This is a genomic window from Sphingomonas caseinilytica (assembly GCF_023516455.1).
GTDB classification, from domain to species: Bacteria; Pseudomonadota; Alphaproteobacteria; order Sphingomonadales; family Sphingomonadaceae; genus Sphingomicrobium; species Sphingomicrobium caseinilyticum.
The window spans coordinates 942,789-998,716 of sequence record NZ_JAMGBA010000002.1; the positions used below are offsets into that span (position 1 = coordinate 942,789).

The 55,928-nt window shown below is 63.0% G+C and carries 55 protein-coding genes (2 of these 55 cut by a window edge); 42 read left to right on the forward strand and 13 right to left on the reverse strand.

What is annotated here, in order from left to right; translation table 11 throughout:
- The 3 genes from ftsZ to LZ496_RS11355 all read left to right on the forward strand — a co-directional run.
- A protein-coding gene (ftsZ, locus tag LZ496_RS11345) for a cell division protein FtsZ (protein ID WP_249904790.1) crosses the window boundary here: on the forward strand, positions 1-465 show its 3' portion. It extends 921 nt beyond the left edge of the window; the window shows 465 of its 1,386 coding nt (coding positions 922-1,386); the start codon falls outside the window, past its left edge; the stop codon is at positions 463-465.
- Positions 466-590: 125 nt separating this feature from the next.
- Positions 591-2,207 carry an SPOR domain-containing protein gene (locus LZ496_RS11350; protein ID WP_249904791.1) on the forward strand — a complete coding sequence of 539 codons (1,617 nt, stop codon included), beginning with the start codon at positions 591-593 and terminating at the stop codon, positions 2,205-2,207.
- Positions 2,204-3,364 carry a deoxyguanosinetriphosphate triphosphohydrolase gene (locus tag LZ496_RS11355; RefSeq protein ID WP_249904792.1) on the forward strand — a complete coding sequence of 387 codons (1,161 nt, stop codon included), beginning with the start codon at positions 2,204-2,206 and terminating at the stop codon, positions 3,362-3,364. Before LZ496_RS11350 ends, LZ496_RS11355 begins: the two co-directional genes overlap by 4 nt.
- A gap of 16 nt (positions 3,365-3,380) precedes the next feature.
- On the opposite strand, the gene LZ496_RS11360 is transcribed toward LZ496_RS11355, so the two are convergent.
- On the reverse strand, positions 3,381-4,034 hold the full coding sequence (locus tag LZ496_RS11360) for a hypothetical protein (protein WP_249904793.1): 654 nt from the start codon (positions 4,032-4,034) through the stop codon (positions 3,381-3,383).
- Between the two features lie 163 nt (positions 4,035-4,197).
- Positions 4,198-4,440, reverse strand: coding sequence for a circumsporozoite protein (locus tag LZ496_RS11365; protein ID WP_249904794.1), 243 nt, complete (start codon positions 4,438-4,440; stop codon positions 4,198-4,200).
- Between the two features lie 217 nt (positions 4,441-4,657).
- On the opposite strand from LZ496_RS11365, the gene LZ496_RS11370 reads away from it, so the two are divergent.
- From LZ496_RS11370 to tatC, 10 genes are all read left to right on the forward strand, one after another.
- Positions 4,658-5,083 (forward strand): D-Ala-D-Ala carboxypeptidase family metallohydrolase, encoded by a 426-nt coding sequence (locus LZ496_RS11370; protein ID WP_249904795.1) that lies wholly within the window; start codon positions 4,658-4,660, stop codon positions 5,081-5,083.
- Between the two features lie 79 nt (positions 5,084-5,162).
- Complete coding sequence (gene argS / locus LZ496_RS11375; RefSeq protein ID WP_249904796.1) at positions 5,163-6,896, forward strand: arginine--tRNA ligase; 1,734 nt, start codon at positions 5,163-5,165, stop codon at positions 6,894-6,896.
- Positions 6,896-7,627: a hypothetical protein gene (locus LZ496_RS11380; protein WP_249904797.1), complete on the forward strand. Its 732-nt coding sequence runs from the start codon at positions 6,896-6,898 to the stop codon at positions 7,625-7,627. Before argS ends, LZ496_RS11380 begins: the two co-directional genes overlap by 1 nt.
- A gap of 87 nt (positions 7,628-7,714) precedes the next feature.
- The gene (locus tag LZ496_RS11385; protein ID WP_249904798.1) at positions 7,715-8,404 is read left to right on the forward strand and encodes an SPOR domain-containing protein; all 690 of its coding nucleotides are present in this window, start codon (positions 7,715-7,717) and stop codon (positions 8,402-8,404) included.
- Positions 8,404-9,411: a beta-N-acetylhexosaminidase gene (nagZ, locus tag LZ496_RS11390; RefSeq protein WP_249904799.1), complete on the forward strand. Its 1,008-nt coding sequence runs from the start codon at positions 8,404-8,406 to the stop codon at positions 9,409-9,411. Before LZ496_RS11385 ends, nagZ begins: the two co-directional genes overlap by 1 nt.
- 21 nt (positions 9,412-9,432) lie before the next feature.
- Positions 9,433-10,191, forward strand: coding sequence for a segregation and condensation protein A (locus LZ496_RS11395; RefSeq protein WP_249904800.1), 759 nt, complete (start codon positions 9,433-9,435; stop codon positions 10,189-10,191).
- Positions 10,191-10,757, forward strand: coding sequence for an SMC-Scp complex subunit ScpB (scpB, locus tag LZ496_RS11400; protein ID WP_249904801.1), 567 nt, complete (start codon positions 10,191-10,193; stop codon positions 10,755-10,757). Before LZ496_RS11395 ends, scpB begins: the two co-directional genes overlap by 1 nt.
- A 33-nt stretch (positions 10,758-10,790) precedes the next feature.
- The gene (locus LZ496_RS11405) at positions 10,791-11,048 is read left to right on the forward strand and encodes a twin-arginine translocase TatA/TatE family subunit (protein ID WP_249904802.1); all 258 of its coding nucleotides are present in this window, start codon (positions 10,791-10,793) and stop codon (positions 11,046-11,048) included.
- Positions 11,049-11,077: 29 nt separating this feature from the next.
- The gene (gene tatB, locus LZ496_RS11410; RefSeq protein WP_249904803.1) at positions 11,078-11,449 is read left to right on the forward strand and encodes a Sec-independent protein translocase protein TatB; all 372 of its coding nucleotides are present in this window, start codon (positions 11,078-11,080) and stop codon (positions 11,447-11,449) included.
- On the forward strand, positions 11,446-12,315 hold the full coding sequence (gene tatC, locus LZ496_RS11415; protein ID WP_249904804.1) for a twin-arginine translocase subunit TatC: 870 nt from the start codon (positions 11,446-11,448) through the stop codon (positions 12,313-12,315). Before tatB ends, tatC begins: the two co-directional genes overlap by 4 nt.
- Positions 12,316-12,388: 73 nt before the next feature.
- Here tatC and LZ496_RS11420 read toward each other — a convergent pair whose 3' ends face one another.
- Both LZ496_RS11420 and LZ496_RS11425 read right to left on the reverse strand, forming a co-directional pair.
- Positions 12,389-13,924 carry a sensor histidine kinase gene (locus LZ496_RS11420; protein WP_249904805.1) on the reverse strand — a complete coding sequence of 512 codons (1,536 nt, stop codon included), beginning with the start codon at positions 13,922-13,924 and terminating at the stop codon, positions 12,389-12,391.
- A 27-nt stretch (positions 13,925-13,951) separates the two neighbouring features.
- Positions 13,952-14,131: a NepR family anti-sigma factor gene (locus LZ496_RS11425; protein WP_249904806.1), complete on the reverse strand. Its 180-nt coding sequence runs from the start codon at positions 14,129-14,131 to the stop codon at positions 13,952-13,954.
- Positions 14,132-14,465: 334 nt separating this feature from the next.
- Here LZ496_RS11425 and LZ496_RS11430 point away from each other — a divergent pair, with 334 nt between their 5' ends.
- The 3 genes from LZ496_RS11430 (at position 14,466) to LZ496_RS11440 (ending at position 16,188) form a co-directional block, all read left to right on the forward strand.
- Positions 14,466-15,266: a response regulator gene (locus LZ496_RS11430; protein WP_249904950.1), complete on the forward strand. Its 801-nt coding sequence runs from the start codon at positions 14,466-14,468 to the stop codon at positions 15,264-15,266.
- A 67-nt stretch (positions 15,267-15,333) separates the two neighbouring features.
- A complete protein-coding gene (locus tag LZ496_RS11435; RefSeq protein WP_249904807.1) occupies positions 15,334-15,474 on the forward strand; it encodes a hypothetical protein in 141 nt (46 codons plus the stop codon).
- A gap of 75 nt (positions 15,475-15,549) precedes the next feature.
- Positions 15,550-16,188: a sigma-70 family RNA polymerase sigma factor gene (locus tag LZ496_RS11440; protein ID WP_249904808.1), complete on the forward strand. Its 639-nt coding sequence runs from the start codon at positions 15,550-15,552 to the stop codon at positions 16,186-16,188.
- Here the strand turns inward: LZ496_RS11440 and LZ496_RS11445 are convergent.
- Positions 16,185-16,361, reverse strand: coding sequence for a hypothetical protein (locus LZ496_RS11445; RefSeq protein WP_249904809.1), 177 nt, complete (start codon positions 16,359-16,361; stop codon positions 16,185-16,187). The two genes, LZ496_RS11440 and LZ496_RS11445, sit on opposite strands and share 4 nt — an antisense overlap.
- Positions 16,362-16,431: 70 nt before the next feature.
- Here LZ496_RS11445 and LZ496_RS11450 point away from each other — a divergent pair, with 70 nt between their 5' ends.
- From LZ496_RS11450 to LZ496_RS11480, 7 genes are all read left to right on the forward strand, one after another.
- Positions 16,432-19,116 (forward strand): bifunctional [glutamine synthetase] adenylyltransferase/[glutamine synthetase]-adenylyl-L-tyrosine phosphorylase, encoded by a 2,685-nt coding sequence (locus LZ496_RS11450; protein ID WP_249904810.1) that lies wholly within the window; start codon positions 16,432-16,434, stop codon positions 19,114-19,116.
- Positions 19,116-19,574: a peroxiredoxin gene (locus tag LZ496_RS11455; protein WP_249904951.1), complete on the forward strand. Its 459-nt coding sequence runs from the start codon at positions 19,116-19,118 to the stop codon at positions 19,572-19,574. The genes LZ496_RS11450 and LZ496_RS11455 overlap by 1 nt, the downstream gene beginning before the upstream one ends.
- A gap of 63 nt (positions 19,575-19,637) precedes the next feature.
- Entirely contained in the window at positions 19,638-20,420 is a 783-nt protein-coding gene (locus tag LZ496_RS11460; RefSeq protein ID WP_249904811.1) for a succinate dehydrogenase iron-sulfur subunit, read from the forward strand.
- The gene (locus tag LZ496_RS11465; protein WP_249904812.1) at positions 20,417-20,899 is read left to right on the forward strand and encodes a PaaI family thioesterase; all 483 of its coding nucleotides are present in this window, start codon (positions 20,417-20,419) and stop codon (positions 20,897-20,899) included. Before LZ496_RS11460 ends, LZ496_RS11465 begins: the two co-directional genes overlap by 4 nt.
- Positions 20,883-21,989, forward strand: coding sequence for a cell division protein ZapE (zapE, locus tag LZ496_RS11470; RefSeq protein WP_249904952.1), 1,107 nt, complete (start codon positions 20,883-20,885; stop codon positions 21,987-21,989). Before LZ496_RS11465 ends, zapE begins: the two co-directional genes overlap by 17 nt.
- Before the next feature lie 113 nt (positions 21,990-22,102).
- Positions 22,103-23,542, forward strand: coding sequence for a M20/M25/M40 family metallo-hydrolase (locus LZ496_RS11475; protein ID WP_249904813.1), 1,440 nt, complete (start codon positions 22,103-22,105; stop codon positions 23,540-23,542).
- A 36-nt stretch (positions 23,543-23,578) separates the two neighbouring features.
- On the forward strand, positions 23,579-23,956 hold the full coding sequence (locus tag LZ496_RS11480) for a VOC family protein (protein ID WP_249904814.1): 378 nt from the start codon (positions 23,579-23,581) through the stop codon (positions 23,954-23,956).
- A 55-nt stretch (positions 23,957-24,011) separates the two neighbouring features.
- Here LZ496_RS11480 and LZ496_RS11485 read toward each other — a convergent pair whose 3' ends face one another.
- A complete protein-coding gene (locus LZ496_RS11485; protein WP_249904815.1) occupies positions 24,012-24,383 on the reverse strand; it encodes a hypothetical protein in 372 nt (123 codons plus the stop codon).
- Positions 24,384-24,487: 104 nt separating this feature from the next.
- A complete protein-coding gene (locus tag LZ496_RS11490) occupies positions 24,488-24,997 on the reverse strand; it encodes a hypothetical protein (RefSeq protein WP_249904816.1) in 510 nt (169 codons plus the stop codon).
- A 154-nt stretch (positions 24,998-25,151) separates the two neighbouring features.
- Between LZ496_RS11490 and mdh the strand changes: the two genes are divergently transcribed.
- The 7 genes from mdh (at position 25,152) to LZ496_RS11525 (ending at position 34,927) form a co-directional block, all read left to right on the forward strand.
- A complete protein-coding gene (mdh, locus tag LZ496_RS11495; protein WP_249904817.1) occupies positions 25,152-26,114 on the forward strand; it encodes a malate dehydrogenase in 963 nt (320 codons plus the stop codon).
- 81 nt (positions 26,115-26,195) lie between these two features.
- The gene (gene sucD / locus LZ496_RS11500; protein ID WP_249904818.1) at positions 26,196-27,080 is read left to right on the forward strand and encodes a succinate--CoA ligase subunit alpha; all 885 of its coding nucleotides are present in this window, start codon (positions 26,196-26,198) and stop codon (positions 27,078-27,080) included.
- 22 nt (positions 27,081-27,102) lie between these two features.
- Positions 27,103-29,925 carry a 2-oxoglutarate dehydrogenase E1 component gene (locus LZ496_RS11505; protein WP_249904819.1) on the forward strand — a complete coding sequence of 941 codons (2,823 nt, stop codon included), beginning with the start codon at positions 27,103-27,105 and terminating at the stop codon, positions 29,923-29,925.
- 13 nt (positions 29,926-29,938) lie between these two features.
- A complete protein-coding gene (odhB, locus tag LZ496_RS11510) occupies positions 29,939-31,234 on the forward strand; it encodes a 2-oxoglutarate dehydrogenase complex dihydrolipoyllysine-residue succinyltransferase (RefSeq protein ID WP_249904820.1) in 1,296 nt (431 codons plus the stop codon).
- A gap of 114 nt (positions 31,235-31,348) precedes the next feature.
- The gene (locus tag LZ496_RS11515) at positions 31,349-32,428 is read left to right on the forward strand and encodes a flavodoxin family protein (protein WP_249904821.1); all 1,080 of its coding nucleotides are present in this window, start codon (positions 31,349-31,351) and stop codon (positions 32,426-32,428) included.
- A 137-nt stretch (positions 32,429-32,565) separates the two neighbouring features.
- The gene (gene lpdA, locus LZ496_RS11520; RefSeq protein ID WP_249904822.1) at positions 32,566-33,957 is read left to right on the forward strand and encodes a dihydrolipoyl dehydrogenase; all 1,392 of its coding nucleotides are present in this window, start codon (positions 32,566-32,568) and stop codon (positions 33,955-33,957) included.
- Between the two features lie 334 nt (positions 33,958-34,291).
- Entirely contained in the window at positions 34,292-34,927 is a 636-nt protein-coding gene (locus tag LZ496_RS11525; protein WP_366516729.1) for a hypothetical protein, read from the forward strand.
- Here the strand turns inward: LZ496_RS11525 and sppA are convergent.
- On the reverse strand, positions 34,910-36,775 hold the full coding sequence (sppA, locus tag LZ496_RS11530) for a signal peptide peptidase SppA (protein WP_249904823.1): 1,866 nt from the start codon (positions 36,773-36,775) through the stop codon (positions 34,910-34,912). The two genes, LZ496_RS11525 and sppA, sit on opposite strands and share 18 nt — an antisense overlap.
- Before the next feature lie 106 nt (positions 36,776-36,881).
- On the opposite strand from sppA, the gene LZ496_RS11535 reads away from it, so the two are divergent.
- The 3 genes from LZ496_RS11535 to groL all read left to right on the forward strand — a co-directional run bounded on the left by LZ496_RS11535 (position 36,882) and on the right by groL (position 40,412).
- Positions 36,882-38,282, forward strand: a complete 1,401-nt coding sequence (locus tag LZ496_RS11535; RefSeq protein WP_249904824.1) for an MATE family efflux transporter — start codon at positions 36,882-36,884, stop codon at positions 38,280-38,282.
- A gap of 130 nt (positions 38,283-38,412) precedes the next feature.
- Positions 38,413-38,700 carry a co-chaperone GroES gene (gene groES, locus LZ496_RS11540; RefSeq protein ID WP_249904825.1) on the forward strand — a complete coding sequence of 96 codons (288 nt, stop codon included), beginning with the start codon at positions 38,413-38,415 and terminating at the stop codon, positions 38,698-38,700.
- Positions 38,701-38,774: 74 nt separating this feature from the next.
- The gene (gene groL / locus LZ496_RS11545) at positions 38,775-40,412 is read left to right on the forward strand and encodes a chaperonin GroEL (protein ID WP_249904826.1); all 1,638 of its coding nucleotides are present in this window, start codon (positions 38,775-38,777) and stop codon (positions 40,410-40,412) included.
- 134 nt (positions 40,413-40,546) lie between these two features.
- Here groL and LZ496_RS11550 read toward each other — a convergent pair whose 3' ends face one another.
- Together LZ496_RS11550 and LZ496_RS11555 are read right to left on the reverse strand one after the other, a co-directional pair.
- Positions 40,547-40,729, reverse strand: a complete 183-nt coding sequence (locus tag LZ496_RS11550) for a hypothetical protein (RefSeq protein ID WP_249904827.1) — start codon at positions 40,727-40,729, stop codon at positions 40,547-40,549.
- A gap of 101 nt (positions 40,730-40,830) precedes the next feature.
- Complete coding sequence (locus tag LZ496_RS11555; protein ID WP_283938004.1) at positions 40,831-41,073, reverse strand: hypothetical protein; 243 nt, start codon at positions 41,071-41,073, stop codon at positions 40,831-40,833.
- Positions 41,074-41,275: 202 nt separating this feature from the next.
- Here LZ496_RS11555 and LZ496_RS11560 point away from each other — a divergent pair, with 202 nt between their 5' ends.
- From LZ496_RS11560 to LZ496_RS11580, 5 genes are all read left to right on the forward strand, one after another.
- On the forward strand, positions 41,276-42,241 hold the full coding sequence (locus LZ496_RS11560; RefSeq protein ID WP_249904828.1) for an ArsR/SmtB family transcription factor: 966 nt from the start codon (positions 41,276-41,278) through the stop codon (positions 42,239-42,241).
- Positions 42,238-43,140 carry a methylenetetrahydrofolate reductase [NAD(P)H] gene (gene metF / locus LZ496_RS11565; protein WP_249904829.1) on the forward strand — a complete coding sequence of 301 codons (903 nt, stop codon included), beginning with the start codon at positions 42,238-42,240 and terminating at the stop codon, positions 43,138-43,140. The genes LZ496_RS11560 and metF overlap by 4 nt, the downstream gene beginning before the upstream one ends.
- Positions 43,137-44,180: a homocysteine S-methyltransferase family protein gene (locus LZ496_RS11570; RefSeq protein WP_249904830.1), complete on the forward strand. Its 1,044-nt coding sequence runs from the start codon at positions 43,137-43,139 to the stop codon at positions 44,178-44,180. Before metF ends, LZ496_RS11570 begins: the two co-directional genes overlap by 4 nt.
- Positions 44,177-46,783, forward strand: a complete 2,607-nt coding sequence (gene metH / locus LZ496_RS11575; protein WP_249904831.1) for a methionine synthase — start codon at positions 44,177-44,179, stop codon at positions 46,781-46,783. Before LZ496_RS11570 ends, metH begins: the two co-directional genes overlap by 4 nt.
- A 93-nt stretch (positions 46,784-46,876) precedes the next feature.
- Positions 46,877-48,871, forward strand: coding sequence for a protein-disulfide reductase DsbD family protein (locus tag LZ496_RS11580; RefSeq protein WP_249904832.1), 1,995 nt, complete (start codon positions 46,877-46,879; stop codon positions 48,869-48,871).
- Here the strand turns inward: LZ496_RS11580 and LZ496_RS11585 are convergent.
- Positions 48,843-50,501, reverse strand: coding sequence for an amidohydrolase (locus LZ496_RS11585; RefSeq protein ID WP_249904833.1), 1,659 nt, complete (start codon positions 50,499-50,501; stop codon positions 48,843-48,845). The two genes, LZ496_RS11580 and LZ496_RS11585, sit on opposite strands and share 29 nt — an antisense overlap.
- Before the next feature lie 52 nt (positions 50,502-50,553).
- Here LZ496_RS11585 and LZ496_RS11590 point away from each other — a divergent pair, with 52 nt between their 5' ends.
- The 3 genes from LZ496_RS11590 (at position 50,554) to LZ496_RS11600 (ending at position 54,707) form a co-directional block, all read left to right on the forward strand.
- Positions 50,554-51,783, forward strand: a complete 1,230-nt coding sequence (locus LZ496_RS11590) for a threonine ammonia-lyase (protein WP_249904834.1) — start codon at positions 50,554-50,556, stop codon at positions 51,781-51,783.
- A gap of 141 nt (positions 51,784-51,924) precedes the next feature.
- Positions 51,925-52,734 (forward strand): arginyltransferase, encoded by an 810-nt coding sequence (locus tag LZ496_RS11595; protein WP_249904835.1) that lies wholly within the window; start codon positions 51,925-51,927, stop codon positions 52,732-52,734.
- 74 nt (positions 52,735-52,808) lie between these two features.
- Entirely contained in the window at positions 52,809-54,707 is a 1,899-nt protein-coding gene (locus LZ496_RS11600) for a TIR domain-containing protein (RefSeq protein ID WP_249904836.1), read from the forward strand.
- Positions 54,708-54,772: 65 nt separating this feature from the next.
- Here LZ496_RS11600 and LZ496_RS11605 read toward each other — a convergent pair whose 3' ends face one another.
- On the reverse strand, positions 54,773-55,000 hold the full coding sequence (locus tag LZ496_RS11605; protein WP_249904837.1) for a tautomerase family protein: 228 nt from the start codon (positions 54,998-55,000) through the stop codon (positions 54,773-54,775).
- Between the two features lie 140 nt (positions 55,001-55,140).
- Between LZ496_RS11605 and LZ496_RS11610 the strand changes: the two genes are divergently transcribed.
- Positions 55,141-55,839: a winged helix-turn-helix transcriptional regulator gene (locus tag LZ496_RS11610; RefSeq protein ID WP_249904838.1), complete on the forward strand. Its 699-nt coding sequence runs from the start codon at positions 55,141-55,143 to the stop codon at positions 55,837-55,839.
- 66 nt (positions 55,840-55,905) lie between these two features.
- Here the strand turns inward: LZ496_RS11610 and ctrA are convergent, their stop codons facing one another.
- Positions 55,906-55,928, reverse strand: the final stretch of a protein-coding gene (gene ctrA, locus LZ496_RS11615) for a response regulator transcription factor CtrA (RefSeq protein ID WP_249904839.1). The gene runs 685 nt beyond the window's last position; 23 of the gene's 708 nt are visible here — the last part of the coding sequence; its start codon lies off the right edge, out of view; its stop codon occupies positions 55,906-55,908.

Genomic DNA, 55,928 nt, shown 5'->3' on the forward strand with positions numbered 1-55,928 from the left:
GGCAAGATCCGCGTGTCGGTCGTCGCCACCGGCATCGAGGCGGAAGCCGCCGTCCAACCGACGCAGGGAAAGGTCTTCACCTTCCCGACCGCCGGCCGCCCCGCCGCGGCTCCTACGCCAGCTCCGATCATTACTCCGGCGCCCGAGCCCACGGCCGAAGAAGCGCCGCTTGACCTGACGAGTGACGACGAAGCGACCGATGAACTGCTGCTCGGCAATGACGATATCCTTGCCGATCCGGTCATGGGTACGCCGATCGCTCCGCCAATCGACGAGGAAGAAGCCGAGATCGAGCCGATCGAGGAAGCCAAGCCGGCCGCTGCTGCCGGAGGCACGCTGTTCGAACGCATGTCGAACATCGCGCGCGGCGCAGCCCAGGCGAAGGTCGAGGAAGAGCCGGTCCCGGGCTTCCGCCGCGAACCGCTCGATATTCCGCGTTTCCTTAATCGGCAGAATAATCAGTAACCTGGTTTAGGCTCGGCGCGGCTGCCGCTCAAGCGAGCGGCGGCTCGTCGCCGGGCCGCAACGTCTTGTCGCGACGCCCTTTTCAGCAAGCTTTCAGCAAGCTTCCATCAGGCATGGGGAGGACCATGCTTAATTTGGGATCGATGCGCGCGCGCTTCATTGCCGTGCTGGCAGCGTCATTCATTGCCACTGCGGCTTCGGCCACCGTTCAGTCCGTCACACCGGAATCTCCGGGTACGGCGCTGTCGCGTCATATCCGCATCCTGGCCAGCAATCCGCGCGACTTCAATTCGCTGATCGGGGCAGGGAAGGCCGCCCTGGAGCTTGGCGACGTGCAGACCGCCGCGGGCTTTTTCGGACGCGCCGAAGAGGTCAATCCGAATGCGCCGGCGGCAAAGGCCGGCCTTGGCGCGGCGATGGCGCATATGGGCGATGCCGACGGCGCGATTTATTATTTCGACCAGGCAACCCGGCTTGGAGCTTCGGCACTGACCATTGCGCTGGACCGCGGGCTGGCTCGCGACCTTAGCGGCGATCTTACCGGTGCACAAAGCGATTATCGGCTGGCGATCGCGTCGCTGAACAGCGACGAAGGCCGCCGGCGCTTGGCTCTCAGCCTAGCGATCGGCCGCGACCGCAACGGTGCGATGGCGTCCATCCAGCCGCTCCTGAATCGCCGAGACCCCGCGGCGCAACGAACGCGCGCCTTCGTCCTGGCGTTAGTCGGGGATTCGAGAGGTGCCGCGCAGGCGATTGAAGCGGTGATGCCGGGCGGGTCGGCTCGTTTCGCGCCGTTCATCAGCTCTCTTCCGCAGCTCAGCGTTCAGGAGAAGGCAGCGGCGGTCCATCTCGGCATGTTCCCCGACAATGCCTCCATTCGAATCTCACAAGCTCAGGCTGCGCCTGCGCCAGCTTCGGTACCTCCCTCGCGGGATCGGTCCGCATTGGCCGAGCCGCCCGCCACCGTAACCGCGCCGCCCGTCCAGACGACGCCGCCGGTTCGCGTGGCGGTGCGGGAACCGCTGCCGCCGGCACCCAAGCCCAGCTTCTCGCTGCCGTCGCAGAGCTCATCGGCGGCGCCATCTTTTAGCCTGCCGTCGGCGTCGAGCGCCGCTCCGACGGAAGACAGGTTGGCGCAGTCCGAGTCCGAACAGGAAGCCACTGAACCGGTCGCGGTTGCCGAAGACGGCGAGTCCTCGCTGCAGCAGGTCGATAAATCAACAGGCGAGAACAAACTCAGCAGTATAGACAAGCTGCTTGCCGCTATCGAGGAACCGCCTCCGCCCGCGCCGTCCCCCAAAGTCGAAAGTACTGCGTCCGACGATGCCGCGGCGACAAAGGCGGCAGCTGCGAAGAAAGCTGCCGACAAGAAGGCAGCCGACAAGAAGGCGACCGAGAAAAAGGCGCGCGACGCGAAACTCGCTGCCGAAAAGAAGGAGCGCGAGGAAGCGGCCAAGCTGGGGGTCAAGGGAACCTACTGGGTCCAGCTCGCCGGTGGATCCAACCAGGACCGGATGGCTACTGAATATAAGAAGCTGTCCGACAAGGCCGGCAGCCTGCTCAAGTCGCGGCCCGGCTACGTCACCGCCGGCAAGGAATATTTCCGGCTGGTGATCGGCCCGTTCGATACGAAGTCGGAAAGCCAGGCCTTCGTCAACAAGCTTGCCAAGGAAGGCGTCGGCGGCTTTAGCTGGACCCGCACGCCGTCGCAGATCAAGATCGAGAAACTTTCCTCAAGATGACGCTTCCAAAGGCCCTTGCCGCGCAGCCTTCCAATTCGCGCGGCAGGGCCTTCGCGGAAGACGACCGGGGTCCGCGCGGTCCTCGCGATGCCTTTCAGCGCGACCGCGACCGCATCATTCATTCTGTCGGATTCCGGCGCTTGCGGCACAAGACGCAGGTGTTCGTCGCGCCCGATGGCGACCATTTCCGCGTCCGACTCACCCATTCGTTGGAAGTTGCGCAGATCGGCCGGACGATGGCCAGGGCGCTGGGCCTCAACGAGGATCTGACGGAGGCGCTTTGCCTGGGACATGACCTGGGCCATCCGCCATTCGGCCATGGCGGCGAAGAAGCATTGCAGCGGAGCCTCTCGAAGGCTGGTGGCTTCGATCATAACGGCCACACGCTCCGCCTGGTCACTGAACTTGAGAACCCTTACCCCACGTTCAACGGACTGAATCTCAGCTGGGAAACGCTGGAGGGCCTGGCCAAGCACAATGGACCGGTTAGCCAGCCTCACTGGGCCTTGAAGGAGGCCAATGACGGCTTCGATCTGGAGCTCCTCAGTTGGCCAAGCCTCGAGGCGCAGGTCGCTGCGATCGCGGACGACATCGCCTATGACAATCATGACATCGACGACGGCTTGCGGTCGGGGGTGTTACAACTTGAACCGCTATTGGAACTTCCCCTCGTCCGGGGATGGTGGGACGAGATCGAGGCGCGCCATCCGGGCCTGGACCAATCACGAAAGCAAAAGGCCCTGATCCGCGACGGCATTGGCGCAATGGTTGGCGATGTGCTTGGCGAAACGCGGCGACGCATCCGCGAATCCGGTGTCGAGACGATCGATGATGTCAGGAGCGTTGGCCGACAGCTGGCCGGCTTCTCCAGCGAAATGAAGGACGCCGAGCGCGCGCTCAAACGCCACCTCTATGCGAACCTGTACGACCATGACGCGCTTCGCCCGATCCGTATCGAAGCGCAAAGGATCGTCAGCGATCTTGCGCAATATTTCATCGATCGCCCCGAAGCCTTGCCGGAAGGCTGGCAGCGCGCCGACGATGAGACGGCCAGGCTGCGCGGGATCGGCGACTATGTCGCCGGGATGACCGACCGTTTCGCCATCGCACGCCATGAGGCGCTGATCGGTCCGGTTAGGCTGCCGGAAAAATTCTAGGGCCCGCTTAGCCTGGTCATCGCGAGACGTGGAGCTCAAGCTCGTCGGCAGTCTCGTAGCTCAGGGGAACGGTAAACTCTTCGACCAGCGCTCGGCGCTCGGCGGCCGGCAGGCTGGCGATTTCCAGGGCAAGCCGCTCGAGAACCTCTGCCCGGAACAGTGCATTCTTGTTCTGGCTAGCGACCGTCACCCGCTTCGCCTTGAAGCGTTGCAGGCCCATTTCGGCGCCAAAATTCAATCGGGGCATGACACGAAGGGCGAAGGAGGCGCTGACCCACAAGCCGAAATAGCCGCCCCAAACCATTACGAAACGAAGGTCGCCCGGAAATCCGTTGGGATTGGTCGCGCCCATTTGCTCAAGCAGAACCCGGGCCAGAAGTACCACGATTGTAGCGGGAAGAATCGTGGCCAGGATCGCCAGTGGCTTGCCGGGACGGTCGCGGGTGCCGTCGATCAGGTACGACAGCACGAGCCAATAGAGTCCGGCGCCGACCGCAGTCGAAACGAACCTGATCGTGTCGACAAGCTCATAAGCGTCACCGTACCGAAGCTGAGCCCGATAGGTGAACAGTGCATAGGTGAATGCCCAGAAGATGGCCGTCAGAAGGAAATTGGCATTCCGCCAGTCGATTGCGAAAGGCGGCCGCGACGAGGGGAGAGCTTGTTGCATAAGTTGCAAATTAGAACTGTATGCCCGCGACGTGAAGCTCCTTGATCGAGCACCAGCGCATGTTGGTCGAATTGTCCCTACGAGATTGGTGAAAGGAGGTCGGCCAGGCAGGGACGGTTTTCGTCCCTGCCAAGCTGCTCAAAATTGAAAATCCTGAACTGGATTAATAGCTGTTGGTCGTCGCGCTATTGTCCACCGCATTCCCCGCCGCATTATCCATGCTGTTGTCGGTCATGTTCATGTCCATGTTCATGTCGGTGTTCATATCCATGCCCATGTTCATGTCTTCGGTGGCGTTGAGGTCCTCAACATTCTCGACAGCCATATTTTCCTGGTCGCGATCACCACAGGCCGCCAATCCGAGCGCCGCGGCAGCCATGATGCTCGTCAAAACTAGCTTCGACATTCTTCCTCTCCCATTTGGGACCGCCCTCTAACGAACGCTCGGGAAGGGCGTTCCGGCTTATCCGACTCCCGCTCAACGTTAATTTCGTGTTATATGGCTGCAGCCACGAGGGGGCGTTGCCATGATAAGGGCGGGGATCGCGTTATTTTTGCTGGGCTCTGGTTCGACCGCGATTGCGGCCGAAACCGACTTTGGTGTCCGTGAGGTAGGAAAGCCCGTGAGCCATTCCACCGCGGACGAACCTCCGCCGGCGGGCACCTGGGCATTGGAAACCAACAGCCGCTCCGTCAACATGGGCGACGTCAAGCAGATCGGCGCTCGTTGGGGCCAGGTAACCAGCACTTATCGAAGCCCCGCGCACAACCGCCGCGTTGGCGGAGTGGCCAACAGCTACCATCTCAGCAACCGCGCGATCGATATTGCCCGACGGCCGGGCGTGAGCCACGGGCAGATCGCCGCGGCCTATCGCAACGCCGGCTTCGCGCTCGCGGAGTCGCTGGACGAAGGTGATCATAGCCATTTCGCCTTCGGCTCACCCAAGCGGCGTGGCGGGGCGCAGCCGCAGTTGGTGTCCGTCAAATCCGGCGAGAAAACCGAATGGCGCATCGTCTATGCTCCTCCGTCGTCGGGCGGCGGCAACTAGCCACTTCAATGCATAAAGTTGGCGAAGCGGCCCTGAACCGCTAGAGGCGCGCCGAATTCCTTTCATTCGGTGAGCCACATTGTCCCTTTACGCCCGCTATTCCGCGCTGCTCGACGGCATCCTTGACGAACTGGTCGCGGAAGGAGCGCTGCCGCCCGAACTCAATCGCAAGGCCGTAGCGGTCGAACCGCCGCGCGATCCTTCGCATGGCGACCTCGCAACCAATGCCGCCATGGTACTGGCCAAGGGAGCCGGCACAAACCCGCGCGCGCTGGCGGAACAGGTCAAGCCGAAGCTTGAGGCTATACCCGGGGTTACTCAGGTGGACGTTGCCGGGCCGGGCTTCATCAACCTGCGCCTGACCGATGGTGCATGGCGCGACGAGCTGGTGACGATCCTTGCCGAAGGCGAGCGCTACGGATTGTCGACCATCGGCAATAACGAGCGGGTCAACGTCGAATATGTCTCGGCCAATCCGACCGGCCCGATGCACATGGGCCATTGCCGCGGAGCCGTGGTTGGCGACTCCCTTGCCCGCTTGCTGGAAGCCGCCGGCTTTCGGGTAACCAAGGAATATTATGTCAACGATGCCGGCAGCCAGGTCGACACGCTCGCCCGGTCTGCGCACCTCCGTTATCGCGAGGCGCTGGGCGAGAATATCGGCGAGATACCGGAAGGGCTGTACCCGGGCGACTATTTGAAGCCGGTCGGAACGCTCCTGGCCGCCGAATATGGCAACGATTGGGTCGGCAAGCCGGAAGCCGAGTGGCTTCAGCTGTTCAAGCAGAAGACGGTCGCCGCGATGCTCGACCTCATTCGGCACGACCTCAGCCTGCTTGGCATCCATCACGACATCTTCGCATCCGAGGCCGAGCTGCAAGCCTCCGGCAAGGTCGAAGAAGCGATGGAGAATCTTCGTTCGAAGGGCCTCGTATATGAGGGCCAGCTCGAGCGGCCGAAGAGCCTCGACGAACATGACGAATGGGAACCGGTCGAGCTGACCTTGTTTAAATCGAGCGAGTTCGGAGACGACCAGGACCGGCCGATGAAGAAGTCGAACGGCAGCTGGACCTATTTCGGGGCCGACGCCGCCTATCACCTGAAGAAGGCCCAGTCGGCGGATCATCTGGTCAACATCTGGGGCGCCGACCACGCAGGGACTGTCAAGCGGGTGCAGGCGGCAGTCACGGCGCTGACCGACGGCCGCGTCGATCTCGACGTGAAGATCATCCAGATGGTGAAGCTGCTTCGCGCCGGCGAGCCGATCAAGATGTCGAAGCGTGCCGGAAACTTCGTCACGCTGGCAGATGTGGTGCGCGAAGTCGGCAAGGACGTCGTCCGCTTCATGATGCTGACAAAGCGGACGGATTCGATGCTCGATTTCGACTTCGCCAAGGTCGTCGAGGCATCGAAGGACAACCCGGTTTTCTACGTCCAATATGCCCATGCGCGGATCAGTTCGCTGCAGCGAAAGGCAGTGGAGGCGGCGCTACCGCTCACTGACAAGGCCGACCTCGCATTACTCGACGCCGAGGAGCTTGGACTGGTCAAGCTAGCCGCCCAATATCCGCGCGTCGTCGAAGGTGCGGCGATGGCCCATGAGCCGCATCGTATCGCCTTCTACCTCTACGATCTCGCGGCCGCATTCCATGCGCTTTGGAACCGCGGCAACGACGATCCCGAACGCCGCTTTCTCATTGAAAATAATCCACAACTTTCTCTGAGCAGGCTGGAACTGGCGCGCGGAATTGGGCAGATTATCAAGAATGGCCTCGGGCTGATGGGAGTGGAGGCCGCCGAGGAGATGCGCTGATGGCTGACGCGGGGGTGGTGAGGGATGCAAATCGGCTTCCCTGGCTCGAACCTTATCGCGCTCCAACCGGCAAGAAATCGAACCGGAAGACGGGTGTCGCCACCGCGATTGGCGCGATCGGGCTGGCCGCGGTCGTGACCCTGCTCACCCGCGACTTGCCCTCTGGGCGGGAGGCGGAACCGGCAGCGGAAGCGCATGTGACCTTACCAGCTCCCGTCGAAATGCAGCCCCAGGTCGTGCTGCCGCCGCTGCATGTAAGCCAGACACCGACTGCAATAGTGAAGCCGACGCCGGCCTTTCGCAGGCCCGCGCCATTGCCCAGGCGAAAGATCAAGGCGGTCCCGACCGATACAGCCTATCGCGAGGTCGTGAGCGAGCAGGCTGGAGAAGCCGCCGCCGCGGAAGTGGTGGCGTCCGAAGCCGCCCTGGCGATCGCAGACATGCCTCTCCCGCCTGACCCGCCGCGCCCCGCAGTCGATCCGACCGCGCAGGTGGTCCGCGGCAAGACGGTACAGCTGGGTGTTTACTTGACCCGGACGGAGGCCGAGGCCGCCTGGAAAAGCACGGTGAGCGACTACACCTTCCTGGTCACCATGCCCAAGAGCATCGAAGCGATTTCGATCCGGTCCAAGCGCTTCTATCGGCTTCAACTCGGCACTCCGTCGAAGAAGCATGCCAAGCTGCTGTGCGGCAATCTGAAGTCGATCGGCCGACCCTGCACGGTCGCCTGAGAGAGCGCAATTATTTGGCCAATGCCTCTCCCATATTGAACTAGCAGCCCCTAGTATGACCATCGAGTGAAGGGGAGAGTCACAAGCATGAGCGATGGGCGGGCCTATGACGGCGATGCGCTGCCTTGGTTGGAGGCCGTCGAGAATGAGGACGGCCCGCGGGCAATTTCAGCGCGCAAGATGTTCATGGCGTTGCTGCTTGTCCTGCTTGCCGCGGCCGTTGTCGCCGGAACGATGTTCTGGATCGGCCGGCGCGATCCGGCTCCAGGTGGAGCGCCGCAGCTGATCAAGGCGGAGCCAGGGCCCTATAAGGTTCGGCCGACCGACCCCGGCGGACTCGACGTTGCCGGCGATAGCGAAACGGCTTTCTCAACCAGTGCCGGGGAAGATCCCGACGCGGCTCTGGACGTCAAGAAGCTGCCGCAGGAAATGACCCCGCTACCGGTAGAGACTCCGGAGGCTGTACCTCCGCCGAAGAAGATTCCTCCGAATGAGGTAAAGGAGCCCGCTCCGGACACTGCAACGGCCTCAACGGCAGCATCCTCGGGACCAACGATTCAGCTTGGTGCCTATGCGTCGACCGTGAAGGCCGAGACGGCGTGGAAGCTGCTGTCCGGCCGCTTCCCGACCGTGGCCGCACTGAACAAGGTGGTCGTCACTGCAACGGTGGGAGGAAAGTCGGTCTTCCGCCTGCGCGCTACGGGCTCCTCCGATCAGACCAAGGCAGCCTGCGCTGCGCTGAAGGCTGCGGGCGAGAGCTGCCTGCCGGTGAACTGATGCAAGCGGCGATTTACGGCCTGGCCGGCACTGAAGTTTCGGCGGAAGAGAGGGATTTCTTCCGAGATGCCCGGCCAGCCGGCTATATTTTGTTCAAGCGAAATATTGAGTCGCGACAACAATTGCGAGCGCTGACGGATGCGCTTCGGGACCTTGAAGGCCATGACGAAGTGCCGATCCTGATCGACCAGGAGGGCGGGCGAGTGGCGCGCATGCGGCCACCCGAATGGCCGGCGTTCCCAAGCGGCGAAGCGTTCGACAAGCTCTACCAGCTAGCGCCTTCCAGCGCGATCGAGGCGGCGCGGGTCAATGCAAGGGCATTGGGGCTGATGCTCCACGAGGTCGGAGTGAACGTCGACTGCCTGCCGATGCTCGACGTTCGCCAGCCCGGCGCGACCGATATCGTCGGCGACCGCGCGCTCGGTGCCGAACCCATGCAGGTGGCGGCGCTGGGCAAGGCCATGCTGGAAGGCTTGCGCAGTGCCGGCACCTTGGGCGTCATCAAGCATATCCCTGGACATGGCCGGGCGCTGGTCGACAGCCATCTGGAACTGCCGGTGGTCGATGCCACGGATGATGAACTGCTGGTCGACCTGGAGCCGTTCGAGCGGATGCGGGAAGCGCCGATGGGGATGACCAGCCACATCCTCTACACCGCCTGGGATTCCGAACGGCCTGCCTCGCAATCGCCGTTCATCATCCATGAGATCATCCGACAGCGGATCGGCTTCGACGGTTTCCTGATGAGCGACGACATCGGCATGGAGGCGTTGGCGGGAGACCACGGCCAGCGAGCGGCGGCCTGTGTCGCCGCGGGTTGCGACGTCGCGCTGCATTGCGACGGCAAGATGGAGAATATGCGTCTGGTCGCCAATGCGGTTGGCGACATTTCAGCGGAAGGTGCGTCGAGGCTGGCGAGGGCCATGGCGATGCGCTTCACGCCCGATGACGAAATGAATTTCGCCGAGGCCGTCACCAAGCGCGACGCGCTTCTGGCGCTGGTTTGAATTACGGCATAGTCTGGCTCCATGGGGGATGAAGAGCTGTTCGTTGCGCCGGCGCGCGAAGACGAGGCGCTGAACCTCAGCCTCGACGGCTGGGAAGGCCCGCTCGACCTGCTTTTGAGCCTTGCCCGCCAGCAAAAGGTCGACCTCCACCAGATTTCCATCCTGGCATTGGTCGAGCAGTATCTGGCCTATATCGAGGGCGCCCGGACGCTGCGCCTGGAAATCGCCGCCGATTATCTGGTGATGGCGGCATGGTTGGCTTACCTTAAGAGCTGCCTGCTGCTTCCCAAGGATCCGACGGTCGATCCATCGCCGGAAGAGCTTGCGATGCGCTTGCAGCTTCGGCTGCAGCGGCTCGATGCAATGCGCGATGCGGGAGCCCGGCTGATGGGGCGTGACCGGATCGGCCGCGATGTCTTCGCTCGCGGCGCGCCGGAGGGGCTGAAGCTGGTCCGCAAATCCGCCTGGCAGGTCACCCCGTTCGAGCTGTTCGCCGCCTATGGACGGGTCAAGGCGCGCACCGCGCCAGCGATGCATGTCGTCGCGCATCGCGCCGTGATGACCTTGGAAGATGCTATCCAGCGCGTCGCGGCCTTGCTCGGGCAGGCCCTGGACTGGACGACGCTCGAAGCCTTTCTTCCCGCCACCGGCGATCCGCAATACCGCAAGTCGGCGCTGGCAAGCAGCTTCGTCGCTGCGCTGGAACTGGCTCGGCAGGGCAAGCTCCAGATCGAACAGCAAGAAAGTTTCGGCGAACTGCTCGTCCGGAAGGCAGCCTGATGGACGATTTTCAGCGCGCGGTCGAAGCGGCTGTATTCGCTTCCGAAAGCCCCCTCAGCGTCGAGGAAATCGCCGGCTATGTCGGCGAAGGCGACATCGACTCCGCACTGGCCGGCCTGGCCGAGCGATACGCCGGTCATGGTGTCGAACTGGTGGAGCGTGGTGGCCGCTGGCATTTCCAGACCGCCCCGGATCTCGCGCACATCCTTCGCCGGACCAGGGAGGACGCACGGCGTCTGTCTCGCGCGGCGACGGAAACGCTCGCGATCATCGCTTACCACGAGCCGGTCAGCCGGGCCGAGATCGAGGCGATCCGCGGCGTGCAGATCAGCAAGGGTACTCTCGACGTGCTGATGGAAGCGGGATGGGTTCGCACCGCCGGACGCCGGGAATCCCCGGGGCGGCCGCTGCTCTACGCGACCACATCTGATTTCCTGACCCATTTCGGCTTGTCGTCGCGACGCGATTTGCCTGGAATCGACGATCTGAAGGCCGCCGGCCTGCTCGACCCACTCGAAGAGTCCGTTTTTCAGCTTCAGCTAGAAACTGAAGGCGAGGACGACTAAGACGTTCCCAAAGTCTTTTACCGGAGTTTCCTCATGGGCGGTTTCAGCCTCTGGCATATCCTGATTTTCGCGGTCATCGTCCTGTTGCTGTTCGGAGGAAATCGCTTCTCCAACATGATGGGCGACGTGGCCAAGGGGCTGAAGAGCTTCAAGCAAGGCCTGGCCGACGACGAGAAGCCGGCCGAGCAGAAGCAGATTCCGCCACAGCAGCCGATCGACGTCACGCCGCGACCCGCCGAGCCGACCGCGACGCCGACGGCCACGCCGACCGACGATCAGTCGCGTCAGTAATCACGGCTAGAATCTGATAGAGTCCGCCGATGTTCGGCGTCGATACCAGCGAACTGCTCGTTGTGGCGGTAGTGGCCCTTTTGTTCATCGGGCCCAAGGAGCTGCCGCGCGTCATGATGATGGTCGGCCGCTGGGTCGGGAAGATCCGCGGCTATGCCCGCCATTTCACCTCCGGAATCGAAAATGTGATCCGCGAAGCCGAGCTGGAGGAAATGGAGAAGACATGGCGCGAACAGAATGACCTCATCATGAAGCAGTTTCCGCCCAACGCGACCTACGAGGAACCGAAGCCCGTCATGACGTCGCTGCCGCCGGACGAGGGCCAGCCGGGGCTGCCGCTTGAAGCGCCCCCAGCGCCGGACGAGGATCCCACGCCACCTGAAGACCGGCCGCTTCCATGATCAGCGATATCGATGAAACCAAGGCGCCGCTGGTCGACCATCTGATCGAGCTTCGCCGCCGGCTATTGTGGTGCGTCGCGGCGATCGCCGCCGGTTTCTTCATCTGCCTCTACTTCGCCAAGCCGATCTTCGCGATCCTGGTGCAGCCGCTGCTGGCCGCCGGCCAGGGCAAGCTCATCTACACCGATATTTTCGAGGCCTTCTTCGTCGAAGTGAAAGTGGCCTTCTTCGCGGCGCTGATGTTCAGCTTTCCCGTGATCGCGACGCAGATGTGGCGGTTCATCGCGCCGGGGCTCTACGCCAAGGAGAAGAAGGCGTTTCTGCCCTTCCTCATCATGACGCCCTTCTTCTTCATTGCCGGCGCAAGCTTTGCTTATTTCGTGGCAATGCCCTGGGCGCTGAAGTTCCTTCTCGGCTTCGAAGGCGAGGTTGGCGGCGTTACCCAGGAGGCGCTGCCCGCCATCGGTAATTATATGAATTTTTCGATGCGGTTCCTGTTCGGGTTCGGCGTCGCATTCCTGCTGCCGGTGCTGCTGATGGTGCTGGAGCGCGCCGGTATCGTCACCCGCGAACAGCTGGCGAAATCGCGTCGCTATGCGATCGTCGTTGCCGCGGCGGTTTCCGCGGTGCTGACCCCGCCGGACGTCGTGTCGATGCTGTTGATGCTCGTGCCGCTCTACACGCTGTATGAGTTCGCGATCCTGGCCATTCGGCTGACCCACTGGAGAGCGGCTCGCAAGGCCGCCGTTTCGGGACAAAATTTGGGCCCGAAAACGCCACCGGGGGGGGGGAGGGTTGGCGATTCCGGGCCCATTTCGTCGGATAGCGAGAGCGGGGGGGCAAAAGGTCACTATCCGCCCAGTTAAACGCCCTTTTTTCGGTCTCGGTTCCGCCTGAAGTTAAATTAATTCAACGGTTCGTCGCATTTTTTGCAACGACTTACCGGTCCGGAAAAATCGGTACGGTAACGGCATAGCGGCCAAGCTTCCGATCAAGCGGCGAGCGGAGCTGGCGGGCCAGCCCTTCGACGATCCGTTCGAACTGCATCCGTGCGACGTCGGATGTGTCGCCATCCGGAACCAGAACCGCCGAGGTGATCGCCAGCGTGGCCGTCAACTCGTCGTCGCGGCGGAGCGAAATCTCGACGATGTCGTCCGGCTGGCGGAGCATCGCATATTCGACGATCTCGGTGATCAGGAACGCTACCGCAACCGCGACGTCCTGCGTCGTGTTAGGCGCATCCAGTTCCAAATCGATGCGCATCTTGCGCGCTTCGACCGGGGCGCTGGAACGAAGGTCCGCCGTCAGTTCGGTCAGCAGCGGCCGAAGGGCGATACCCCGATTCTCCTCGAGTTCCGCATAATGGTGACGGTGGACGACCGACAGTGCGTCGACCCTTCGTCCAATGGCCGAATAGGCCGCCTTCGCCTCGGGCCTATCCGCGCTTCTACCGTGGATGCTGAGCAGGGACGCGACGACCTGGAGGTTGTTCTTCACGCGATGATGAACTTCGCGGACCAGCCTTCGCTGGCCTTCCAGCGCCTCCAGCGCCTCGCGCTCGGCGCCTTCGATTCGGTCGACGGCCCGTTCGAACGCTATCGACACGTCGCGGATTTCGGTTGCCGCTCCGAATTTGGTCCCAAGCTCCAATCCTTGTTCGCCGGGCTGATATTCCAGAACCGCGGTCTTCAGCCGGGCGAGGGGCAGCAGGATCAGGCGGCGAACAAGCAGCCAGCTAAGCAACGCGGCGACTGCCCACATCAGCAGAGGCAGGTAGATGATGGCCCGATCGATCTGTGTCGCGGACGCCAACGGCGTTACCACCTTGACCTGCAGCTGCCCGTTGCTGATCGGATGAATCTTCTCGAAGCTTCGCAAATTTCCTGCGAGTGGCCGGTCGATTACGGCGATTTCACTTGTGCCATCGGCGACGGACAGCCGGTAAATATCGCCGGTCGGTTCATCAGCTGCTTTCTGCAGCTCCGCGATGGTGAGGACTCCGGTTGCCATCCCACCGATGACGCCAAGCCGGTAATGGATCAGGCCGCGGGGGGAGACCCAGGCCCTCACGTCGCCAGGGGCGACCAGCCAATCCTCATGCTCTGCCTGAAACGACCCGATCGTGCACAGTGTTTTCCCCTGTGCATCGCGAAGCCTGAACCGCTGGCCCACGGCCGGAGCGACGGCCAGCGAGCGGGCTGCAGTGGCGCAGGGATCGGATGGATTGGACGCAAATGCGGCGTTGGACGCGATCCGCAAGGCAAGCACGTTGCGGGCAAGCAGGCTTTCAATCGCTTGCGAAGCTGCAACACCTTGCGTCTCGGCCCGTGATATATTTGCTCGCCGCGTTTCCGAGACGCTCTGCTGGGCTACCCAGGCAAGGACAAGGCCAAGGGGGAGTAACGCCGCGGTTAACAGCAGCATCAGGACGACGCCGGTCGGCCAGCGTTCCAGGAAGGAATGCTGACGTTCCATCAAGCCGCGATCATTCGATGGAAAAACTCAGTCGAGCTTGCGAAGAAGGTCGAGGAAATCCTTCGGAACATCTTCGCGCAGGGCGTCGTCATAGACCGTGCGAAGCGCGCGACCGATGGTTCCGCCGCGATCCCGACGGTGCTTCTTATCTGCAGACCCTGAGCCGGACTGGCTGTTTCGGCCGTTGGCTTTGCTGGTCCCACTCAACCTCTCGTCCCCCTCGAGCGCAAGCATATGCGCCACATCCAACCTCACACTGTTACGCGGCACATATGGCCGGCCCTTAAACGAGGTACCGGGAAATCCCCCGCACCTATTGCCCAACCGCGCGAGCCATTCAATGGCGAGTTAACGCGACCGGGATTGGGAGAGGAAACCAAATCGCCAATCCTTTGTTCCACCAATCGCATACTCGGGGCGAAGGGTGTTGCGCCGTAGCTACGGCGCGTCGAAGCCAGTCGACGGGGTTGCACCGGTTCGCCGCACCGCACAGAACGGCGGCGAAACGATGGAACGAACATTAAGGGGAGTTACAAAACTCATGTCGCTTGGCCAGGAAATCGCACCGCATCTTCCGTTCCTTCGCCGTTACGCGCGCGCATTGACCGGGACGCAGGCCCATGGTGATGCATTCGTCCGCGCTTCGCTGGAGGCGATCGTTGCCCAGCCCGATGAATTTCCGCGGGACGTCGATCCCCGCCTCGGGCTTTACCGGACGTTTCACGCCATCTGGTCCACCGCCAATGTCGAGGAAGGCGAAGAGCCATCAATGGGAATTGCCGGTGCGGAAGGAATTGCGCAGGCGCGGCTTGCACGCATTACGCCGCTCTCGCGTCAGGCGCTGCTGCTGACCAGCCTCGAGGGGTTTTCCAGTGAGGATACCGGCTATCTGATCGATGCGTCGCCGGAAGATGTCGAAAGCCTCGTCGCCGAAGCGATGGAGGAAATCGAGCGGCAAACCCATGCGGACGTCCTGATCATCGAGGACGAACCGATCATCGCGATGGACATTGAATCGATCGTTCGGGACCTCGGCCACAACGTCACGGGTGTCGCCGTAACGCGCGACGAAGCCGTTTCACAGGCACGCAAGTCGCCGCCGGGCCTCGTGCTGGCCGATATCCAGCTCGCTGACGACAGCTCCGGGATCGATGCGGTGAAGGATATTTTGTCGGAATTTTCGATGCCGGTGATTTTCATCACGGCATTTCCGGAGCGCCTCCTTACCGGGACCCGCCCCGAGCCGACGTTCCTGATTACGAAGCCGTTCCAGCGTTCGACCGTGAAGGCCGCCATAAGCCAGGCGCTGTTCTTCGATGCGGCCACGGTACCTGCCGGCTGAGCACGGAACAGCCATGGAACTTTGTCGTTAGAGCAGGGAAACATTCTTCCTGAACGCAGGGGTATCCATGACCGATGTAAGGCCGGAACATTTGACCGCGACGGAAGCCCGGGCCGGAACCACGCCGCATGTTACGCGCGTCGTTCTCGGCGTCGGGCTGCTGTTGGTAATTATAGCCTTCGCGCTGATATTGTTCATCGCGCGCTAACTTCATACATCAATGTGTAGCAACCAGGCGTATCATGCAGAAACAGCCACTTCTGCTGAATCGGGGCGATTTTCAGTGAATGACGAAGTTGAAGTCGATTCAGAGTTTGAGGCCCGGCCGGAACCCGTTCCGCTGCCCGACGACGAGTTCAAGGATCAGCTTGCCCAGGTAATTCCGCACCTGCGTGCATTCGGCCGATCCCTCTCTGGTAGCCGGGACACGGCCGACGATCTGGTGCAGGAGACGCTGTTGAAGGCCTGGGCGGCGCGAAAACGCTTCCAGGCTGGCACCAATATGCGTGCCTGGACCTTCATCATCTTGCGGAACCTGTTCCTGAGCCAGATGCGGCGAGCCCGCTTCAAGGGCGAATGGGACGATGTGACCGCGGCCAAGATCCTGGCCGCACCGGCAAGCCAGGACCGCCATGTCGAGCTGGGCGACATGCAGCGAGCCTTGCTGCATTTGCCGCAGCCGCAGCGCGAGGCGCTGATCCTGGTCGGCGCCGGCGGCTTCGCTTACGAGGAAGCCGCCGAGATTTGCGGATGCGCGGTGGGGACGATCAAGAGCCGCGTGGCACGCGGTCGCGTTGCGCTTGAGGCGTTGATGAGCGGCGGCAAGCTGCCGTCGCGGCGCCAGCACAAGACCGATCCCAACAAGTCGGCGCTTCAGGAAATCATGGGTGAAGTGGACGAGTTGAGCCGCGACCGCGGCTAGCCAAGCTTCTGCAAAAGCTGCTCGAACTGCCGTTCGGTCTCGTCGGCCGGCAGCGTGTAGGCGCGACGAAGCGCTGCCGCCAACCCGGCCTGGGTGGGAGGAAGGTCACGCCAGCTGATGCTTTCGCGGATTGAACCTTCCGTCCTCGCCATGAAGGACCTTTCGATATCCATTGCCATGACAAATGCTTGAAAAGCCGTGCGGTTTCGCAATTCGTCGTTTTCGGCATAGGATTGGGCCCCAATGGCAACACTGGTTTCATCATCTCGGGCGGAAGCCGTGGGCCGAGCCGAGGCCAATGCCCCGTTCCTGAGATCGTCGATCGCGGCATTCCCAGCTATCGCCGCCAGCTTTGTCGAAGAGGGTAGTGACGCAGCGGTCGGCAAGGCGCTGTCGATCACTGGTGAGAGTGTCGCCGAGCAATTGAGGCGCCAGCGTCATGCCCTCGCATTGGCTGTGGCGCTCGCTGACATCAGCAACGAAAAACCCCTGGAATGGGTGACGGCGACCCTGTCGGATTTTGCCGACAAGGCGATGGACGAAGCGCTTCGCGCCGCAATGCTGGAACGCGTGCCGGACGAGGAGCCGCGGGGCCTTGCCGTACTCGCGCTTGGCAAGCTGGGGAGCGGGGAACTCAACTATTCCTCGGACGTGGACCTCGTCCTTCTATTCGACCCCGCGACATTGCCGCGAAGACCACGCGACGAACCGGGCGAGGCCGCGGTACGCTATGGTCGCCGGTTCATCGAACTGATGCAGCAGCGGACTCCTGACGGCTACGTCGCCCGGGTCGACCTCCGCCTCAGGCCGTCGCCCGAAGTGACCCCGATCGTATTGCCCGCCGGGGCCGCGATCAGCTATTACGAAAGCTCGGCCCTGCCGTGGGAGCGCGCCGCATTCATCCGGGCGCGTGCAGCCGCCGGCGATCTGGATCTGGGCGGGTCTTTCTTGCAGGAAATCCGGCCCTTCATCTGGCGGCGCGCGCTCGATTTCGGGGCGATCCAAGAAATTCGGGACATTAGCCTCAGGATCCGCGACCATTATGCGCAAGGCCAGCAGTTCGGTCCGGGCTATGACCTGAAGCGCGGACGAGGAGGGATCCGCGAGGCGGAGTTCTTCACCCAGGTCCAGCAACTGGTTCATGGGGGCCGCGAACCGGAATTGCGGGCCCCGGCGACATTGGACGCATTGGCCGCACTTGCCAGGACGGGCCGGCTCGAGGCTGAGGTCGCCCAGGCGATCGGCGATGCCTATCGGATGCTGCGGACGGCCGAGCACCGCATCCAGATGATCGACGACCGGCAAGAGCATCGGTTACCCGCCGATTCCGAGGCGCTGGAGGCCGTCGCAAGGCTCCACGGAAGCGAGAGTGCCGCGGCTTTTCTGGAAATACTGGCCCCGCAGGTCGAGGCGGTCGGAGTGCAGTTCGACGCGCTGGTATCCGACCGGGACGAGCGGCTTTCGAACGATCCCGATATCCTCCGTTCGGAACTCACCAGCATGGGGTTCGAGGAGGTGGAGGAGGCATTTCGGCGGGTTGCCGACTGGCGATCCGGCCGTGCCCGCTCGCTCAGGTCGCCGCCCGCCCGGGAAGCGTTCGAAGCGATGTTGCCGACCTTGATGCGCTCGGTCGCCGCCGGGCCCGACCCGATCCGAAGCCTCAACCGCTTCGGCGACATCGTCGACAAGCTGTCCAGCGGGGTCAATCTCTACCGGCTGCTGAGCGCGAGGCCGAAGCTAGCCGACCTCTTGTCGCTGATCCTGGCTCACGCCCCGCCGCTGGCCGAGCAGCTGGGGCGCAGGCCGACTTTGCTTGACGGGCTGATCGATGAATCCAGCTTCGCGCCGCCGCCCGACGCCGCGGAACTGGCCGACCTTTTCCTGGTGGCGACGCGCGGCGAGCCGTTCGACATCGCACTCGACAGATTGCGGAGAATGGTTGGCGAGCGCCGCTTTGCCCTTGGCGTGCAGCTTCTCGCCGCTCACCGCGACCCGATCGTCATCGCCGAAGGATATAGCGACCTAGCCGAAGCGGCGGTGGTGGCACTGACCGAACTCGTGTCGCAGGAATTCCGCCGAAGCCACGGCGATGTTCCCGGCGGGGAACTGGTCGTGCTCGGGCTTGGAAGGCTTGGCGGCAGGGCGCTGACCCACGCCAGCGACCTCGACCTCATCTACCTGTTCGACGCGCCTCCCGGCACTCAGTCGAACGGGGCCAAGCCGCTCCCCGCGACCGACTATTACAACCGGCTGGCAAGCCGGATCGGCGCAGCGCTCGGAACACCGACAGCGACTGGCCCGCTTTATGATGTTGACACCAGGCTGAGGCCGCAGGGCGCCCAGGGGATGCTCGCCGTCAGCCTGGCCGCGTTCGAGGAATATCAGCGAAACGAGGCATGGACCTGGGAGCATATGGCGCTGTGCCGTGCTCGCCCCCTGACGGGATCCGACGCGGCTAGAAGCAAGGTCCGGCGCCTCATCTGCTCGATCCTCGAACGACCCAGCGACCCGGCCCGTATCCGGGCCGACGCGGCAGCGATGCGGGAGGAGATGGCGAGGCACAAGCCGCCCGCAGGGCCGCTCGACATCAAGCTCGGCCCGGGCGGGTTGGTCGACTTCGAATTCACCGTCCACACGCTTCAGCTGACCAGCAGGATCGGCCTCGACCCGCGGCTGGAAGTCGCGCTTGAAGCGCTCGTTAGCGATGGACTGATCGACGACGGCGCCGATCCCGACCTTCGCCTGCTCAGCCGAATGCTGGTCGTTCTTCGCCTCGTCGGAAGCAAGGCGATGGAGCCGGCCGAGCAGTCGCGCAGGCTGGTTGCGACCTTGTGCGGTTACGAGGATTGGCCTTCCCTGCTTGCGGCAACGGATGTGGCGCGGCAAAGGATCGCGGCCCGCTGGGCGCGAGTCAAAGGGGATGAATGATGTTGGTTGAGGGCGACAAGGTTCCGGCATTGAAGACGAAGCTCAGCGACGGGACCGAGCTGGACCTCGCGGCGCCGGGCCAATCGCTCGTGCTCTATTTCTATCCCAAGGACGATACGTCCGGCTGCACCAAGGAGGCTCAGGACTTCACCGAGCTCGCCGGCGATTACGCCAAGGCCGGCGTCAAGGTCGTCGGCCTGTCGCGCGACCCGATGAAGAAGCATGACAAGTTCATCGCCAAATACGACCTAAAGGTGCCGCTTGCCTCCGACGAGGACGGCGCGATCAGCGATGCGTTTGGCACCTGGGTCGAAAAGTCGATGTACGGCCGCAAATATATGGGGATGGAGCGGGCGACTTACCTGATCGGTAAGGATGGCCGCGTCATGAAGGCGTGGCGCAAAGTCAAGGTGCCGGGCCATGCCGCAGAGGTGCTGAAGTCAGCCAAGGCTGTTTGACTTGCCGTTACCGCGCCCGTGGTGCTAGCGGCGCTTCAAAGCTAATTCCAACGGGAACCGCACGTGGCCGAATTCACCCTGCCCAAGAACAGCAAGATCACCAAGAAGGGCCGCACCTACAAGGCCGAAGAGGGTAAGCGGCAGAAGCGGTTCAAGGTCTATCGCTACGACCCCGACAGCGGTGCCAATCCGCGCTACGACACCTATACGATCGACCTCGACAAGTGCGGGCCGATGGTTCTCGACGCGATCATCAAGATCAAGAATGAGATCGACCCGACCCTGACCTTCCGCCGCTCCTGCCGTGAAGGCATTTGCGGGTCCTGCGCGATGAACATGGACGGGAAGAACGGACTCGCCTGCACCACCGCGATCGAGGACATCAAGGGCGACGTGCAGATCACTCCACTCCCGCACATGGAGGTGGTCAAGGACCTGGTCCCCGACATGACCCACTTCTATGCCCAATATGCCTCGATCCAGCCCTGGCTGAAGTCGGCGACGCCGGAGCCGTCGGGCAAGGAACGGCTTCAGTCGCCGGACGACCGGGCGAAGCTCGACGGTCTGTACGAGTGCATCCTGTGCGCCTGCTGCTCGACCAGCTGCCCGAGCTATTGGTGGAACAGCGACCGTTTCCTTGGGCCGGCGATCCTGCTCCAGGCATATCGCTGGCTGGCCGACAGCCGCGACGAAGCGACCGGCGAGCGGCTTGACCAGCTTGAGGACCCGTTCCGCCTTTATCGCTGCCACACGATCATGAACTGCGCCAATGTCTGCCCGAAGGGGCTGAACCCGGCCAAGGCGATCGCGGAAACCAAGAAGCTGATCGCGGAGCGCGCGGCTTGACCCTGCCCCAAGGGGCGGTCGAGGATCCCGACCACCCCGGCTGGTACAGCTGGGGCGATTTCCCGCGTGGAAGCTTCGCGGCGCAGACCGGCCGCCTGTTGTTCAAGCCGGACGTCGAAGGCCGGGCGGTGACCCGGATGCATCCGGACGCGAGCCACCAGAATATGGGCGGGTCGATCCACGGCGGGGCGGTGATGAGCTTCATCGACATGAGCCTGTTCGCCGGAGGCCGCTGCGCGGGAATGCATGAGGGGCATTATGTGACCCTCGACTGTCACACGCGGTTCGTTGCGCGGGGCCGGGTCGGCGTTCCGCTCGACGCCCATGTCCACCTGCTCAAGCAGACCAAGGGCGGCCTGGTCTTCTTCGAGGGCCATTGCGAGCAGGAGGGCGAGATCTGCTACGCTTTCACCGGCACATTGAAGCGCGTGACGCGGCCAAACGCTCCGGCCATGGATGACGATGGGGCCCGTCGGTAAGGCCTATGCCGCGCTGGTTGCGGCAGGAGAGCTGAAGCCCGATCCAGACCAGTCCAAGGCCGTCCGGGCGCTCGACCGTTTCGGGCGCGATGCTGCTGGCCAGAGCGGCGGTTTTCTCAAGAAGCTGTTCGGCAAGAAGGAACGTCAGCGCGGCGTATACCTCTGGGGTGGCGTCGGCCGCGGCAAGTCGATGCTGATGGACCTGGCGTTCGACAATCTCGACATCCAGCCCAAGCGCCGAACCCATTTTCACGCTTTCATGCTGGACGTTCACGCGCGCTTGCGCGAGGCGCGGAAAAGCGAGGAAGGCGACCCCGTCATCCGCGTCGCGCACGACATCGCCGAGGAGGTGAAGTTCCTCGCTTTCGACGAGATGATGGTCACCAACAGCGCGGACGCCATGATCATGTCGCGCCTGTTCACGGCGATGATCGACGAAGGGGTGGCGATCGTCACGACGTCGAACCGCCCGCCGCGCGATCTCTACAAGGACGGGCTGAACCGGGAGCTGTTCCTTCCCTTCATCGACCTCATCGAGCGAACGATGGAAGTGCTGCCCCTGAACGGGCCGACCGACTATCGCCTCGACCGTATGCGCGGGCTGGACACCTGGCTGGTGCCCAACGGGCCGGAAGCGACCGAAAAGCTCAGTGCCGCTTTCTTCCAGCTGACCGACCATCCGGTCGAGGACCGGGCAGCGGTGCCGTCGGAGGAACTCGATGTCGGCGGCGGGCGGATGTTGCACGTTCCGAAGAGCCTCAAAGGCGTGGCGGTCTTCAGCTTCAAGCGGCTTTGCAGCGAAGCACGCGGAGCTTCCGACTATCTGGCGGTGGCACGCCGCTTTCACACCGTCATCATCGTCGGAATTCCGATCCTTACCCGCGAGATGCGCAACGAGGCGGCGCGGTTCGTCACCCTGATCGACGCGCTGTACGAACATCGTGTGAAACTCCTCGCCGCGGCGGATGCGGAACCGTCCGCCCTCTATCCGTCAGGCGACGGCCGGTTCGAGTTCGACCGTACGGTGAGCCGTCTCGAGGAAATGCAGAGCGCCGACTATCTCGGCGAAGGGCACGGACTGGCGGCCTAGGCGGCCAAACTACATTATCCATCCGGCCAAATTACCCCGAAGGTGCGAAGAAACCTCTACGCAAAGCCGGAGACTCGTCCTAGCGTCGGGCCGACAATCCGGAGGGGAATTCCATGCGCTCGTTGCTCGCTTTGTCGTTTCTTGCCTTTTCAGCTTCCGCTTTCGCGCAGGTGCCGGCCATCGTCAGCCAGCCATCGAAGCTGGACCCGGCGTGGCAGGCAAAAACGCGTGCCCTTTACGAAACCGCGGTCGAAATTCCGACCGTGTCAGGTCGCAACCAGATGCCCAAGCTTGCCGAATATCTGGCAGGTGAACTGAAGGCTGCGGGCTTTGCCGCCGACGACATCAAGATCATGCCCTACGAGGGCGAAGCTGGCGACAAGACGGTAGCCCTGATTGCCCGCTGGCGTGCGGAGAAGCCCACCGCCAAGCCGATTCTGCTCATGGCGCACATGGACGTGGTCGAGGCGAAGCGCGAGGATTGGAAGTTCGACCCCTTCGAATTCCGCGAGGAAGGCGGCTATTTCTATGGCCGCGGAACCTATGACAACAAGGCCGGCATGACCGGCATCATGATGTCGGTCCTGAAGCTGAAGCAGGCCGGCTGGAGGCCGAAGCGCGACCTCATCCTGTTCTTCTCGGGTGACGAAGAAACCAAGGGCAATGGGGCCAGCCTGGGGGCAACCGAGTGGCGGCAGCTAACCGACGCCGAATATGCGTTGAACTCGGACGGCGGCGGCGGCGGATTCCTCGCCAACGGCACCTCGCTGGGCTTCGCGCTTCAAACCGCCGAGAAGACATTCCAATCCTATCATTTCACGGTCCGCAACAAGGGCGGACACTCCAGCCGCCCGCGGCCCGACAATGCGATTTACGAGCTTGCAACGGCCCTGAAGAAACTGGAGGCGCATCGCTTCGAGCCGTCGCTCAACGAGACTACTCGCGGCTATTTCAAGCTCCGCGCAATGCAGGAGGGCGATAGCGCGCTCGGTAAGGCGATGCGGGCCTGGCTGGCCAACGAACAGGATGGCGCTGCCGCCGATGCGATCGAGGCCAGCGAGCTGGAAACCGGCTTCACTCGCACGCGCTGTGTCGCGACCGAGCTAACCGGCGGCCATGCCGACAACGCCTTGCCGCAAATGGCCGATGCGACCGTCAACTGCCGCATCCTACCGGGCGTCAGTCCCGATGCTGTTCTCGCCGAATTGAAGGGCGTTGTCGGCGCCGGCGTCGAGGTCACCAAGGACGGCACCTATTCCGGCCGCGCCACGCCGGTCAGCCCGCTGCGGGCCGATGTCGCCAAAGCCTACCAGGATGCGGTGACCGCGTTGAACGGTAAGAATGTTCCGGTCGCCCCCTACATGTCGGCCGGCGCAACCGATGGCTCTTTCTTCCGCGAAGCGGGTATGCCGGTTTACGGCCTCGACGGCAGCTGGGTCATCATCCCTGAAGACGAGCGCGCCCACGGCCTCGATGAGCGGATGGCGGTTCGCGCCGTTTACGACAATGTGTTGTTCTGGGAGATGATGCTGAAGGCACTTGCGGGCCGTTAGAGCGTTATTTCACCTCTCAAAAGGAGGAGAAGGACTATGCTCGGCAAAGCCGACGCCACGCCCATGCTCGCGGTCAAGGATGTTGATCGGGCCCGGCAATTCTATGAGGAAAAGCTGGGTTTTGACACCGCCGATGAAATGGGCGGCGAAATCGTTACGTTGAAGGGCGGCAACACCGACATCACGGTCTATCGTTCGGAGTTCGCGGGAACCAACAAGGCCACTGCGTTGACGTTCGACGTCGACGATATCGAGTCCGAGGTCCGCGACCTCAAGGAAAAGGGCATCTTCTTCGAACAATATGATGTCGAGGGCCTGACCGCCAACGGCGACATTTACGAGGGCGAAGGGATGAAGACCGCCTGGTTCAAGGATCCGGACGGCAACATCCTCAGCCTGTTCGAGGGAAAGTAAAATCGAAAAGGCCGCCCGGATTCTCGGGCGGCCTCATCATTTACGGAAACCAGCTCTAGCGCAGAATGGCGCTGACGACTTGACTGACCAGCATGGTAGCGGGGTCGACTTGATAGACGTACCCGTCGCCGTAGTAGTAGCGGTAGTTGGGGTTGAAGCCGTATTGCGTTCGCATATCGTACGGGATCTGGTTGTAATTCCAGGCATAGCCATAGTTGCGCGGCCAATGCTGTCCGACATTGTACAGCTTTTTGGCCTGCCCCGGGGGAAGGCACCCATTATTCTTCTTGGCGAGGCCCGGCGGGCAGCCTCCTCCCCCATAGGCATAGCCATGGCCCTTGTTACCCTTGGCATGGTCCGGCTTCGCAAAGGCGGGCGCGGTCGCAGCCAGAGTCGCGATGCCGGCGAAAATCAGGAGCTTCTTCATAAAATCCCCTTCGAAATGTTGGGTCCAACCTATCTGTACCGGGCTGAACGGTCCATGACCTGATCGTTAACCGTCACCCGAACGGACTTTCGCGATGCGCCTTGCTAACTAGGATCGCCGCCGGGCGTTCCCTCCGGGCCGTAAAGCGCGACGGGATCGACAGTCGGAAGGCCTTCGAACCAGGTTCGAAAACTGGGCGAATGCCAATTTCCACGAATGGTCCACCACCATCTGATCCCGGGTTGGGACTTCAGGCTAATCACTTGCTGTTCGATATTCTGCCAATGCTCTTCATCGAGCAGGCCTCGTAGCCACTGGACGCGGGACGACTCGTAGTAGCGGAACAAGGCGCTGCCGTAGGCAATAAAGCGGACTCGTTCGTCAGGATTGATGGCTTCGGGATTGCCGAGCGAAACGCGCCAGATCCGGGCAAAGTCGCCGTCATTGATCAAGCTGGAGATGACTGCGTGATAGGTTGTCGAATGTGCCTGCGACGATGAGGCACGGACCGCGCGCGTCGCCTGTCGCAATTGGACTCCGACAAATATCAGGGAGCCAACCACCGCGACTGCAGAGATGATCTGTGACAGGAAGGATAGTTGCTCGAGCGACATAGCGATGCCCCCATTCGCCTCTCAGAGGCCTATACGCTGGGCCGAACAAATGTTGAAGCTGATCGCCTTGCCCCATTGAGCCTGACCGTCTAGAGGCCGCCGCAACTCCGCGCGCTCGCGCGGCTTCCACATTCGCAAGGGGACGGGAACCTCAATGGCACGCAAGAAAATCGCGCTGATCGGCGCCGGAATGATCGGCGGAACGCTGGCGCATCTCGCGGCGAAAAAGGAAATGGGCGACATCGTCCTGTTCGACATCGCCGAGGGCATTCCGCAGGGTAAGGCGCTGGACCTTGCGCAATGCGGCCCGATCGAGGGCTTCGATGCCAATATCAAGGGCACCAACGACTATGCCGACATTGCCGGCGCCGATGTGGTGATCGTCACCGCCGGCGTGCCGCGCAAGCCGGGCATGAGCCGCGACGACCTGCTCGGTATCAACCTCGGCGTGATGAAGGCCGTCGGCGAAGGCATCAAGAACCATTGCCCCGACGCTTTCGTTATCTGCATCACCAACCCGCTGGACGCGATGGTCTGGGCGCTGCGCGAATTTTCCGGACTTCCCCACAACAAGGTCGTCGGCATGGCCGGCGTGCTGGACTCAGCCCGCTTCGCCACCTTCCTTGCCTGGGAATTCGGCGTCTCGGTCAAGGATGTGAACGCCTTCGTGCTCGGCGGCCACGGCGACACGATGGTGCCGGTCACCAGCTACACGACCATTTCGGGCATCCCGGTCGACGACCTGGTGAAGATGGGCAAGTCGTCGAAGGAAAAGATTGACGAGATCGTCAAGCGCACCCGCGGCGGCGGCGGCGAGATTGTCGCCCTGCTGAAGACCGGCAGCGCCTACTACGCACCGGCAACCAGCGCGATCGCGATGGCCGAAGCCTATCTCGGCGACCAGAAGCGCATACTGCCCTGCGCCGTTTATGTTGACGGAAAGTATGGCCTCGACGGTCTCTACGTCGGCGTTCCGACCGTCATTGGCGCGAATGGCGTCGAGGAAGTGGTCGAGATCGCACTCGACGGCGAAGCAAAGCAGAATTTCCAGGTCAGCGTCGATGCAGTCAAGGAACTGCTCGTGGCGTGTAAGGCAATTGATTCATCATTGAACTAATCGTCGCCCCAGCGAAGGCTGGGGCCCATGCCATTGCATGGATGCCAGCCTTCGCTGGCATGACGGGATAAAGGGCCAAGTATGAGCATTCTCGTCAACAAGAACACCAAGGTCATCACCCAGGGGATGACCGGCGAAACCGGCACCTTCCACACGCAGCAGGCGCTGGCCTATGGTACGCAGATGGTCGGCGGCGTCACCCCCGGCAAGGGCGGCACGACGCATCTCGACCTGCCGGTGTTCAACACCGTCCGTGAGGCGGTCGAGACGACTGGCGCCGACGCATCGGTCATCTATGTTCCGCCGCCCTTCGCCGCGGACTCGATCCTTGAAGCGATCGATGCGGAGGTGCCGCTGATCGTCTGCATCACCGAGGGCATTCCGGTTCTCGACATGGTCAAGGTGAAGCGCGCCCTGGACGGCTCGAAGTCGCGCCTGATCGGCCCGAATTGCCCGGGTGTCCTGACTCCGGGCGAATGCAAGATCGGCATCATGCCGGGCAACATCTTCAAGAAGGGCAGTGTCGGCGTCGTCTCGCGCTCCGGCACGCTTACCTATGAAGCGGTGTTCCAGACCTCGAACGAGGGTCTGGGCCAGACCACCGCGGTCGGGATCGGCGGCGATCCGGTCAAGGGCACCGAATTCATCGAGATGCTGGAATTGTTCCTTGCCGACGACGAAACCAAGTCGATCATCATGATCGGCGAGATCGGCGGCGACGCGGAAGAGCAGGCGGCGCAGTTCCTCGCGGACGAAGCCAAGCGTGGCCGCAGCAAGCCCACCGTCGGCTTCATTGCCGGCCGCACGGCGCCTCCGGGCCGTCGCATGGGCCATGCCGGCGCGATCGTGTCGGGCGGCAAGGGCGATGCCGAAAGCAAGATCGCGGCAATGGAAGCGGCTGGAATCCGCGTCTCCCCGAGCCCATCTGAGCTCGGCAAGACGCTTAAGGAATTGCTGAACGCCTAAGTAAGGCGAGCGGGAAGGGCAAATGGACGAGCTGACCGGACTGGCGATCGAACGCGAGCAGGGCCCAAGCTGGGCCCGGCCGAACTGGCCCGTGGCGGATCTCGACTCCGTCAACCTCGGCCTCGATCCGACCGAAGCAACCATCGAGAAGGTGGCGGAGAAGGCCAAGGCTGTCGCTGCGGCTACTGGCGTCACCGACGAGGCGGCGATCCGCCGCGCCGCCGACGACAGCATCCGGGCGATGATGCTGATCCGCACCTATCGGGTGCGCGGACACCTCGCCGCCAATCTCGATCCGCTCGGCCTGACGCAGCGCGAGCTCCCGGCCGACCTGACTCCAGCCTATCACGGCTTCGGCGAAGGCGACCTCGATCGGAAGATATTCCTGAACGGGGCGCTCGGCTTCGAGGAAGCGTCGATCCGCCAGATATTGCCGGTCCTTCAGGCCAATTACTGCAGCACGGTCGGCCTTGAATATATGCACATCAACGACCTGGAGGAGCGCCGCTTCCTCCAGGAGCGGATGGAGGGCAAGCATGCCGCCATCACCTTCACGCCGGAGGGCAAGCGCTCGATCCTGGAGAAGGTGATCCACGGCGAGCAGTGGGAAAAATTCCTCGCCAAGAAATATGTCGGGACCAAGCGTTTCGGCCTCGACGGCGGCGAAAGCGCTATCCCCGCGCTGGAAGCGGTGATCAAATATGGCGGCCACTACGGCGTCGAGGAAATCGCCATCGGCATGGCCCACCGGGGCCGGCTGAACGTCCTCTCCAACGTGATGGGCAAGCCCTATCGCGCCATCTTCCACGAGTTCGCGGGCGGTGCGACGAATCCGGCGGACGTCGGCGGATCGGGCGACGTGAAGTACCACCTCGGTACTTCGACCGACCGCGAGTTCGACGGCAACCAGGTCCATCTGTCGCTGCTGCCAAATCCTTCGCACCTCGAAGCGGTCGATCCGGTTGTTCTAGGCAAGGTCCGCGCGTCGCAGACCTGCAAGGGCGATGAAGAGGGCGACAGCGTCCTTCCGCTGCTGCTTCACGGTGACGCGGCCTTCGCCGGACAGGGCATCGTCGCCGAATGCTTCGGCTTCTCCGGCCTTCCTGGATATGAGACCGGAGGGACGATCCATTTCGTCATCAACAACCAGGTCGGCTTCACCACGAGCCCACAGTTCGCGCGATCCTCGCCCTATCCGTCGGATGTAGCCAAGGGCGTCCAGGCGCCGATCTTCCACGTCAACGGCGACGATCCGGAAGCGGTCACCTTCGCCTGCAAGATGGCAATCGAATTCCGCCAGGCGTTCAACCGCGACATCGTCATCGACATGTGGTGCTATCGGCGCTTCGGCCACAATGAGGGCGACGAGCCGAGCTTCACCCAGCCGCTGATGTACGAGGCGATCCGCAAGCACCCGCCCATCAGCCAGATCTACGGCGCGCGGCTGGTCTCGGAAGGCGTAATCGACCAGAAGTGGATCGACGACACGACCGCCGGCTTCGTCCAGCACCTGGAAAGCGAGTTCCAGGCGGGATCGAGCTACCTCCCCAACAAGGCGGACTGGTTCGAGGGTCGCTGGCAGGGCCTCGGCATTCCGGGCGAGCCGGTCGACGCACGCCGCAACGTCAACACGGCGATCAGCGAAGACGTCTACGAGCGCCTGTCAGCGCTCCTGACCTCCGTTCCCGAAGGTCTCACGATACACAAGACGCTGGGGCGGATCCTCGACGCCAAGAAAAAGGCACTCGACGAGGGGCAGGGCATCGATTGGGCGACCGCCGAAGCCCTGGCTTACGGCAGCCTGGTCGAGGAGGACTATCGCGTCCGCCTGTCTGGCCAGGACTCGGGCCGCGGCACCTTCAGCCAGCGGCATGCCGTGTGGACCGACCAGAAGACCGGCGACAAATATGTACCCTTGAGCACGAAGCGCGACGGCGCGGGCCTACCGATGTTCGAAGTGCTCGACAGTCCGCTTAGCGAATTCGGCGTGCTCGGCTTCGAATATGGCTATTCCGCCACCGACCCGCGCTCGCTGGTGTTGTGGGAGGCGCAGTTCGGCGACTTTGCCAATGGCGCTCAGACCATCATGGACCAGTTCATCGCTGCAGGCGAAGCCAAGTGGCTGCGCGCCAGCGGTCTGGTGATGCTGCTTCCGCACGGCTTCGAAGGGCAGGGGCCGGAACATAGCTCTGCGCGCCTGGAGCGTTACCTGCAGCTCTGCGCCGAGGATAATATTCAGGTCGCGAATTGCACCACGCCGGCCCAATATTTCCACATCTTGCGCCGCCAGATGCTGCGCGGGTTCCGTAAACCGCTGGTGATGATGACGCCGAAGTCGCTGCTCCGGCACAAGCTGGCGGTGTCGACCCGCGACGATTTCATCGGCGAGGGGCATTTTCACCGCATCCTGAGCGATCTCAATCCACCAGCGGCGGGCAAGACCCGGCGCGCCGTGCTCTGCTCCGGCAAGCTCAGCTATGAGCTGATGGAGGCGCGCGACGCGGCCGGCGATACGACCACCGAGATCATCCGCATCGAACAGCTTTATCCCTTCCCGGGCGACCCGCTGGTCAAGCGGCTGAAGGCGATGCCCGAACTGGATGAGCTGGTCTGGGCGCAGGAAGAACCGAAAAACAACGGCGCCTGGCATTTCGTCGAGGATGAGCTGGAAGAATGCCTGATCGAGGCCGGGTTCACGGGCAAGCGCGCTCGCTATGCCGGCCGCGCCGCCTCCGCTTCGCCAGCCACCGGGCTCGCCAAGCGCCACGCTGCCGAACAGGCGGCCTTGATTGCCGACGCGCTGGGGCATAGCAGCCGCAACGCTCAATCCGCACAAGCTTCTTAAGGAAACGCGACCCATGGCCACCGATGTGAAGGTTCCAGCACTGGGAGAGTCGATCACTGAAGGCACGCTCGCGCAGTGGCTGAAGAAGCCCGGCGAAGCCGTCGCCGCGGACGAGCCGATCGCGAGCCTCGAGACTGACAAGGTTTCGGTCGAAGTGCCGTCGCCGGTCGCGGGTACGATGGCCGAGCAGCTGTTCCAGGAAGGCGACACGGTCGAGGTTGGCGCCGTCATCGCACGGATCGGCGAAGCTGGCGCTGCGGCGGCGGCTGCCGCTCCCGCGGAGACCAAGGAAGCGGTCGATGCGGCGACCAACCCGCCTGGGCCGGCCGAAACGCCGCTGCCGAGGGAAGACGCGCATGCTCCGGCTGCGGATCACGCCGACCTGACCCTGTCACCCGCGGTTCGCCGTGCAGTTCTCGAGCATCACGTCGATCCGTCGAAGATCAGTGGTACCGGCAAGGACGGGCGCCTGACCAAGGATGATGTGCTGGCGGCTGCCAAGGCCAAGGACAGCGGACCGGTTCACGAGCCTGAAGTGAAGGCGCCTGCGGCCGCCCCGGCGGCGACCGCGCAACCTGCACTGGCTGCAGCTGCCGCGCCTTCGGGCGAGCGCCGCGAGGAACGGGTCAAGATGACCCGGCTTCGGCAGACCATCGCAACGCGCCTCAAGGAGGCGCAGAACACGGCGGCGCTGCTCACCACCTACAACGACGTCGACATGACGGCGGTGATCGATGCGCGCGCCCGCTACAAGGATCTGTTCGAGAAGAAGCACGGCATCCGCCTCGGCTTCATGGGCTTCTTCGTGAAGGCGGTCGCGCTCGCCGCTCGCGACGTTCCATCCGTCAACGCCCGCATTGAGGGCGACGAGATCGTCTACCACGACTATCTCGACGTTTCGGTCGCGGTGTCGGCTCCGAAGGGCTTGGTCGTCCCGGTGATCCGCTCGGCCGACGCGATGAGCTTCGCCGAAATCGAAAAGACCATTGCAGGCTTCGGCAAGAAGGCCAAGGACGGCACGCTGACCGCCGACGATATGAAGGGCGGCACCTTTACCATTTCCAACGGCGGCGTGTTCGGATCGCTGCTGTCGAGCCCGATCATCAATCCGCCGCAGTCGGCGGTCCTCGGAATGCATCGCATCGAAGAGCGTCCGGTCGTCCGCGACGGCCAGATCGTCGCACGTCCGATGATGTACCTCGCCCTGTCGTATGATCACCGCCTGATCGACGGCCGCGAGGCGGTGACTTTCCTCGTTCGCGTCAAGGAAGCGATCGAGGATCCGACCCGCCTGCTGATCGACCTCTAGGTCTGCTAGTCGCCCAGCGAAGGCTGAGGCCCACGCCAAAAAAAGACTTGGATGCCAGCCTTCGCTGGCATGACATTTAATGGAAAGAGTCACGGCGGTCGGCGTTGCTTGCCCATGACCGATGCACCAGAGCCCCGGAAGGGGATGCCTCCTGTCGAGCTTGACGAAGCTGAATTCCGCAAGCGCTTCCTGTCGACCTTTACCGACCCCGCTTTCGAAACCGCAAAAGCCGAACTGGACAAGGTCGCTGGGATTGCGTGGGATGGCTATTCCAACAGCCGCAAGTCTCCGCGTACCGAGAAGGCGGGCCCCGGCTATGCCGATCCCGACTATGACCTTGCGGTCGACTGGATCAACGCGAAGGCGCTGATCGACACGGCCCAGGCCGAGCATGACAATCGCGACGAGCCCCCCTGCATCCTGATCGTCAACTGCTCCTCCCGAAGCGAGCACACCTGCCCCGGCGAGATGTCGAAGAGCTGGCGCCTGCTGGAGCTCGCTAAGGAAATCTGCGGGGTCGAAGGGACGATGGTCCGGACGCTCGACCTGTCGCGGTTGGCGTCGGAGTATGGCCGCAACATCCACCCCTGCAAAGCCTGCTTCTCGACCGCGCCGGCGCTCTGCCATTGGCCGTGCAGCTGCTACCCCAACTATGCCCTCGGCCAGACGCAGGACTGGATGAACGACATCTATCCGCTGTGGATGAGGGCGCACGGCATCATGATCATCACGCCCGTCAACTGGTATTCGCCGACCTCGCCGCTGAAGCTGATGATGGATCGGCTGGTCTGCGCCGACGGCGGCAATCCCGATCCGACGCTCACTCACGGCAAGGACGCGAAGAAGGCCAAGGAGCTCGAGATGGAAGGCTGGCCCTACCCGCGCCATCTCGCGGGGCGGGTCTTCTCCGTCGTTGTCCATGGCGACGTCGAGGGTGCGGAGAATGTCCGCCGAAGCCTCGCCGACTGGCTGCGCTTCATGGAATTGAAGCCGGCCGGCCCAAGCGCGGAGCTCGACCGCTATATTGGGTACTGGCAGCCCTATGCGACCAACCATGAGGAACTCGACAAGGACCAATGCATCCAGGAGGAGGTGCGCAACGCCGCGCGCACCATGCTTCGCGCCGTCCAGGAACAGCGCGCCGGCCGGCTGATCGACGGCGGCGAAGGCCTGGATCGCCCCCGCCAGAAATAGGTGGGGTGGATTCATCGCGCATGGCCGCTTATGTCGCGGCCAATCTCAACCATTGAGCGTCGCCCCAGCGAAGGCTGGGGCCCATGTCGATGGCATGGATGCCAGCCTTCGCTGGCATGACAATAAAGGGAATAAGAATGGCTGATTTCGACTTCGACGTGCTGGTAATCGGCTCCGGCCCTGGCGGATATGTCGCCGCGATCCGCGCCGCGCAGCTCGGCCTCAAGACCGCTTGCGCCGAAGGGCGCGAGACGCTGGGCGGCACATGCCTCAACGTCGGCTGCATCCCGTCGAAGGCGATGCTTCATGCGTCCGAATATTTTGACGCGGCCGCCAACGGCGCTTTCGCCAAGCTCGGCATCAAGGTGAAGCCGGAACTCGACCTCGACGCCATGCACGGCCAGCGCAAGGACGCCGTGAAGGGCCTCACCGGCGGCATCGAATTCCTGTTCAAGAAGAACAAGGTCGAATGGGTGAAGGGCTATGCGACCTTCACCGGGCCGAACACGGTCAAGGTCGGCGACCGCACCGTCACCGCCAAGAATATCATCATCGCGACCGGATCTTCGGTCACCCCGCTTCCTGGTGTCGAGATCGACCAGAAGGTCGTGGTCGACTCAACCGGCGCGCTGGAGCTTCCCAAGGTCCCCGAACATATGGTCGTCATCGGCGGCGGCGTGATCGGGCTTGAGCTTGGCTCGGTCTGGCGGCGGCTGGGCGCCAAGGTCACCTGTGTCGAATTCCTCGACCAGATCCTGCCCGGCTTCGACGGCGAGGTCCGCAAGGAAGCCAACAAGATCATGAAGAAGCAGGGGATCGAGTTCAAACTCGGAACCAAGGTCACCGGCGTCGCAACCAAGGGCGGCAAGGCGACGCTTACCGTCGAACCGGCCAAGGGCGGCGCTTCCGAAACCATCGACGCCGATTGCGTCCTCGTGTCGATCGGCCGCAAACCGAATACCGACGGCCTCGGCCTCGACGCGATCGGCCTGCAGGTGAACAATCGCGGCCAGATCGAAACCGATCATGACTTCCGCACCAAGGTTCCAGGCGTTTGGGCGATCGGCGATGTCATTCCGGGGCCGATGCTCGCTCACAAGGCCGAGGACGAAGGGATCGCGGTCGCCGAAAATATCGCCGGCCTGACCGGCATCGTGAACCACGATGTCATCCCCTCGGTCGTCTACACCATGCCGGAAATCGCGGGTGTCGGGCTCACCGAGGAGCAGGCCAAGGAAAAGGGCGAGGTGAAGGTCGGCAAGTTCCCGATGCTCGCCAACAGCCGAGCCAAGACCAACCATGAGCCCGACGGCTTCGTGAAGGTCATCGCCGATGCGAAGTCGGACCGTGTGCTCGGTGTCTGGTGCATTGCGTCGGTTGCCGGAACGATGATCGCTCAGGCCGCGCAAGCGATGGAATTCGGCGCGACGTCCGAAGACATTGCCTACACCTGCCACGCTCACCCGACCCATTCGGAAGCGCTGAAGGAAGCAGCGATGGCGGTGACCGGAAAACCGATCCATATTTGATCGATCGGGCTGCATCTTGCTCGACCGGCATTTATAGGGACGGCCGCTGCACACGTTGCAGCGGCCGTTTTCTTTTGGCCCAGTCGGATCAATTAACCTTAACTTTATAAAAATCATGACGCGCGAATGCCGGCGTGCTTATTGAATGAAAGCCGATTCGATGCCGGCGGTCGCTGGGAAATGAACCAGCACGCCGGAGTGGACCTTCGATTTGGAAGTGTGACCGGGAGAATCGATTTTGGGGGCAATCCGCACGCGGCTTCGCCGCTGGCACGTTTGGCTGGGATGGCTTGTAGCGTTGCCGTTTTTGTTCTGGACCGTTTCCGGTCTGGTGATGGTCGCAAAGCCCATCGAGGAAGTCAGGGGCGAAGATCTGATTGCGGCGCCGAAGCCGTTCAGCGTCGGTGCGTCGCTGGTCGCGCCGAAGGTCGAGGGGCGTCCAATCCTTTCCGTCGCGCTGGAGCCGCGCGCTGACGGTCCCCGCTGGGAAATCGATTTCGGCGACGGCGAGAAACGGCTGGCCGATCCCGCGACCGGACAACTCCTGCCGCCGCTTGGTGCAGCAGATGCCAGCAGGGAGCTGATGGCCCGCTACACCGGCACCGCACAGGTGGCTGGCGTGAAGCGGATCGACGCCGACAGCCCGCCCCTGGAATTGCGCCGGGCCATGAACGGCTGGGTCGTGCGGATGACCGACAATACCCATTTCTACATCGATGGCGGGTCAGGCGACATTATCGCTCGTCGAACCGCCTGGTGGCGGATTTACGATTTCATGTGGGGCCTGCACATCATGGACCTGCAGGGCCGCGAGGACACGCATAACCCTTGGGTCGTCAGCTTCGGCGCGCTGTCACTGGGTATGGTGCTTCTCGCCCTTGTCCTTCTGCCGCTGACCATTCGCCGCAAGAACGGCAAGAACGGCAATGGCCGAAACGGCAACGGGAAGTCGTCAGCTCCAGCTAAGTAGTCGAGCGAGCCAGTTGCGGTCGTCGTTGGACAGGCGTGGGGCCGCGACGACCGGCGGGCAGTCGAGGCAGCGCACCTGGATTGTCGGGCCATTCAGGATCGAACGGACCTCGGCGATTGCGCGGGCCAGCAGGCCTTCGGGAGCGGGCGCGAGCGATGCAAACGCGTCGGCGGGCACTTCCTCGGTCTCCTCTTCCGCGGCAAAGGCCTCCATCAGCGTGTCCGTGAAGCTCGGTTCCTTCTCAAGGTAGGTGAGCCCGCGCTCATCTTCTCCCAGCTTGGCGAGTTCGGCTGCCTTGGCGACCGCTTCGTCCATTCCGCCGAACCCATCGACCAGCCCAAGCTGGCGAGCCGTTCCGCCGTCCCACACGCGGCCTTGCGCGATGCGATCGACGTCGGCCGGCGACTTGCGACGCGCCTGGGCGACGATGGTCAGGAATTTGGCATAAACCTGCTCCACCCCGGCCTGGATGATCGCGTCGGCTTCCGGTGACGGGCCTTTCAGCAAGTCGGGCTCGCCTGAAAGCGGCGTCGTCTTCACTCCATCGGCGCCAAGGCCGAGCTTGGCTAGCGAGCCTTCAAAGCTGGGAAGCACGCCGAACACGCCGATCGATCCGGTGATCGTGGAAGGCTCGGCGAAGACATAGTCACCGGGCGTCGCGACCCAGTAACCGCCGGATGCCGCGACATTGCCCATCGATACGACAACCGGGATCTTCTTGGCCTTGGCCGCCATCAACGCCTGTCGGATCTGCTCCGAAGCCATCGCCGAACCACCGGGGCTGTCGACACGGACGACCAGCGCCTTGAGGTCGTTGTCGGCCAATCCCTGCTCGATTTCGCGAACGATGGTCTCGCCGCCGGCGCGGCCCGGGCCGGCCTTTCCGTCGACGATCTCGCCGGCAATGGTCACGACGCCGATCGGGCCGGTGGGCGTTTCGACCGCCTGCTCCTCATAGGAGGCAAGCTTGATCCGCTTGTAGGGATGGCTGCCGTCATCGTCCTTGCCGCCAAGCTCTGCCAGCCGCTCTTCATAATTGCGGCGCTCGCCGACGCGGTCGATCAGCTTCAGGTCCAGTGCCGCCTTGGCGATGTCGCCATTGGCCGCCCGGGTCACGCCGACCGGGTCGCCCAGCAGGCGCGCCATGCCTTGCGTTGCGGCGGGCCGTCCGCGTGCCACGTCTTCCCGCCATGTTTCCAGAAGTGCGCCGGCCAGGGCCTGGGAGTTTTCACGGGCTTCGGGCGACATGTCGCTGCGCGTGAAGGGCTCGACCGCGGCCTTGTACGTACCTACGCGATAGACGTTGGCGGTGACTCCAAGCTTGTCGAGCAAGCCCTTGAAATAAAGATTGTTGCCGCCCGGACCGGCAATCGCGAGAACGCCCATCGCCGGCATCCAGATTTCCGAAGCATGCGCCGCGATCTGATAGCGGTCGGCCGTGTAGCCGGTGGCGAATGCGACGACCGGCTTCACCTTCTTGACCTCGCGGATCTTCTCTCCAAGCGCGGCGATCGCCGGCTGTCCGCCGCCGAGGAAGCCATCCAGGTCTAGCGAGATCGCCTTGACCCGGTCGTCATCCTTCGCGGTCTCGAGCGCGGCGACAAGGTCGCGAAGCTCGAATTCGCGGGTGACGTTGCCGGCGCCGGCAACGGTGGCGAATGGGTCGGGGCGCGAGGCCTGCTCGACGAGAACGCCGTCAAGGTCCATGTCCAGGACGCCGTTTCCGATGGCTGCGGGCTTCGCCGACAGGCCGGCATAGAGCAGGCCGAAGAATATCAGCATGAACACCAGGACGAGCGCGTCCTTGACGCCCACCAGCAACTTCCAAATCGCACGCACGAACCGCATGCCAATCTCCTTCGAAGATCAGGCCTAATGCAGAAATAAGGTCTGGCCCAAGGAATTTCGACCGGTGGCTGTGGCGGAAAACGGCAGAACTGCTAACCGCATCCTCATGGAGGCCATTCCAGTTTTATCGACGGCGTCGGGCCGGCAGGCGTGGCGCGCGGAGCTCGGCGCGACCCTAAGTCTTGCCTGGCCGCTCATCCTCTCAAACCTAACCTATGCCGCGATCCAGGCGACAGATGTTGTCCTGATGGGCTGGCTCGGCGCCCGGCCGCTGGCGGCCTCGGCGCTCGGCATCAACCTCGTCTTCGCCTTCAGCCTGGTCTGCCTGGGACTGGTCACAGCTTCGTCGCCGATGATGGCGACCGCGATCGGTGCGAAGATCCAGGTGGTCCACGACGTGCGCCGGACGTTTCGCCAATCGCTGTGGATGATCGTCACCGTGATGGTTCCGATCTGGCTGGTGCTGTGGAATTCCGAACCGATCATCCTTGCCTTGGGGCAGGAGCCGGCACTGGCCCGCGACGCCCAGACCTTCATCCACGGCTACATGTGGTCGATGATGCCGTTCCTGTTCTTTCAGGCGATGCGCAATTTCGTCGCGGCGCTGGAGCGTCCGGGTTGGGTGCTGGTCATCAGCCTCTTCGGGATCGGGGCGAACGCGCTGCTCGGCTATGGGCTGATCTTCGGCCATTTCGGGCTGCCGGCACTCGGCATTTTCGGCGGGGGTCTCGCCAGTTCGATCGTCTGGACCGTGCTGGCATTGATGCTGGCGGTGGTGATCGTCACCGACCGGCAGTTTCGCCGGTTTCATTTGTTCGGGCGGTTCTGGAGGCCGGACTGGCCGCGCTATCGCAAGCTGTGGCGGCTCGGCCTTCCGATCGGGTTGGCCATGGGCTTTGAGGGCGGAGTATTCAGCGCCGCGGCCTATCTCATGGGCCTGATCGACGCGGAATCCGTCGCAGCCCACGCCGTGGCCCTACAGATTGCAGCGATGGCCTTCATGGTGCCCTGGGGTCTTAGCCAGGCGGCCACGGTCCGGGTTGGTCGCTGCCTCGGCGAGGGCGACAAACCAGGGATCGCACGTTCCGGCTGGACGGCCTGGATGCTGGGCGTCGGGTTCATGGCGATGACGGCAATCGTCATCTGGTCGATCCCCCGCGACCTGATCACCATTTTCCTAGACGACACGGCCGAAAATGCCCGGGTGATCGCGCTCGCAACCTCCTTCCTGGCCATCGCCGCGATCTTCCAGATCGTCGACGGCGCGCAGGTGGTCGGCGCCGGCATGCTGCGCGGCCTCCACGATACTCGTGTGCCCATGATCTTCGCCTTCGTCGGCTATTGGGCAATCGGTATCGGCATCGGTGCCTGGCTCGCGTTCCGCCAGGGCTGGCAGGGGCAGGGCATCTGGACTGGCCTCGCCGTCGGCCTGGCGATCGTGGCCGTCCTGATGCTCTGGCGCTGGACCAGGCGCGAAACGCTCGGCCTCACCCGCGTCGCTTCCTGACGATTCCCGTACCGGGGGGTGTTGACGGGTAGGAATGCCCGACCCATATGCGCGCCAACGTTGGCACTCCCGTCAAAAGAGTGCCAGCCGACTCATATTCTGATGACGCAACACAAGGGGTTTCAGACCAATGTCTTTCAGGCCGCTTCATGACCGTGTCCTCGTCCGCCGCGTCGAGGCCGAAGAGAAGACCGCCGGCGGGATCATCATTCCCGATTCTGCCAAGGAAAAGCCGCAAGAGGGCGAAGTCGTCTCAGTCGGAACCGGCGTTCGCGCCGAAGACGGCAAGGTGACGCCGCTGGACGTCAAGGCCGGCGACCGCATCCTGTTCGGCAAATGGTCCGGCACCGAGGTGAAGATCTCGGGCGAAGACCTGATCATCATGAAGGAAAGCGACATTCTGGGGATCGTTGGCTGACGGTTTGACCGTCAACTTCATCAATTTCTCCACCGTCAACTTCATCAACTTCACAAGTTTGAAAGGGTAGCCAGATGGCAGCCAAGGACGTGAAATTCTCGCGCGACGCTCGCGAGCGCATTCTGAAGGGCGTCGACATTCTCGCCGATGCCGTGAAGGTGACTTTGGGCCCCAAGGGCCGCAACGTCGTGATCGACAAGAGCTTCGGCGCACCGCGCATCACCAAGGACGGCGTCACCGTCGCCAAGGAAATCGAACTCAAGGACAAGTTCGAGAACATGGGCGCGCAGATGCTGCGTGAAGTCGCCTCGAAGACCAACGACATCGCCGGTGACGGCACCACCACCGCCACCGTGCTCGCCCAGGCGATCGTGCGCGAAGGCATGAAGTCGGTCGCGGCCGGCATGAACCCGATGGACCTGAAGCGCGGCATCGATCTTGCCGTCACCAAGGTCGTCGATGACCTCAAGGCTCGCTCGAAGCCGGTTTCGGGCTCCAACGAGATCAGCCAGGTCGGCGTCATCTCGGCCAACGGCGATACCGTCGTCGGCGAGAAGATCGCCGAGGCGATGGAAAAGGTCGGCAAGGAAGGCGTGATCACCGTCGAGGAAGCCAAGGGTCTCGAGTTCGAGCTGGACGTCGTTGAAGGCATGCAGTTCGACCGCGGCTACCTGTCGCCTTACTTCATCACCAATCCGGAGAAGATGTCGGTCGAACTGGCCGATCCCTACATCCTGATCCACGAGAAGAAGCTGTCGAACCTTCAGGCGATGCTCCCGATCCTCGAAGCGGTCGTCCAGTCGGGCCGTCCGCTGCTGATCATCGCCGAGGACATCGAAGGCGAAGCACTGGCGACCCTGGTCGTCAACAAGCTGCGCGGCGGTCTCAAGGTCGCTGCCGTCAAGGCTCCGGGCTTCGGCGACCGCCGCAAGGCGATGCTTGAGGATATCGCAATCCTGACGGGCGGCGAGATGATCTCGGAAGACCTCGGCATCAAGCTTGAGAATGTCACGGTCGGCATGCTCGGCACCGCCAAGCGCGTCAGCATCGACAAGGACACCACCACCATCGTCGATGGCGCTGGCAGCCATGAATCGATCGAGGCCCGCGTCGGCGCGATCCGCCAGCAGGTCGAGAACACCACCAGCGACTATGACCGCGAGAAGCTCCAGGAGCGTCTCGCCAAGCTGGCCGGCGGTGTTGCCGTGATCAAGGTCGGCGGCGCTTCCGAGGTTGAAGTGAAGGAGCGCAAGGACCGCGTTGATGACGCGCTTCATGCAACCCGCGCTGCAGTCGAAGAAGGCATTGTTCCGGGCGGCGGTACCGCTCTGCTCTATGCTACGAAGGCTCTGGAAGGCCTCAATGGCGTCAACGACGACCAGACCCGCGGCATCGACATCGTCCGCAAGGCTCTGCAGGCGCCGGTTCGCCAGATCGCCCAGAATGCCGGCCATGACGGCGCGGTGATCTCGGGCAAGCTGCTCGAAGGCAAGGACGAGGCGCTGGGCTTCAATGCCCAGACCGAAGTCTATGAGAACCTGGTCCAGGCCGGCGTGATCGACCCGACCAAGGTCGTTCGCACCGCGCTCCAGGACGCCGCGTCGGTCGCGGGCCTTCTGATCACCACCGAAGCGGCGGTCAGCGAAATGCCTGATGACAAGCCGGCCGCTCCGATGGGCGGCATGGGCGGCATGGGCGGAATGGACTTCTAACCGAGGCGGCCTGGGCTAGCGAAGCGGCTCGCGAGAGCCGTTAGCTAGGCCAGGACCCGGCGAGGTTCGGACGGCCTGCCGCGTAGCGGACAGGACCGACGTCACGTATTTACTCCGTGACGGCCACCGCCAAGCTAATCCGAATTTACAGCAGGGGCGGTGCCTTCGGGTGCCGCCCCTTCTTCGTTGGCCAGGTCATTCAACATTTCCTCGGCCTCATCGAGTCGCTCCGTTTCGGCGGCGGTCGGCGGTTCTGGCTGCTCCTCCCGATTGCATGCAGCAAGCAACATCAGGCCGAATAACAAGATCTTCCTCATTGGAATTGACTAGCATCCCGACCGGACAAGAAAAAAGGACCGCCCGGTTTCCCGGACGGCCCTTCTATTCGCTTTGCCGCTAATGCGGCAGACGCGAGAGCTTACTGAGCAGCGTTCGTCGCAGCGTCGCCAGCGGCGTCAGCAGCGTTCTCGACCGCTTCACCAGCGTTATCGACGGCATTGCCAGCAGCGTCGAGCGCGTTGTCGACGGCGACTTCAGCAGCGTTCACGTCGCTCTCAACGGCGTTCTCGACCGCAACGTTCTCAACGGCTTCCTCGGTCTTGGATTCGCACGCGGCCAGGCCGAGCGCGAGGACCGCAACGGTCAGTGCAACCTTCTTCATGATCGTTCCATTCCTTGCTTATGGGGAGCTGTCCCCTTGCGGGCACAACTCCGGCTCGGCCTCACGCATAGCGTCAGGCCAGCGGCTGGAGATATTGATGTTTCGCGCGTCACGCAATCGTCATTTGTTGCGGAGGCAAAAAGTTCTTGGTTTGGCCCTGCTTTCATTGACGCATATAAAGACTTCTTTATATCCTTAAGCCATGACCAGGGACCTCCAGCTGGCTTCGCTTTTCCAAGCGCTGGCCGATCCAACGCGGCTGCGCATCCTTGCGCTGTTGCGTTCGATGGAGCTGTCGGTCGGCGAACTCGCCCAGCTCTTGGGTCAAAGCCAGCCGCGAGTGTCGCGCCATGTCCGGATCCTGTCTGATTCGGGCATGGTCAGGCGCCGCAAGGAAGGCAGCTGGGTCTACCTCCAGCTTGCCGAGCCTCACAGGACAGAATCTTTGTTCGCCCTTGCCAGTGAGGTCGACCCGGACGCCGAGCGCATATTCGCGGCCGACGCGGCGCGGTTGGACACGATCCGCGCCGATCGGGCGGAGGCGGCCAGGCGCTATTTCGAAGCGCATGCCGCGACCTGGGAAAACGTCAGGGCACTGCATATCGCGGACACTGAGATTGAGCGGGCGATTACGGAGCTTTTGGACGAGCGTCCCTTGGGAGCACTTCTGGATATCGGTACCGGGACGGGGCGAATGCTGGAGCTGTTCGCCCCAATGGCTGATAGCGCCATCGGCATCGATCGGTCATCCGAAATGCTTCGACTGGCGCGAGTGAAATTGGATGAAGCCGGAATTTGTGGAGCGCGCCTACGCCAGGGCGACATGCAGGCGCTGCCACTGGCCGACCGCAGCGCGGACAGCATCATTCTACATCAGGTCCTGCATTATGCGCAGCAACCCGGCTCGGCGATCGCCGAAGCGGCACGTGTCTTGGCCCCAGGTGGCCAACTGCTCGTGATCGATTTCGCACAGCATGATCGGGCGGAGCTGAAGGAGCAGGATGCGCATCTAAGGTTGGGCTTCGCCGACGACGCGATGCGCGGATGGTTTTCGGCCGCCGGCGTCAATCTCGACCGGATCGAACGACTTGGTGGAGGCGCACTGACCGTCATCCTGTGGCGCGGCGTGAAGGCCGGTTCCGCAACATCGGAGCGTGTAGCCGCATGAACCGCGAACTGGAGATCAACTTGAACAATCACGCGCCGCTTTTCGCCGAGGCGAGGGGCGACATTGCCGTCAGTTTCGAATTCTTCCCGCCCAAGACGGACACCATGGCGGAAACGCTGTGGCGTTCGATCGAAACTCTGGCGCCGTTGAACCCGCGATTTGTGTCCGTGACGTATGGAGCTGGCGGATCGACGCGAGAGAGGACACACGCAACCGTCGAGCGGATCGTCAAGGAAACCGACTTGACGCCGGCGGCGCACCTCACCTGCGTCGGTGCGACCCGTGATGAGATCGATGCCGTCGCTAAGGACTATTGGGATGTCGGCGTCCGTCACATTGTCGCGCTTCGCGGCGATCCGCCGGAGGTTGGGCAAGCCTATCGCCCCCATCCGGGCGGCTATGCCAATGCGGCCGAGCTTGTTGCAGGCCTGAAGGCGGTCGCTCCGTTCGAAATTTCGGTTGCAGCCTACCCGGAGGTCCATCCAGACTCCGATTGTCCGGAAAGCGATCTCGATAATCTGCTGCGGAAAATCGATGCGGGCGCCGACCGCGCGATCACGCAATTCTTCTTCTCGGCCGATTGCTTCCTCCGCTTCCGTGATCGTGTTGCCGCGATCCGCCCCGGAATCGAGATCGTCCCTGGCATCCTTCCGGTTACGAATGTCGCGACCACACGTCGGTTCGCGGGCCAATGCGGAGCGGCCATCCCCGACTGGCTGGACCGGCTGTTCGAAGGGCTGGACGAACTTCCGGCGGCCCGTCAGCTTGTCGCAGCAACCATCGCCGGAGAGCTCTGCGGGCAGCTTTACGCCGGCGGGGTCCGCCATTTCCATTTCTACACATTGAACCGGGCGGAACTGGCCTACGCCATCTGCCATTTGCTGGGAGTTCGCGCATGAGCGCCGCGTTGGACCTGCGCGCGGCTGCCGCGCAGCGGGTCCTTGTAAAGGATGGTGCCTATGGCACGCTGATCCAGGGTGAAAACCTCAAGGAAGAAGATTTCCGGGGTGACCTGTCGCTGGGCCATGACCAGCGCGGCAATAACGACCTGTTGAACCTCACTCGGCCCGACGTCATTCGCAAGATCGCCGAGCGTTTCGTCGCGTCGGGCGTCGATATCCTTGCGACCAACACGTTCAACGCAAACCGCATCAGCCAGGCCGATTATGGCGCCGAAGCTTTGGTGCAGGACATCAATCGCGCGGCAGCCCGGATCATCCGCAAAGTCGCAGAAGAGGCCGGCGCGAAGAATGGCAAGATCTGGGTGGCAGGGGCGATCGGGCCGACCAACAAGACGTTGTCGCTGTCACCCGACGTGAACGATCCCGGCTATCGCGAAGTGACATTCGAAGAGGTGAAGACCGTCTATCGCGAGCAGATCGACGCGCTTGTCGAGGGCGGCGTCGATTTCGTCCTGATCGAAACAGTGTTCGATACGCTGAACTGCAAAGCGGCGATCATGGCGGCGCTGGAAGCTGAAGTCGCGCTAGGTCGAGAACTACCGATCATGATCTCCATGACGCTTACCGATCTCAGCGGACGCAACCTAAGCGGTCACACGGTCGAGGGCTTCTGGGCCACGGTCCGCCACGCGCGGCCGCTGACCATCGGCCTCAACTGTTCGTTCGGGGCAGCCCAGCTCCGGCCGCACCTCGCTGCGCTGTCGCAGAAGGCCGAAACGCTCATCATGGCCTATCCCAACGCCGGACTTCCGAACGAGCTCGGTTGCTATGACGAAGCGGCGGAAGAAACCGCAGCCCAGGTCCGCGAATGGCTGGAGGAAGGGCTTGTCAATATCGTCGGCGGCTGCTGCGGCACCACGCCCGCGCATATCGCCGCCATCGCCAACGTGACCGAGGGCGCCGCTCCGCGCCGGGTGCCCAATGCGCCGACATCGACCCTGCTGTCCGGCCTCGAACCGATGGTGATTGCCGCGTGAATGATTTTGCAGGGGCTGGAGCCCGGTTCGTCAACATTGGTGAGCGGACCAACGTTACCGGATCCGCCAAGTTCAAGAAGCTGATCCTTTCCGACGACTATGACGCCGCGGTCACCGTCGCTCGTGATCAGGTCGAGGCTGGCGCGCAGATCATCGACGTCAACATGGATGAAGCGCTGCTCGACGGCGAAAAGGCCATGGCGACCTTCCTGAAGCGGATCGCGGCCGAGCCCGACATCGCGCGCGTACCGGTCATGATCGACAGTTCCAAATGGAGCGTGATCGAGGCCGGGCTCCAGTGCGTATCCGGCAAGCCGATCGTCAATTCGATCAGCCTCAAGGAAGGCGAGGGCCTGTTTCTGAAGGCCGCGCGAAAGGTCCGCGACTATGGCGCCGCCGTCGTCGTCATGGCCTTCGACGAGACCGGTCAGGCCGATACCAAGGAGCGGAAGGTCGAGATCTGCGAGCGGGCCTACAAGCTGCTCGTCGCGGACGGTTTTCCGCCTGAAGACATCATCTTCGATCCCAACGTCTTCGCGGTCGCGACAGGAATTGACGAGCATCGGCGTTACGCACTCGACTTCATTGAGGCGACGCGGGAGATCCGGGAGCGCTGCCCGCATGTCCATATTTCGGGCGGCCTCAGCAACCTCAGCTTCTCGTTTCGCGGCAATGAGCCAGTACGCCGGGCGATGCACTCGGTCTTCCTCTATCACGCCATTCCGGCGGGCATGGACATGGGAATCGTCAACGCTGGTCAGCTCGACGTCTACGACCAGATCGATCCTGAGCTTCGCGAAGCCTGTGAGGATGTCATCCTCGACCGTCGGGACGATGCCACGGAACGGCTGATTGTCTTGGCCGAACGCTTTCGCGGAACCGACGCCGCTGAAGAAAAGAAGGCCGCGGAATGGCGCGGCTGGCCGGTCGACCAGCGCCTCGCCCACGCTCTCGTCAAGGGCATCGACGCCCATATCGTCGAGGACACCGAGGAAGCCCGCCAGGCCTTCGCCCGCCCGATCGAGGTGATCGAAGGACCGCTGATGGACGGTATGAACGTCGTCGGCGACCTGTTCGGATCGGGAAAGATGTTCCTGCCTCAAGTGGTGAAGTCCGCCCGCGTCATGAAGCGTGCGGTTGCCCACCTCCTTCCCTTCATTGAGGCGGAGAAGGAGAAGTCGGGGTCCACCCAGGGCAAGGGCCGCGTAGTGATGGCGACCGTCAAGGGCGACGTCCACGACATCGGCAAGAACATCGTCGGCGTTGTCCTTCAGTGCAACGGCTTCGAAGTGATCGACCTCGGCGTCATGGTGTCCTGGCAGGACATATTGAAGGCAGCCAACGACAACAGCGCCGACATGATTGGCCTGTCCGGCCTCATCACGCCCTCGCTCGACGAGATGGTGACGGTTGCCGGCGAGATGGAACGCGCGGCCATGACGATGCCGCTGCTGATCGGCGGGGCCACCACCAGCAAGGTGCACACCGCGCTTCGCATCGATCCGGCCTATCAGGGCCCGGTCATCCATGTCCTCGACGCAAGCCGCGCGGTCGGTGTCGCCTCGTCGCTGGTTTCCGACACGCAGCGGGTGCCGTTGGTCGAAGCCACGGCCGACGATTATGACAAGATCCGTAAGGCGCGGGAGCGAAGCGGTCATAGCGAGCTTGCAACCCTCGCTGACGCAAGGGCCAATGCCTTCCCCTACGATCCTTCCGGCAAGGCGCCCGCCCCGCAGTTTCCGGGGCTTCATCACTTCGGCGAATGGCCGTTGAAGGATTTGAAGGCCTCCATCGACTGGACACCTTTCTTCCGCGCCTGGGAACTGGCGGGGACCTATCCTGCCATCCTCGACGATCCTGTCGTCGGCGAGAGCGCGCGCAGCCTGTTCAAGGATGCCCAGGCGATGCTCGACCAGATCATTGCCGAGCGCTGGGTGACGCCAAAGGGCACCGTCGGCCTGTGGCGCTGCCGCCGCGAAGGCGACGACGTCCTTATCCTCGCCGGCAACGACTGGACTCGCGTTCCCTTCCTTCGCCAGCAGGTGAAGAAGCGCGAAGGCCGGCCGAACATGTGCCTCGCCGATTTCATCGATCCCGATGGCGAGGATTGGATCGGCGGATTCGCGGTCGGTATCCACGGGATGGAGCCGCACCTCGAACGGTTCAAACAGACCGTCGACGACTATGACGATATCTTGTTCAAGGCGCTGGGCGACCGCCTGGCCGAAAGCTTTGCCGAGGTCCTCCATGCCCATGTCCGCAATAAGCTTTGGGATTATGCCGACGAGCATCTTTCGAACGCCGAGCTGATCCGCGAACATTATCAGGGCATCCGGCCGGCGCCGGGCTATCCCGCTTGCCCGGACCATTCGCTGAAGCCGATCCTGTTCGAAATGCTGGGCGGAGCCCCCGGCGAAGTCTCGCTGACCGAGAATTTCGCGATGCTGCCGACCTCGGCGGTGTCCGGTTTCTACTTCGGCCACCGCGAGAGCCAATATTTCGGCGTCGCGCGGATCGGCCAGGACCAGCTCCAGGAATATGCGGGACGGCGCGATATCGAAGTCGACGTGGCGACGCGATGGCTTAGGCCCAATCTGGATTGATCACCGTCATTGCGAGCGAAGCGAAGCAATCCAGCAGCCGACGACGAAACTGGATTGCTTCGTCGCTTCGCTCCTCGCAATGACGGAAGTGTAATGCTTCGCTGGCTGCTCATACTGTTCGCGCTGATCGCCACCCCGGCCGCCGCCCAGCTCGCGCCGCGCGAAAATTCGATCAAGCCTGAGTTGGTCGCCGAAGGTCCAGCGGTGCCGGGCGGCGAGGTCGAGCTTGCGATCCTGATGCACACCAAGCCGGGCTGGCATGGCTATTGGATCAATCCGGGCGATGCGGGCCTGCCGATGAAGATCGATTGGCAGTTGCCTGAGGGTGCGAGCCTCGCTCCATTACGCTTTCCGGTGCCCGACCGGCTGCTGGTCGCGGGGATCGTCAACTATGTCTACGAGCGCGACCACGCGGTCCTGACGCGGCTCAAGGTTCCGGCGGATGCCAAGGGCATGCTGCCGATCCGCGCCAGTGCGCAATGGCTCGCCTGCACCGACAAGGTCTGCGTTCCCGAGCGGGGCGAATTCGCCCTCGACATTCCCGTTGGCGGAAGCAGCGCCAGCCAGCGTGCGCGCTTCGACGAATGGCGCCGGGCGTTGCCGCGTCCGCTGGTCAGCCCAGCCAAGTTCGCGATCAAGGGCGACCAGATCGAGATCGCAATTCCGCTGCCCGAGAGCGTCGAGATCGGCGAACCCTATTTCTTCCCGTCCGACGATGGCCCGATCGACTATGCGGCGCCGCAGTCATTCCGGCGCAGCGACGACATGCTGGTCGCGGAGTTGAAGCGTCGGCGGGGCGAACCCGCAAGTCTCTCCGGCGTATTGGCGCTCGGCGACGGGCGAGGGTTGGAAATAAAGGCTGTGCCCGGCAATGTACCGGAGGGCGGCAGCCGCATTGGCGATCGCGGGTTCGACGCCGTCCTGCTCGCGATCCTCGGTGCGCTGGTCGGCGGCCTGTTGCTCAACCTCATGCCCTGTGTCTTCCCGATCCTGGCGCTGAAAGCACTTCACCTGGCGCGGTCGGGCGGCAATGAACGAGAGGCACGGCGCGATGCGCTGGCCTATGCTGCAGGGGCCGTGATCGGAACCGGACTGCTCGGAACCGCGCTGCTTGCGATCCGCGCAGGCGGAAGCGCGGCCGGCTGGGCCTTCCAGCTTCAGGATCCGCGAACGACGATCGTCCTGTTGCTGCTGGCGGTCGCGATTACGCTGAACCTCCTCAGGGCCTTTGAACTGCCGGTCTTGGCAGGCGAACATAGCCCGGGAGGAAGCTTCGGAACCGGCGCCCTTGCGGCCTTCGTAGCGACCCCCTGCGCCGGGCCGTTCCTGGGCGCCGCGTTGGGAACTGCACTGCTGTTGCCGATTTACGGTTCGGTCGCAGTGTTCGCCGCCCTGGGACTAGGCCTCGCCATTCCCTTCCTCATTATCGCCTTCATGCCGGCCCTACGGACACGCCTGCCGCAGCCCGGAGCCTGGATGGTTCGCCTGCAGCGCTTCCTCGCCATTCCGATGGCGGCGACGGCCGTAGGCTGCCTTTGGTTGCTCTATCGGCAGGCTGGGGTCATCGGTCTTGTCGCCGGCATCCTCGCTGTTGTCGTATTGGCCCTCCTGCTGATCTGGACGGGCACTCGTCAGCGCAATGGAGCGCCTGCCGGTTGGGCAGCCCTGGCAGCGGTCCTGATCCTAACCGCCGGCGCCGCGTTGCTCGTGCCTCGCCAGCACGCGGCCGAAGCGCGGGTGCCAATCGGAACGGAAGTTTGGAGCGAAGCAGCCGTCGCCAAATATCGCGCCGAAGGCTGGCCGGTATTCGTCTACTTCACCGCGGACTGGTGCCTCACCTGCAAGGCCAACGAGGCCGCCGCGATCGAGCGCGAAGCGGTGCGCGACGCATTCGACAAGGCTGGCGTGAAGGTGCTCGTCGGCGACTGGACCAACGGCGACCCCGCCATCACCCGCTTCCTCGAAGGCCGGGGCAGGGCAGGCGTGCCGCTTTACCTCTGGTATGCGTCAGGTAACGCTGAAGCTGAGGAACTTCCGCAAATCCTGACGCCGGCCATGCTTACCGACCGCGCTCTGCGCCCACGCTAGCGGCTTTCGACCAGGCCTTTTTGCCAGCGACCCACGTCTCGAGGACCTGCGTCCGGCCCAGGGTCTGCGGATCCACGGTGCTGACGTCGCGGTCGACAATGATGAAGTCCGCCCATTTGCCCGCGTCGAGGGTACCGATCTTCGTTTCGGCAAAGCCGGCATATGCCGCGCCGCGGGTGAAGCCGGCCAGCGCCTGTTCGAAGGTGACGCGCTCTTCAGGAATCCAGCCGCCCGGCGGCTGCGCGTTCATATCCTGACGGCTGACCGCCGCGGCCAGTCCCGGGAAAGGATTGGGGCTTTCGACCGGAAAGTCCGATCCGAATGCGATCGGAATGCCGAGCTTTTCGACGGTCTGCCAGGCATAGGCGCCCTTCAACCGGTCATGGCCCAGCCGCGCTTCCGCCATCAGCCGGTCGCTGGTCTGGTGGGTCGGTTGCATCGAGGCGATGATCCCGGCGGACTTGAGGCGCGGGATGTCGACCGGGTCGGCAATCTGGAAATGCTCGATCCGCCAGCGACGGTCTTTGCCGTACGTCGCCGATATCTTTTCATAGGTTGAAATGACCTGCGCGTTGGCCGCGTCGCCGATCGCGTGGATCGCAAGCTGGTAACCGCCCGATGCAGCCGCATTGGCCTGCTCAAGCATTTGCGCGTCGGTCAGGAATTGCAGGCCCCGAGTGTCGACCTTGTCATGATAGGGGTGCTTCAACCAGGCGCCGCGCGATCCCAACGCGCCGTCGGCGTAGAGCTTCACCCCGCCGAGGTGCAGCCGATCGTTATAAAGCCAGCCGGTGGGCTTCCCGCTGTTGATGGCTCTCATGCCGGGGATTCCGCCGGCGTAGCTCAAAACCCGTACGTTCAGGGCATTCGCCTTTCCGGCGCGGTTCATTGCAAGCCATTCGTCCGGCGTCGTGCCCATGTCCGCGGCCGTCGTGAGGCCATTCGAAAGCATCAGCCTCTGGGCAGCGGCGAGGGCGGCATCCTGCTCGGCGGGTGTCGGCGCTGGAATTCTCGATTCAATCATGCTCATGGCGGCGTCGACGAACAGGCCGTTCTCGATCCGCCCGCCAGATGGTGCCTGCGTATTGAGCGCAAAGCCCGCCGCCTGCATCGCCGCGCTGTTGGCGATTGCGGCATGACCATCGACCCGGCCCAGCCAGACCGGCCGGTCGCTGACGACGGCGTCGAGATCGGCAGAGGTCGGGAAGCGCTTCTCGGTCCAAAGCTCCTGGTTCCAGCCGCGGCCGAGAATCCAGCGGGCATCCGGATTGGCCGCTGCATAGGCTTTTAGTCGAGACTGAAGATCCTCGATCGACGTCGTCCCGGTGAGGTCGAGTTGGAGCGCTGCAAAGCCAAGTGCCGTCACATGGCCGTGCGCGTCGATCAGGCCCGGAAGCACCGTCTTGCCCTTGGCATCGACGACATCCGTATCGCGCAGCTTCAGCATTTCGCCATGAAGCAACCGCTTCACCTTCCCGTCATTGCCGATGAGGATTCCGGTGAATCGTTCCAGCTTCCCATTGGCATCGACCTGGATGCCATTGGCGTTGGCAATCAACGTGTCGGCAAGGGCCGGGGTAGCGACGGACGCGAAAAGCATCCCGAAAGTTGCGGTCAAACTCTTGATCATGCCGCGCTCGATAGCATTGTTTGCGCGGCACGGAAGGTCTAGGCCGCACCCCATGGACGCACCGACCAAGACCCGCCCGACGCTCGACGACATCAAGACCGCTGCCGAGCGGATCAAGGGCTCGGTCATTCGAACCCCGATGATGAAAAGCTATACGCTGTCGGAAATCGTCGACGCGGAAGTATGGCTGAAGTTCGAGAATTTGCAGTTCACCGCCGCCTACAAGGAGCGCGGCGCGCTCAACAAATTGCTGCAGCTGACGGACACCGAGCGGGCCCGCGGCGTGGTGGCGGCGTCGGCGGGCAACCACGCGCAGGCCGTTGCCTATCATGGCCGCAGGCTCGGCATTCCGGTGACGATCGTCATGCCGATCTCGACGCCGATGATCAAAGTCACGCAGACCGAGGGCCATGGCGCCAATGTCGTGCTCCATGGCGAGCGGTTCGACGACGCCTATGCCCATGCGCGCGAGCTTGAAGAAAAGCACGGCTACATCTTCGTCCATCCGTTCGATGACGTGGCCGTTATGTCGGGGGCGGGGACGGTCGCGCTGGAGATGCTGGAGGACGCGCCCGACCTCGACATGCTGGTCATTCCGATCGGTGGCGGAGGGCTGATTTCCGGCGTCGCGACCGCCGCAAAGGCGTTGAAGCCAGGGATCCAGGTAGTTGGCGTCGAGGCTGAACTCTACCCGTCGATGAAGAATGTCGTCGAAAACGGACATGGCGCGATCGGCGGCGACACGCTGGCGGAGGGCATTGCGGTCAAGGAGCCCGGCCAGCTGACCCGCGCCATTATCGCCGACCTGGTCGACCGCATCGACCTCGTCGCGGAGCGCGACATCGAACATGCCGTCGCGATGCTCGTGAATATAGAGAAGACAATTGTTGAGGGGGCAGGGGCGGCAGGGCTTGCTGCCATTCTCGCACAGCCGGAGCGTTTTCGCGGCCGCAAGATCGGTACGACACTTTGCGGCGGCAATATCGACACCCACCTGCTCGCCAATGTGCTCGTTCGCGAGCTGGTCCGCTGCGGCCGCATTGCGCGGCTCCGGATCGCGGCGCAGGACCGGCCGGGGGCGCTGGCCGCGATCACCGCCAAATTCCACGAGTGCGGCGTCAACATCATCGAAACCAACCACCACCGCATCTTTACGCGCCTTCCGGCCAAGGACACGGTGATCGAGGTGGAATGCGAAGCGCGCGACTCCCAGGCGATCGAAACGCTGATCAAGCGGCTGGTGGGGGCCGGGTTCAACGTTGAGCGTGCAGAACTCGACTAACGAGCCTCAATATTTACCCTGAATCGTCCTCTCGCGGGACAGGTAGTTGCATTAACCCTCTTTTGCGGGGTCCAACCCCTTTTCATCCGCGTTTACGACGAGCATAAAGAGTTTCGTAACCATTTTACGGAGGCCAACTGGGTGAGCGCACCATTTCGCTTCCCAAAGTTCTTTGTAACCAACCCGAGCCCTTGCCCCTACCTGGCCGGCAAGGTTGAGCGGAAGGTGTTCACGGAGCTCAACGGCCGCAATGCTGCCGAGCTCAATGAGGCATTGGGTCGCATCGGCTTCCGCCGCTCTCAATCGGTTGCTTACCGTCCGAGCTGCGTCGATTGCTCCGCCTGCATCTCGGTGCGCGTCGTTTCCGATGAATTCACGCCCAACGCGACGCAGCGCAAGCTGGTCCGCCGCCACTCCGATCTGGAAGTGAACGCCTGTCGGCCCTGGGCGACCGATGAACAATATGCGCTGCTTCGCCACTATCTGTCGGCCCGCCACCCTGGCGGCGGAATGGCCGAAATGGACGAGCAGGATTATGCGGACATGATCGAGCAGACGCCGGTCCGCACCTATGTCATCGAATATCGCGAGCCGTCGGTCGACGGTCAGCCGGGCAAGCTGGTCGGCGCCTGCCTTAGCGACCAGCAGGGCGACGGCCTCTCGATGATCTACAGCTTCTACGATGTGGGCGAGGGCGCTCGGAAGGGCCTCGGTACCTACATTATCCTCGATCACATCGTCCGCGCCGCGCGCGCCGGGCTGCCTTATGTCTATCTCGGCTATTGGGTCGAAGGATCGGACCGCATGGCCTACAAGGCGAGCTTCCGCCCGATGGAGCGCCTCGGCCGCGACGGCTGGCGCCGCATGGACGCGCCGGAAGTGCTGCCGGAACCGCTCATCGCCGACCAGCTGCCGGCGCGTACGCCGAAGCGGATCCTGATCGACGCCTAAACGCACCGGTTGCAGTTGATTGCCTGAACCGGCAGATACGCTCTTAGACTGCGCGCCATCGGGGGGAAGCGGCGATGTCGGACGTTTTCGTTTCGTACAAGGCGGAGGACCGGCAGCGAGTACGGCCTCTTGTCGAGGCGCTGCAGGCCGATGGTCTTTCGGTCTGGTGGGATGCGAACATCGGTGCTGGCGATGAGTGGCGCGAGAGCATCGCCACCAACCTCAACCAGGCTCTCTGTGTAATCGTCATCTGGAGTAAGCGCTCGACCGGTCCCGAAGGCCGGTTCGTCCGCGACGAAGCCGCGCGTGCAGCCAAGCGCCAGGTCTATGTGCCGGTGACCATCGATCGGGTCGACCCGCCGCTCGGGTTCGGCGAGACGCAATGCTTGCCTTTGACCGGATGGAAGGGAAACCGCGACGATCCGCGCTATCTCGCGCTGCTGGACGCGGCGCGGCACACGGTCGGCGGCGATCAGCCGCTTCGAACGACATCCGTCGAGAAAACGGTATCTGTCGACCGCCGCGGCGCGCTTGCCGGCGGGGCTGTCGTAAGCCTGGCCGCGGCGGGCGGGTTGGGTTGGTGGTGGTTGGGTGGGTCGCCTGCCAACGCCAATAGTGTTGCTGTCCTGCCGTTCGCCAATTTGAGCGGTGACCCGGCGCAAAGCTATTTTTCCGATGGCATGGCCGAGGAATTGCGCAGCGCCCTGGCACGCATTTCCGGGCTGAAAGTGATCGGACGAACCTCATCGGAACTGCTGCGTGATGCCGACGCCATGGCGGCTGCGAAGAAACTGGCCGTCGGAACCATCGTCACCGGCAGTGTGCGCCGATCGCCTTCCACAATCCGCGTCAGTGCCCAGCTGGTCGATGGCAATAGCGGGGTCGAACGCTGGACACAGACGTTCGATCGCCCGAACGGCGATGTGCTTCAGATCCAGACCAGCATCGCGGAAGCCGTGGCACAACAGTTGCGTAGCCAGCTTGGCGACGCCGATCGTAAGGCATTGACTGTCGGCGGCACTCAAAACGCCGCTGCGCAAGACCTGGTGTTGAAGGCCGATGCCAATCCGGACGGCAGCAAGGACGGGTTGCTGGCGAGAGTCGCGCTCTATGACGCGGCGATCGCGCTCGATCCCCAATATGCCATGGCCTATGCCGGCAAGGCGAATGCGACGACCTCGGCCGTTTCTTTTTACGCGAGTACTGCCGAGGAAATGCAAACGGGCCTGGATGCCGCGGCCGTCGTCGCGCGAAAGGCAGTGTCGTTGGCGCCTGATCTTGCGGACGCCCATTTTGCCCTCGGCCTTAATCGCACGACCAGTTTGGATTTTACTGCCGGTTGGGCGGAATATCAGCGCGCCATTGCCAGCCCCGGCTGCTCATCGAAGATCATGGTCGGAGTCGCGAACTTCCTGGGCGGGATTGGTCTTGGCGACGATGCGGCAACTCTGTGGAGTAAAGCGCAGGCGCGCGATCCACTGGACCCCAGCGTGGCCCGATCGAGGGCCTATCTGTTGTCCAGGGAGGGTAAGCACGAAGAGGCAATTCCGCTCTTTCGGAAGCTGCTCGCCGACTCGCCTACCTCGACAGCCGTGCGCAACGGGCTCGCGACCACGCTATTTCAGGCCGGAAACTATGCCGAAGCCGAACGCGTCACTGACCAATTGCCACACGAGCACCCTAATTGGTTCGTGATCCGGTCGGCCATCGCGGCACGCACCGGAAACCGGGCGCGTGCCGCCGCCATCCTGGCCGACATGCGCAAGTTCGCCGGCGACAGCGCGCATTACCAATATGCCGAGATACTGGCCCAACTGGGTGACCGGGAAGGTGCGATCGCCGAGCTCGAAGCGGCGCTGAAGGTTCGCGATCCCGGACTCATGTACCTCCCGACCGATCAAAACTTCGAGTCAATTCGTGGGGACCCCCGCTTCGCCGCTATCGTCACCCGGCTTAAGTTCCCGAAGGCCTGAGGCTGCGTCGAAACAACAAAACGGCGGAGCGATTCCGCTCCGCCGTTTGATCCAAGCTTAAACTGCTAAGCGGCTTTCAGCTTACCGCCCATGCTGTGAACTGCTGCTGCGTTGAGGCGCTGGCCGCCGATCGCCCAGTCGCCCTGCTCGACCTCCATGATGCGGACCCAGGTCACGGGGCGCATTTCCTCGCCTTCGACCTCGATCATGGCTTCGGTGACTTTTTCGATCAGCTCCTGCTTCTTTTCTGGGCTGAAGACGTCCTTGATGACGTCGATGGTAACTAGCGGCATTGAGAGTCTCCTCCGTTGGGGTGGGGACCAAATGCCTGCCTCCGGCCCGCCCGGCCAGTTCAGCAAATGAAGCAATCTACTACAGATTTTGTAGTGCGAGGGGTGTCGTGGGAGCGTATGTTGCGGGGCCAGGAGGCCCAATGAAGTACGGCCAATTCTGCCCGATCGCCAAAGCGACGGAGATATTGGGTGAGCGCTGGAGCGTTCTCATCATTCGAGAGCTGTTGATGGGAGGGCGGCGCTTCAATGAACTGCAAAGGGGCCTTGGCGACATTTCGCCGGCCCTGCTGACCGCACGGCTCAAATCCTTTGAGGCGGAAGGGCTCGTCGTCAGGAGGCGGATCAGCGGCCAGCGGGGCTATGAATATTTTCCGACGCCGGCGTGCGAGGCGTTGCTGCCGGTTGTTATCGCAATGGGCGAATGGGGTCTGTGCTGGCAGCGCGACAAGCTGACCCAGGACGATTTCGATATTGAATTCCTAATGTACTATTTGGAACGCAGCATCGATCCGTCACAGCTTCCTGGCGACCACAGCGTCATCCAGTTCAAGTTCAAGGATTTGAACGACCAGGCCGATTGGTGGCTGCTGGTCGATGGCGAAAAGGTGGACATTTGCATCACTCCGCCGGGGCGGGACGTGGACGTCTATTTCACGACGACAACGCGCACGATGCATGACGTCTGGATGGGTGACAGGAGCTATCGCGACGCAATGCTCACCGGCGACCTTGTGGTCGAAGGGGAGGTGGCACTGACCAGGCGCATCAGCACTTGGTTGCGGCCGAGCGTCTTCGCGGACTCAAAGCGCGCGCCAATTCCCGAACAGTTGGTCGGCTAGGGTGCAATGCAAAGCGGCGGAGCGTTTCCGCCCCGCCGTTGCCCACTCCACAGAGAGTTTGTTGACTTAAGCAGCGACCTCGGTCGTGC

Coding starts and splice junctions, on each gene's coding strand:
- LZ496_RS11445 (WP_249904809.1), bottom strand. CDS start 16,361: ATGGATATCGAAAGGTCCTTCATGGCGAGGACGGAAGGTTCAATCCGC.
- LZ496_RS11475 (WP_249904813.1), top strand. CDS start 22,103: ATGCGCTCGTTGCTCGCTTTGTCGTTTCTTGCCTTTTCAGCTTCCGCT.
- metF (WP_249904829.1), top strand. CDS start 42,238: ATGAACCGCGAACTGGAGATCAACTTGAACAATCACGCGCCGCTTTTC.
- LZ496_RS11590 (WP_249904834.1), top strand. CDS start 50,554: ATGGACGCACCGACCAAGACCCGCCCGACGCTCGACGACATCAAGACC.
- LZ496_RS11365 (WP_249904794.1), bottom strand. CDS start 4,440: ATGTCGAAGCTAGTTTTGACGAGCATCATGGCTGCCGCGGCGCTCGGA.
- LZ496_RS11555 (WP_283938004.1), bottom strand. CDS start 41,073: ATGAAGAAGGTTGCACTGACCGTTGCGGTCCTCGCGCTCGGCCTGGCC.
- LZ496_RS11405 (WP_249904802.1), top strand. CDS start 10,791: ATGGGCGGTTTCAGCCTCTGGCATATCCTGATTTTCGCGGTCATCGTC.
- LZ496_RS11380 (WP_249904797.1), top strand. CDS start 6,896: ATGGCTGACGCGGGGGTGGTGAGGGATGCAAATCGGCTTCCCTGGCTC.
- LZ496_RS11600 (WP_249904836.1), top strand. CDS start 52,809: ATGTCGGACGTTTTCGTTTCGTACAAGGCGGAGGACCGGCAGCGAGTA.
- groES (WP_249904825.1), top strand. CDS start 38,413: ATGTCTTTCAGGCCGCTTCATGACCGTGTCCTCGTCCGCCGCGTCGAG.
- LZ496_RS11525 (WP_366516729.1), top strand. CDS start 34,292: ATGGTCGCAAAGCCCATCGAGGAAGTCAGGGGCGAAGATCTGATTGCG.
- LZ496_RS11450 (WP_249904810.1), top strand. CDS start 16,432: ATGGCAACACTGGTTTCATCATCTCGGGCGGAAGCCGTGGGCCGAGCC.
- scpB (WP_249904801.1), top strand. CDS start 10,191: ATGGACGATTTTCAGCGCGCGGTCGAAGCGGCTGTATTCGCTTCCGAA.
- zapE (WP_249904952.1), top strand. CDS start 20,883: ATGGGGCCCGTCGGTAAGGCCTATGCCGCGCTGGTTGCGGCAGGAGAG.
- LZ496_RS11420 (WP_249904805.1), bottom strand. CDS start 13,924: ATGGAACGTCAGCATTCCTTCCTGGAACGCTGGCCGACCGGCGTCGTC.
- LZ496_RS11350 (WP_249904791.1), top strand. CDS start 591: ATGCTTAATTTGGGATCGATGCGCGCGCGCTTCATTGCCGTGCTGGCA.
- LZ496_RS11570 (WP_249904830.1), top strand. CDS start 43,137: ATGAGCGCCGCGTTGGACCTGCGCGCGGCTGCCGCGCAGCGGGTCCTT.
- LZ496_RS11610 (WP_249904838.1), top strand. CDS start 55,141: ATGAAGTACGGCCAATTCTGCCCGATCGCCAAAGCGACGGAGATATTG.
- sucD (WP_249904818.1), top strand. CDS start 26,196: ATGAGCATTCTCGTCAACAAGAACACCAAGGTCATCACCCAGGGGATG.
- LZ496_RS11385 (WP_249904798.1), top strand. CDS start 7,715: ATGAGCGATGGGCGGGCCTATGACGGCGATGCGCTGCCTTGGTTGGAG.
- odhB (WP_249904820.1), top strand. CDS start 29,939: ATGGCCACCGATGTGAAGGTTCCAGCACTGGGAGAGTCGATCACTGAA.
- mdh (WP_249904817.1), top strand. CDS start 25,152: ATGGCACGCAAGAAAATCGCGCTGATCGGCGCCGGAATGATCGGCGGA.
- LZ496_RS11585 (WP_249904833.1), bottom strand. CDS start 50,501: ATGATCAAGAGTTTGACCGCAACTTTCGGGATGCTTTTCGCGTCCGTC.
- LZ496_RS11355 (WP_249904792.1), top strand. CDS start 2,204: ATGACGCTTCCAAAGGCCCTTGCCGCGCAGCCTTCCAATTCGCGCGGC.
- LZ496_RS11435 (WP_249904807.1), top strand. CDS start 15,334: ATGACCGATGTAAGGCCGGAACATTTGACCGCGACGGAAGCCCGGGCC.
- nagZ (WP_249904799.1), top strand. CDS start 8,404: ATGCAAGCGGCGATTTACGGCCTGGCCGGCACTGAAGTTTCGGCGGAA.
- LZ496_RS11505 (WP_249904819.1), top strand. CDS start 27,103: ATGGACGAGCTGACCGGACTGGCGATCGAACGCGAGCAGGGCCCAAGC.
- LZ496_RS11550 (WP_249904827.1), bottom strand. CDS start 40,729: ATGAGGAAGATCTTGTTATTCGGCCTGATGTTGCTTGCTGCATGCAAT.
- LZ496_RS11535 (WP_249904824.1), top strand. CDS start 36,882: ATGGAGGCCATTCCAGTTTTATCGACGGCGTCGGGCCGGCAGGCGTGG.
- LZ496_RS11480 (WP_249904814.1), top strand. CDS start 23,579: ATGCTCGGCAAAGCCGACGCCACGCCCATGCTCGCGGTCAAGGATGTT.
- LZ496_RS11580 (WP_249904832.1), top strand. CDS start 46,877: ATGCTTCGCTGGCTGCTCATACTGTTCGCGCTGATCGCCACCCCGGCC.
- LZ496_RS11455 (WP_249904951.1), top strand. CDS start 19,116: ATGTTGGTTGAGGGCGACAAGGTTCCGGCATTGAAGACGAAGCTCAGC.
- tatC (WP_249904804.1), top strand. CDS start 11,446: ATGATCAGCGATATCGATGAAACCAAGGCGCCGCTGGTCGACCATCTG.
- tatB (WP_249904803.1), top strand. CDS start 11,078: ATGTTCGGCGTCGATACCAGCGAACTGCTCGTTGTGGCGGTAGTGGCC.
- LZ496_RS11605 (WP_249904837.1), bottom strand. CDS start 55,000: ATGCCGCTAGTTACCATCGACGTCATCAAGGACGTCTTCAGCCCAGAA.
- LZ496_RS11515 (WP_249904821.1), top strand. CDS start 31,349: ATGACCGATGCACCAGAGCCCCGGAAGGGGATGCCTCCTGTCGAGCTT.
- sppA (WP_249904823.1), bottom strand. CDS start 36,775: ATGCGGTTCGTGCGTGCGATTTGGAAGTTGCTGGTGGGCGTCAAGGAC.
- lpdA (WP_249904822.1), top strand. CDS start 32,566: ATGGCTGATTTCGACTTCGACGTGCTGGTAATCGGCTCCGGCCCTGGC.
- LZ496_RS11395 (WP_249904800.1), top strand. CDS start 9,433: ATGGGGGATGAAGAGCTGTTCGTTGCGCCGGCGCGCGAAGACGAGGCG.
- LZ496_RS11430 (WP_249904950.1), top strand. CDS start 14,466: ATGTCGCTTGGCCAGGAAATCGCACCGCATCTTCCGTTCCTTCGCCGT.
- LZ496_RS11485 (WP_249904815.1), bottom strand. CDS start 24,383: ATGAAGAAGCTCCTGATTTTCGCCGGCATCGCGACTCTGGCTGCGACC.
- LZ496_RS11560 (WP_249904828.1), top strand. CDS start 41,276: ATGACCAGGGACCTCCAGCTGGCTTCGCTTTTCCAAGCGCTGGCCGAT.
- LZ496_RS11360 (WP_249904793.1), bottom strand. CDS start 4,034: ATGCAACAAGCTCTCCCCTCGTCGCGGCCGCCTTTCGCAATCGACTGG.
- groL (WP_249904826.1), top strand. CDS start 38,775: ATGGCAGCCAAGGACGTGAAATTCTCGCGCGACGCTCGCGAGCGCATT.
- LZ496_RS11490 (WP_249904816.1), bottom strand. CDS start 24,997: ATGTCGCTCGAGCAACTATCCTTCCTGTCACAGATCATCTCTGCAGTC.